Source organism: Kitasatospora sp. NPDC041917 (assembly GCF_055589745.1).
Genome location: NZ_JBVJBI010000002.1, coordinates 170270 through 226763 on the forward strand (window position 1 = coordinate 170270; position 56494 = coordinate 226763).

A 56494-nucleotide genomic window follows, 5' to 3' on the forward strand; every position below is an offset into this window, starting at 1 on the left:
GCAGCGGTCCAGGCGCTCGGCGGCGAGCAGCACCGCCCGGTACCCCGCCACCCTGGCCTGCGAGGCCCCGGCGTCCAGCGGGTACCCGGCCGGCAGGTCGGGCGCCAGGTCGAGGCCGATCGCGGTCACGCCCCGGTCCGCCCACTGCCGGGCCAGGAACGGGTTCCGCTGCGGCCGCAGCAAAGCGGCCAGTACCTGCCCCGGGCGCAGTTCGCGCACCGGGTCGGTGCTCGGGGGACGGATGCCGAGCAGCACGTCCGCACGGCGCAACACCTCGTCGCGTCCGGCCAGGACGGCACCCGCAGCCTGGTAGTCGTCGTCGTGGTGACCAGCGAGGAGGCCTGCGCCCGGCTCCGCCAGGACCGTCACACCGAGGCGGCGGACGGCCGGCACCAGGTCGGGCACGAGGGCCACCCGGCGCTCGCCCGGTACGGTCTCCCGCAGCACTCCCACCGCCGTGATCGCCATCGCTACGTCCCGCTTCCTCCGGGATCGGCCCTTCATGCCCAGTATGTTCCGTTTGCCCGCCCGGTTCGCCCGGTCGGATACTCGTGCGCAGGGCCACTCACGCACGGGGCGCCACGCGGCACGGCGGAGGGAGCCGGTCATGGCAGCCAGGGGCTGGCAGTTCTGGGTGGACCGGGGCGGGACCTTCACCGACGTGGTCGCGCTCGACCCGGACGGCCGGCTGCTCACCCACAAGCTGCTCTCCCACGACCCGGCCCGCTACCGGGACCCGGCCGTGGCCGGCATCCGGGCCCTCCTGCCGCCCGGGGCGACCATCGCTTCCGTCCGGATGGGCACCACGGTCGCCACCAATGCCCTGCTGGAACGTACCGGCGAGCCGACCGCACTGGTCATCACCCGTGGCTTCGCGGACGCCCTGCGGATCGGCTACCAGAACCGGCCACAGATCTTCGCCCGCGAGATCGTGCTGCCCGAGCCGCTGTACACCCGGGTGATCGAGGTGGACGAGCGGATCACCGCCGAGGGCGAGATACTACGACCGCCCGACCTCGACCGGCTCGCCGAGGACCTGCGCGACTGCCTGAACGACGGCATCCGCTCGGTCGCCGTGGTCTGCCTGCACAGCTACCTGCACCCCGCCCACGAGCGGGAGATCGGCCGGCTCGCCGAGCGGCTCGGCTTCGACCAGGTGTCCCTGTCCAGCGAGGTGAGCCCGCTGATGAAGCTGGTGCCGCGCGGAGACACCGCCGTGGTGGATGCCTACCTCCATCCCGGGCTGCGCCGCTACGTCCGGCAGGTGGCCGACCAACTCGCCGGTGTCCGGCTGCTGTTCATGCAGTCCAACGGCGGCCTCGCCGAGGCCGGGCACTTCCGGGGCAAGGACGCCATCCTGTCCGGCCCGGCCGGCGGCATCGTCGGCATGGTGCGGATGTCCGCGCTGGCCGGCCACCAGCGGGTGATCGGCTTCGACATGGGCGGCACCTCCACGGACGTCTCACACTTCGCGGGCGCGTACGAGCGGGTGGTCACCACCCAGGTCGCCGGGGTACGGCTGCGGGCACCGATGCTGGCCATCCACACCGTCGCGGCGGGTGGCGGCTCGGTGCTGCGCTTCGACGGCGAACGCCTGCGCGTCGGTCCGGACTCGGCCGGCGCCGACCCCGGACCGGCCTGCTACCGCAGCGGCGGGCCGCTGACCATCACCGACGCCAACCTGCTGCTCGGCCGCATCCAGGCCGAGCACTTCCCGCAGGTCTTCGGCCCGAAGCGCGACCAACCGCTCGACTCCCGGCTGACGCGGCGCCGATTCATCGAACTCGCCGAACGGATCGGCGACCTGTCCGCCGAGGAGGCGGCCGAGGGCTTCCTGCGGATCGCGGTGGGAAACATCGCCAACGCGATCAAGCGCATCTCCGTCCAGCGAGGTCACGACGTCACCCGCTACGCCCTGACCACCTTCGGCGGCGCGGGCGGCCAGGTCGCCTGCCCCGTGGCCGAGGCACTGGGCATCCGCACCGTCCTCGTCCCGCCGATGGCCGGGGTGCTGTCCGCCCTCGGCATCGGTCTGGCCGACACCACCGTCCTGCGCGAGCATGCGGTCGAACGGCCCCTGGCGGAGGAGGAGATGGAAGCGGTACTGGGGCTCGCCGACGAACTGGCGCACGCCGCCACCGACGAGCTGCGCGATCAGGGCGTCCCGCAGGGACGGATCCAGCTGGCCCGCCGGGTCCGGCTGGGCTACCAGGGCACCGACACCACGATCACCGTACCGCTGGGCGAACCGGCCGCCATGCGGGCCGAGTTCGAGGAGCGGCACCGCTCCACCTACTCCTTCCTGATGGACCGCCCCCTGGTGATCGAGGCCCTCGCCGTCGAGGGCACCGGCCTCACCGAGCAGCCCGAACTCGGCACCCTCTCCCCCGCGGCCGCCCCGGCCGAGCCCGTCGCCGTCCGGCTGTACGCCGGCGGGCGGTGGCGGCGGGTCCCGCTGCTGGAACGCGAATCGCTGCGCGCGGACGACACCGTCACCGGACCCGCCGTCATCGCCGAGGCCAACGCCACCACCGTGGTGGACACCGGCTGGAAGGCCACCGTCACCACCGCCGGACACCTCCTGGTCGAGCAGGTCGGGGCCACCGCCGAGGAGGCCGTCCCGACCGCCGCCGACCCGGTGCTGCTGGAGGTCTTCAACAACCTCTTCATGGCGATCGCCCAACAGATGGGCGCCCGACTGGAATCCACCGCCCAGTCGGTCAACATCAAGGAGCGGCTCGACTTCTCCTGCGCGCTCTTCGACCCGGACGGCAACCTCGTCGCCAACGCCCCCCACATCCCCGTCCACCTCGGCTCGATGGGCACCACCGTCAAGGAGGTGCTGCGCCGTCTCGGCCCGAAGCTGCGCCCGGGCGACGCCTACGCCGTCAACGACCCGTACCACGGCGGCACCCACCTGCCCGACATCACCGTGGTCACCCCTGTCTTCGACCCGGACGGCGACGTGGTCCTGTTCTTCGTCGCCTCGCGCGGCCACCACGCCGAGATCGGCGGCACCTCTCCCGGCTCGATGCCCGCCGACAGCCGCGAGATCCACCAGGAGGGCGTACTCTTCGACACCTGGCCGCTGGTGGTGGACGGGCGGCTGCGCGAGGAGGAGACCCTCCGGCTGCTCACCGACGCGCCGTACCCGTCCCGCGACCCGGACACCAACCTCGCCGACCTGCGCGCCCAGATCGCCGCCAACCGCAAGGGCGTCGACGAGGTCAACGCGATGATCGGGCACTTCGGCCCGGACGTCGTCCAGGCCTACATGCGGCACGTCCAGGACAACGCCGAGCAGGCGGTGCGCCGCGCCGTGGACGGGCTGAGCGACGGCTCGTACCGCTACGAGACCGACTCCGGCGCCGTGATCGCCGTCTCCGTGCGCGTCGACCGCCGGGACCGCAGCGCCACCATCGACTTCACCGGCACCTCGCCCCAGCTCGACGGCAATCTCAACGCCCCCTCCGCCGTCGTCACCGCCGCCGTCCTGTACGTCTTCCGCACCCTCGTCGCCGACGACATCCCGCTCAACGACGGCTGCCTGCGCCCGCTGCGGATCGTCGTGCCGCCCGGCTCGATGCTCGCCCCGGAGTACCCGGCCGCCGTCGCCGCCGGGAACGTCGAGACCTCGCAGGCCATCGTCGGCGCGCTCTACGCCGCGCTCGGCGTGCAGGCGGAGGGATCCGGCACGATGAACAACCTGAGCTTCGGCAACGCCGAGCACCAGTACTACGAGACCATCGCCTCCGGTTCCGGTGCCGGCCCCGGCTTCGACGGCGCGGACGCCGTCCAGACCCACATGACCAACTCCCGCCTCACCGATCCGGAGGTCCTGGAGTGGCGGCTCCCGGTCCTGGTCGAGGAGTTCGCCGTCCGCCCGGACAGCGGCGGCAACGGGCGCCGGCACGGCGGCAACGGCGTCCTGCGGCGGCTGCGCTTCCGCGAACCGATGACGGTCAGCCTGCTCACCAGCCACCGCCGCGTCCCGCCGTACGGCCTCGCCGGCGGCTTCCCGGGCACGCTCGGCGCCAACCGCGTCCTGCGCGCCGACGGCACCGTCGAGGAACTGCCCGGCTGCGGCACCACCGAGGTCGCTGCCGGGGACGCCTTGGAGATCCGCACCCCCGGCGGAGGCGGCCACGGCGGCTCTGCCTGACGCGGTCCGGCCGGTCGGCCGTCGACGCCGGCGGCCGACCGGGCCCGCCTCCCCGGTCCCGGCCGATCCCCACCGGCCTGGGCCGGTCGGCCCTGCTGCCCGGTCGAGCCAAGCGGGGCCCGGCTCCGGAGCATCTCGTACAGAGACCGGGCGGACGGAACCGACGACGCGAGCGGTGGAGGAGCGGCTGGACGTCTGCGTGACCGCCCTGATGGGCGCACGGGGCTGAGCCGGGGCGGGCCCGGTAGATTCACTCCCCCACCACCGACCGAGGGAGCACCCGTGCCCGACCGGCCCAGCCTGCTGTACGTGACCGACCTGGCCTACCCGGCCCGCGGACGGCGGTACGGCGACGAGGACGTCTTCCTCACCTCCCGGCTGCGGGAGTGGTTCGACCTGGCCCTGTGCCACCCGCTGGACGCCCGGGCCCTGATGGGGCGCTTCGACGCGGTCGTGGTGCGCAACAGCGGTCCGGTGCTGCACTACCGGGAGGAGTACGCCCGTTTCCGCGACCGGGCCCTGGCCGACGGCGTGCGGGTCTACAACCCGCTGACCGGGCGGGGCGACATGGCCGGGAAGGGGTACCTGCTGGACCTGACCGAGGCGGGCCGCCCCGTCATCCCCACGGTCGACCGGCCGCAGGACCTCGACCGGCTGCCCGCCGCCGACCGCTACGCGGTCAAGCCCAGGGAGGGCGCGGACAGCATAGGCCTGCGCTTCCTCACCCGCGACGAGCTGGACGGGCTCGACGCGTGGGGCGAGGTGCTGGTCCAGCCGCGGATCGACTTCCGCTACGAGGTCTCCTTCTACTTCGTGGACGACGCCTTCCAGTACGCCCTCCACGCGCCGGATCCGGCCCGGCGCTGGGTGCTGGAGCCGTACGAGCCGAACGCGGCCGACCTCGCGTTCGCGCGGAGCTTCGTCGACTGGAACACGCTCGCCCACGGGATCCAGCGGGTGGACGCCTGCCGCGCGCCGGACGGGAGCCTGCTCCTGGTCGAGCTGGAGGACCTCAACCCGTACCTGTCCCTCGACCTGGTAGCCGAGGAGGTCCGGGAGGGCTTCGTCGAGGCCCTGGCGGATTCACTGCACCGCTTCCTGGGCTGACCGGCCGGGGCGGAACGACGGACCGCCGCCCCGGGAGGCGTCTCCCGGGGCGGCAGCAGCGGGCGCGCCGTCAGCAGATCCGCGGCAGTTGCTCGCCCATCGGCAGGTCGACCACCCGGGTACCGCCGAAGCCGGTGCGGGCCACGACCATCCCCGGGTGCTCCTCGACGCACTCGCCGATCACCACCGCCTCCGCGCCGCGCGGGTGGGCGCGCATGGCGGCGAGCACGGCGTCCGCCGGGCCGCGCGGGACGAAGGCGACGAGCCGGCCCTCGTTGGCGATGTACATCGGGTCCAGGCCCAGCACCGCGCAGGCGTTGGCCACCGGCTCCGGGACGGGGACGGCGGCCTCGCTGAGCACGACGCCCACTCCGGCGGCGGCCGCGATCTCGTTGAGCGCCGCCGCCAGGCCGCCCCGGGTGGGGTCGCGCAGCACGTGCAGGTCGGCGGTGGCCGCGAGCATCGCCTCGACCAGGCCGCCGAGCGCCGCGCTGTCGCTGCGCACGTCGACGCCGAACTCCAGTCCCTCCCGGACGCTCATGATCGCCACGCCGTGCAGCCCGATCGGCCCGCTGACGATCACCACGTCGCCGGGCCGGGCGCGCTGCGGGCGGATGTCGACCCCGGCCGGGACGATCCCGATGCCCGCGGTGTTCAGGTAGACGCCGTCCCCGTGCCCGGCCTCGACCACCTTGGTGTCCCCGGTGGCGATCTCGACCCCGGCGGTGCGGGCGGCGGCGCCGAGCGCCCTGGCGACCCGGTCCACCACGGCCATCTCCACCCCCTCCTCCAGGATGAAGCCGCAGGACAGGTAGGCGGCCCGGGCCCCGCTCATGGCGAGGTCGTTGACCGTGCCGTTGACGGCGAGGTCGCCGATGCAGCCGCCGGGGAAGAACAGCGGCCGCACCACGTAGGAGTCGGTGGAGAAGGCGAGCCGGGCCCCGCCGAGCTCCAGCACCGCGGAGTCGCCGAGCCCGGCGAGCACCGGGCCGCCGAAGGCCGGCACGAAGAGGTTCTGCACCAGTTCCGCGGACAGCGCCCCGCCGCCGCCGTGGCCCATCACCACCCGGGGGTGGTCGCGCAGCGGCAGCGGGCAGCTCCAGCCGGAGAAGTCGGGCCGACCGGCGTCCGGTTCGGCGGACGGTCCGGCGAGCGGTCCGGCGAGCGCCTCGGTGAGCAGTTCGGTGTCAGCCAACGCGGCTCGCCTCCTGGGTCTCCTGAACGTCCTGCATCCGGACGGACGTCGCACCCGGCACGCCGAGCCGCCGGTACAGGTAGTACGCCGCGCACGCCCCCTCGCTGGACACCATCGTGGCGCCGAGCGGCGTGCGCGGTGTGCAGACGGTGCCGAAGGCCTCGCACTGGTGGGGCTTCAGCAGCCCCTGCAGCACCTCGCCGCTGCGGCACTCGGCGGGTTCGCGGGTGGTGATCCCCGAGACGTCGAAGCGGTGTTCGGCGTCGTGGTCCCGGTAGCGGGGCGAGAGCCGCCAGCCGCTGCGCGGGATCACCCCGATGCCCCGCCAGGCGCGGTCGCCCACCTCGAAGACGTCCTCCAGCATGGCGCGGGCCGCCGGGTTGCCCTCGGGGCGGACGGCCCGCGGGTAGGCGTTGTCGACGGTGTGCTCCCCGCGCTCCAGCTGCCGTACGGTGCGCCGGATGCCTTCCAGGATGTCCAGGGGTTCGAAGCCGGTGACGACGATCGGCACCCGGTGGCGCTCCGCGAGCGCCGGGTACTCGTCGGTGCCCATCACGCTGCAGACGTGTCCGGCGGCGAGGAAGCCCTGGACCCGGCAGTCCGGCGAGTCCATGATCGCCTCGATCGCGGGGGGCACCCGGACGTGGGAGACCAGCATGCTGAAGTTTCGCAGCCCCTGCTTCCTGGCCAGGTGGACGGCCATGGCGTTCGGCGGGGCGGTGGTCTCGAAGCCGATGCCGAAGAAGACCACCTCCTTGTCCGGGTTCTCCCGGGCGATCCGCAGGGCGTCGAGCGGCGAGTACACCACCCGGACGTCGCCGCCCTCACCGCGCACCCGGAACAGGTCCCGGTCGGTGCCGGGCACCCGCAGCATGTCCCCGAAGGAGCAGAAGACCACCCCCGGCCGGGCGGCGATCGCCAGTGCCCGGTCGATCATCTCCAACGGGGTGACGCACACCGGGCAGCCCGGCCCGTGGATCAATTCGACTTCGTCCGGCAGGAGTTGGTCGATGGCGTGCCGGATGATGCTGTGCGTCTGGCCGCCGCAGACCTCCATCAGCGCCCACGGCCGGGTGACCGTCGCCCTGATGTCGGCGAGCAGCCCGGCCGCCAGCTCGGGGTTGCGGAACTCCTCCAGGTACTTCACCGTCCGGCCTCCTCGGTCTCTTCCGCCGCTCCGACCGCACCCGCCGCCGCCCCGGCGGCCTCCCACGGGTCGCCGAACTCCTCCTGCAACAGCCCGAGTTCCTCGAAGAGGGCGAGGGTACGCCGGGCCGACTCCTCGTCCAGGCGCTGCAGCGCGAAGCCCACGTGGACGATCGCGTAGTCCCCCACCGCCAGGTCGGGCAGGTACTCCAGGCAGACATCCTTGATCACGCCGCCGAAGTCCATCACCGCCATCCTGGTCCCGTCCCGCTCGCCGATCTCCGTCACCCTGCCGGGCACCGCCAGGCACATCCGCGCTCACTCCTCCCGGGTGGCCGCCGACCGGGCGGCCACCATCAGCTGGCCCAGTGCCAGCCCTCCGTCGTTGGGCGGCACCCGGCGGTGCCGCAGTACGGTGAAGCCGTCCTCCCCGAGCCCGCTCGCGCAGGCGGAGGAGAGCAGCGCATTGGCGAAGACCCCGCCGCTGAGGGCCACGGTGGTGGTGCCGTGCCGTTCCCGGACGTCGGCGCAGATCCGCCGGACCAGCTCGGCCACCGCGCCGTGGAAGCGGGCGGCGACCAGCCCGGCGGGCGCACCCGCGGTAACGTCGGCCACCACCGCGGCCAGCACCGGCCCGGGGTCGGCGATCCAGCCGTCCGCCCGCGCCGACAGGCCGAACGCGTAGCCGCCCGCCCGCTGCGCCGCCCCGCGCACAGGACCGTCCTTGCGGCCGAACTCGCAGGCCGCCGCCTCCAGTTCGATCGCCGCCTGGGCCTCGTACCCGGCCCGCTGGCAGATCCCGGCGAGCGAGGAGACCGCGTCGAACAGCCGGCCCATGCTGGAGGTCGGTGCGCAGTTCAGCCCCCGATCCAACTGGCGCTCCAGCAGCCGTAGTTCCTCGCCCTCGCAGGCCCGGACCGGCGGCAGCTGCGGCAGCCGGGGCAGCCCGGCCGCGCGCAGGTGGGCGAGCGCCGTCCGGTAGGGGCGCTCGACGGCCGCGTCCCCGCCGGGCAGCGGCACGTACCGGAGGTGGGCGAGACGGCGGAACCCGTCGTAGTCCGCCAGCAGCACCTCGCCGCCCCAGATCGCGCCGTCCTCGCCGTAGCCGGTGCCGTCGAAGGCCACCCCGAGCACCGGCCGGCCGCCGTCCAGGCCGTGTTCGGCCATCACCGCGGCGATGTGGGCGTGGTGGTGCTGGACCCGGTGCACCGGCCGGCCGGCGGCGGTCCGCTCGGCGTGCCGCAGCGAGCGGTAGCCGGGGTGGCGGTCGGCGGCCAGCAGTTCGGGCCGTACGCCGCTGACCGTGCCGAGCTGCTCGACCGCCCGCTCGAAGGCCCGCAGGGTGGCCAGGTCGTCCATGTCGCCGATATGGCCGGACAGCCAGGCGTAGCCGTCCCGGGCCAGCGCGAAGGTGTTCTTGAGGTCGCCGCCGACGGCCAGGACGGGGCGGACGGGCACCGGCAGCGGGATCGGGAGCGGCGCGTACCCGCGCGAACGGCGCAGCGGAAGCTGTTCGCCGTCCACCACCCGCACCACGGAGTCCTCGCAGGGGACGTGGATCGGCCGGTCGTGGGTGAGCCAGCCGTCGACCAGCGGGGCGAGCCGCTCCAGCGCCTCCCGGTCCTCGGTGACGATCGGCTCGCCGGAGAGGTTGGCGCTGGTCATCACCAGCAGGTCCGGCCCGGGGGCGGCGAGCAGCAGGTGGTGCAGCGGCGTGTACGGGAGCATCACCCCGAGGTCGGGGCTGCCCGGGGCCACCGCCTGGGGCACCGGCAGGCCCGTGCGGCGGAGCAGGACGATCGGCCTCACGGGCCCGGTGAGCAGTTCCCGCTCGACCGGGTCGACGGGCAGCAGGCGTTCGACGGTGGCGAGGTCGCGGGCCATCACGGCGAAGGGCTTGTCGCCGCGCCGCTTGCGCCGGCGCAGCAGGGCGACGGCCGCGGTGTCGCGCGCGTCGCAGGCGAGGTGGTAACCGCCGATGCCCTTGACGGCGAGGATCGCGCCCTCGGCGAGCAGCCGTCGGGCCTCCGTGAGGGCCTGTTCCCCGGCGAGTCCGGGGCGTCCGGGCACGGTCAGCGCGAGTGCTGGCCCGCAGGCGTGGCAGGCGACGGGCTGGGCGTGGAAGCGGCGGTCGGCGGGGTCGGTGTACTCCCGGGCGCAGTCCGGGCACATCGGGAAGCCGGCCATGGTGGTGTTGGCCCGGTCGTACGGGAGGCCGGTGACGATGGTGTGCCGGGGGCCGCAGTTGGTGCAGCTGATGAAGGGGTGCCGGTGGCGGCGGTCGGCCGGGTCGGCGAGTTCGGCCAGGCAGTCGGCGCAGACGGCGGTGTCGGGCGGGATCAGGGTGGTGCGGGGGCCGTCGGGGCTGGACGGGACGATGCGGAAGCCGGTGGCGCCGGTGGTGGCGAGCGGCGCGTGTTCCACCGAGTGCACCTGGGCGAGCGGCGGCGCGTCGCCGGCCACGCGCCGGCAGAAGGCGTCCAGGGCGTCCGGGCTGCCCTCGACCTCGGCCAGGACGCCCTCGCCGGTGTTGGTGACGGTGCCGGCCAGGCCGAGTTCACCGGCCAGCGTGTGGACGAACGGGCGGAAGCCGACCCCCTGCACCAGGCCGCGGACGGCGACCCGCCGCCGCTCGCGGTCGAGCCCGGGGTGACCGGCCGTCACGCGCGCTCCCCCACGGCGGAGCGGCCGTGGTGGTGCCCGTGGTCGTGATCGTGATCGTGCCCGTCCCCGCGCTCATCCCCGTCGTCGTGCGCGTGCCCGTGGTCGTGCGCGTGCCCGTGGTCGTGCGCGTGCCCGTGGTCGTGCGGCGCCGCCGACATCACCGGCCGGTGCGGCTCGGCCCCCTCCAGCACGGCCAGCGCCCGGTCCAGCAGCGCCCCGACGCCCTCGCCCGTCCGGGCGGAGGTGTTCAGCACCGTCACCCCGGGGTTGACCCGCTGGACGTTGGCCAGGAACGCCGCCTCGTCGAACTCGGCCGCCGCGGCGAGGTCCGTCTTGGTCACCAGCACCAGGTTGGCCAGCCCGAAGGCCGTCGGGTACTTGAGCGGCTTGTCCTCGCCCTCGGTCACCGAGGCCAGCACCACCCTCAGCGTCTCGCCGAGGTCGTAGGAGGCCGGGCAGACCAGGTTGCCGACGTTCTCCACGAACAGCAGCCGGCACTCGGCCGGCAGCCAGCCGTCCAGGTGCCCGGCGAGCATCCGCGCCTCCAGGTGGCAGAGCCCGTCGGTGAGCACCTGCTTCACCGGGGCGCCCGAGCGGGCCAGCCGGCGGGCGTCGTTCTCGGTGGCGAGGTCGGCGGTCAGCGCGGCGACCTCCACCCCGCGCCGCCGGGCCAGCCCCAGCTCGGCCTCCAGCAGCGCGGTCTTTCCGCTGCCGGGGCTGGACAGCAGGTTCACCGCGACCGTCCCCCGCGCCTCCAGCGCCTCCCGCAGCCGGCGGGCGCTGTCGTCGTTGCGGGCGAGGACCGCCTGACGGAGGTCGACCGTGCGGCACATCGGCATCAGCCTTTCTGTTCGGCCCGGACGTCCCGGACCTCGGCCCGGACGTCCCGGGCTTCGGCCCACTGGACGTCGAGGATCTGCAGTTCACGGCCGGACAGCAGCTCGACGCCGCCACCGCCGGAGCAGCTCGGGCAGCCGAGGTCCGGCGGCATGCCGACCGCCCACTCGACCGCGCAGGGGGTGCAGCGGGCGCGGGCCGCGACGGATTCGGTGTCCAGCACGGCGCCCGCCACCAGCGTTCCGGTGCAGGCGAGTTCGAAGCAGAAGTCGAGGGCCTCGGGCACCACGCCGGCCAGCTCCCCGACCCGCAGACGCACCCGCGCCACCCCGGGGGCCCCGTGTTCGCGCGCGGCCGTGTCCACCTGCTCGACGACGGCTTCGGCGATCGACATCTCGTGCATGGGTCCCTTCCCGGAGCGGGCGGCAACGCGCCCCATTACAGGGCGCGGTGGCGGCGTCGGCCCGCAGCCGCGCCGCCACCGCACGCGGGGCTGCGCCATTCGCAGCAATCCGCTCCCCACCTCGGATCACATCCGGTCACATCGGCTCACACGGCTCACACGGCTCACATCCGGGAGATGTGCAGGTACCGCTTGATGTCCGGCAGGCTCTGCCAGACCAGTGCGCCGATTGCCGCCAGCAGGGCGACGCAGAACAGTTTCCTCAGCATGGTGTTGTCTCCTTCTCCGGCTGCGCGGCCTCGTCCACGACCCGCAGGACCACTCGGACCGCCTCCTCCACGGCGGCGGCGACGGGCTCGCTCAGCCCGATGCCCTCCTCCAGCGACGCCGGCTCGCAGCCGACCACCAGCACCCGTTCCGGCGGCTCGCCGCCGGTGCCGGCGGCGAGCGTGGCCAGCAGCGCCAGTACGGCGTCCGGCCCCATCCGGTGCCCGTCCAGGACCGGCACCTCCAGCGGCTCTCCGGTGTCCGCCTCGATCAGGTAGACGGTGCCGGGCGCCCCGCCCCGGCAGGTGGCGTCCACCAGGACGGCGGTGCGGTAGCCGTCGAGCAGCCGGTAGGCGAGGTCCACGCCGCGCACGCCGACGTCGGCCAGCTCGACGCCGGCCGGCAGCGGGTGGGCGGACAGCCGCCGGACGGTCTCGACCCCGAAGCCGTCGTCGCCGAGGAAGATGTTGCCCACCCCGGCGACCAGCACCGTCGAGCCCGTCGTCACGATCCCTCCAGCGGTGTGACCTCGTCGGGCTGGAAGTAGCGGAACCGCCCCTGGGCCCGCCACAGGTCGGCGCCCGGGTCGTCCTCCACGGTGACGGCCAGGTGCACCGATCCGTCCAGGTCGTGCAGCACGGCCTCCACGACGCCGGTCCGCCCGTCCAGGAAGAGGTCCTGGGCGTCGGTGCGCCGCCGGCCGGGCCGCAGCAGGACCCGGCTGCCGGCGCCGACCTCGTGGCCGTCGACCAGCACCCGGTCCCGCTCGGGGTCGACCGCCGGGTCGTCGCCCGGGTCCCACCAGGGCTGTTCGCCGCCGTCGACGGCGCCGCCGCCGGTGACCTCGCGCAGCCCGCGGATGGCCCCGTGCAGCCGCTCCAGCACCTCGGGGGGCATGGACTCGGCCAGGTCGATCACCGCGCCGGCCCGCTCGTCGGTGCCGCGGGCCTCCCGCTTCTCCTCCTCGGTCAGGGCGGCCGTCCGCAGCGCCAGGATCTCGTCGATCTCGGTGGCGTCGTACAGCGTGCCGAGGCTCTCCGGGGCGATCCGCGGGTGGTCCTCCAGGATGATCGGCGAGGACAGCATCACCGAGCGGTCGCCGTCCGGCCCGGCCAGCACCGGCCAGGTGCGCTCGTTGCGGCACCGCTCGACGGCCGGGCGGGCCCACTCGGGCGGGTCGGTGACGGACAGGAAGCGTCCGTGCTCCAGCCCGAGCAGCAGGTGGGCGGAGACCAGCGAGTGCGGCAGGGCCTGGTCGCGGGTGGCCCCCCGCGGCGGTCTCCAGGGGGAGGTGTTCTCCACCTCCACGGTCAGCCGCTGCGCCCGGTACGGGCCGGGCAGTTCCTCGGCCCGCAGCCAGACCAGGCCGTCGACCTGTTCGCGCCGTCGCACCACCCGGCCGACGACGGCGCCGTCCTCGTGCACCAGACCGGTTTCGCCGACGCCCGGCAGCCGGAACGGCCGCTGCACCCCCTCGCCGTCCACCTCCTCGACCGGGACCAGGAGTTCGACCCTTTCCTCGGCGCCCTCGTCCCACTCGACGAGGTCCCGGTCGGCCAGCTCCAGGCGCTCCACCGACTCGAAGCCGGCGGCGGTGGCCCGTTCGACGGTGCGCCGCTGGACCCGCAGGAAACGCAGCTCGACCGCCAGCAGGTCCCCGCCGCGCGCCTCCATCAGGCACTCGGTGCGCTGGTGGGAGTGCTCGCCGCCGACCGCGGTGTACTCGGGCGGCACCAGGACGCCGAACTGCCAGCGCAGCCGGTTCTTGGCCGCCGAGGCGCGGTACGGGTAGAGCACGTAGCCCTCCAGCAGCACCGCGTCGGCGACCTGCCGGGCGGCCGTGAAGCCGCGCTCGATCCGCTCCGGGAAGCCGCTCACCGGACCGTCCCCCCGATCGCGGCCGCCGCGAGCAGCTCGCGCACCGTCGCCTCCCAGGAGGGCAGGGCCCGCCGGGAGCGGTAGGCCAGCAGCTCGTCCATGACGTCCTCCGGCAGCCGCAGCCAGCCGCTGCCGGGGAAGTGCCGGTCGATCGCCTCCTGCCAGACCCGCACCGGCATCCGTACCCGGGCCTCCCGGTCCCAGGGCACCGGGCTGACCTGGAAGCCGCCGGGGCCGGAGAAGGCGGTGCCGGAGAAGAGCAGCAGCAACGGCACCTCGCCGCCGTCCAGCGCCCGGAAGTAGCGGGCCGAGGCGACCTCCTGGTCGTAGGTGCAGGGCACCGAGAGGTCGATCTCCGTGCCGCCGGTGAAGCCGGGCACCAGCAGCGGCACGGTGGCGAACTGGACCGGGTTGAGCGTGGTGGCCCAGCGCTGCCGCTCGCCGAACAGGTCGGTCAGCCGCTCGCCCTCGGCGTCGCCGTACGGCCGGCGGCCCGGTTCGATCCGCAGCTGGCACTGGAGGGCGAGGGCGTGCACCCGGGTGTCGGCCGGGGCCGTGATGCGCAGCCGGAACACCAGGGTCGGCCCGGCCGCGTACGGGTCGGACCGCACGCCGGTGCAGGCGAAGGCGAGGGCCGTCACGCCGTCACCTCCGCCCGCAGCGGGCGGGCCCGGTCGGCCAGCCGCGCGAAGAACGCGTCGAGTTCGGCCCGTGCCTCGGCGCCGCCGTCGAAGCCGTGCCAGCACCGCCGCAGCCGGCCGACCAGCTCGTAGCAGACGTCGATCGGCACCAGGAAGCACGTCACGCGTTCCTCGGTGCGGCGCAGCAGCAGCGCCTCCACGTCCGGTTCCAGGGCGTCGGCCAGCCGGCTGCCCCCGAGGGCGCGCTGCCAGGTCGCCTCGTCCAGCTCACTCTCGGTGGCGCCGGCCGGGCCGGGGTAGAAGGCGAGCAGCTGGTCCATCACCGTGTTGCGGAACAGGAAGGCGGTGCCGACCGGGATGCCCAGCACCGACCAGGCCTGCTGGTCCAACTCGCGGGCCGGATCGGCGAGGTAGCGGTCCGGCACGGTGCGGTAGCGGCCGCCGGCCGCGCCCGGCTGCTGGAACAGCAGGCTGCAGGCGGTGCAGGCGCAGGCCAGGGCGCGCTCCTCGACGTCCACCAGGTGGCGGTGGCCGGCGGGCAGGTCCCGGCCGCAGAACGCGCACTGCTCGGGGCGCGGCGGGGCCGGTTCGCGCAGCCGGTGCAGCAGGGCGGTCCCGTCGCGGGAGATCCGGCGGGTGTTCATCGGGCCTCCGCCGGCTGCGGCGGGCGGGTGCCGATCTGGAGCAGTTGCGGGGCGCGCTCCAGTTCCACGGCGGTCACCTCGGGCGCGTGGCAGGCGAGGACGGCCTCCACCTCCTGTTCGCCGCAGCCGCAGCCGGTGGCCGTGCGGCGCAGCCGCAGGACGCCGGTGGCCGGGTCGAAGCCGGCCACCTCGACCCGCTCGGACAGGGCGGCCAGTGCCCGGTCGATCCGGGCGGGGAGGTCCTCGGGGTGCAGGTCGTGCAGGAGCAGCACCCCGGCGACGGCCGGGTCGTCCAGCATCCGGTCCAGTGCGGGTGGGGGCAGCGCCGGGACCATCCTGGCCAGGCCCTGGCCGTAGAACTCCATGAGTTCCCGGACCAGTTGCTCGCCCGCCTGCTCGGCGCCGCTGCCGGCCAGGGCGTCCAGGGCCTCGTGGATCCGCTGCCCGGTCCGCTCGGCCGTCATGCGGTGAGCCCGCTCAGGCCGGTGGGCACGTGCATGGTCTGCACGGTGCGCCCGCCGCCGACGTACATGTGCACGCCGCAGGGCAGACAGGGGTCGAAGCTGCGCACCGCGCGCATGATGTCGATGCCCTTGAAGGTGTCCGGGGGGTTCTCCTCGAAGATCGGGGTGTTCTGCACCGCGTCCTCGTACGGGCCGGGCGTGCCGTAGCTGTCCCGGACGCTGGCGTTCCACGGGGTGGGCGGGTACGGGTGGTAGTTGGCGATCTTGCCGTCGCGGATCACCATGTGGTGCGAGAGCACGCCGCGCACGGCCTCGGTGAAGCCGCAGCCGATCGACTCGTCCGGCACCTCGAAGCGCTCCCAGGTCTGGCTGCGCCCGGCGCGGACCTCGTCGAGCGCCTTCTCGGCGAAGTGCAGGGCGGCGGCGGCCGCGTACGCCTGGAAGTACGTGCGGGCGCGGTTGCGCTCGATGGCGTTGCTCCACTGCGGGATCTTCCACTCGAAGGTGACCTCGGGCTTGGTCATCGAGCGGGGCAGGTTGATCTGCACGCTGTGGCCGGTGGCCTTGATGTAGCCGATGTCGACCAGTCCGGACAGGGCGGTGGACCACAGGCGGGCGATCGGGCCGCCGCCGGTGTCGAGGGCGAGGTGGTCCTTGCCGTCGAACCAGCGCGGGGACATCACCCAGCTGTACTTGTCGTCGAAGTTCCGCTTCTGCGGGGCGGGGATGGTGTGCTGGTTCCACGGGTGGCGGGGGTCGACGGGGTTGCCCAGCGGGTCGTGGGTGACGAACAGGTCCTTGCCCTGCCAGTCCTCGTAGTAGGAGCTGCCGAGCAGGATGCGGATACCCAGGTTGATCTGCGTCAGGTCGTTGGTGACGAGCTTGCCGTCCACCACGACGCCGGGGGTGACGAACATCCGTCGGCCCCAGTCCGTCATGTTGCGGTAGGTGAAGTCGCAGTGGTCCGGGTCGTTGAGGCTGCCCCAGCAGCCGAGCAGGACCCGGCGCCGGCCGACCTCCTCGTAGCCGGGCAGGGCCTGGTAGAAGAAGTCGAAGAGGTCGTCGTGCAGCGGCACGACCTTCTTCATGAACTCGACGTAGCGCATCAGCCGGGTCAGGTAGTCGGTGAACAGCTGCACCGTGGCGACGGTGCCGACGCCGCCCGGGTAGAGCGTGGAGGGGTGCACGTGGCGGCCCTCCATCAGGCAGAACATCTCCCGGGTGTAGCGGCTGACCTGGAGCGCCTCGCGGTAGAACTCGCCCTCGATGGGGTTGAGCGAGCGCATGATGTCGGCGATCGTCCTGTAGCCGTGGTCGCCGGCGTGCGGGGCCTCGGTGCGCTCGGCCTGCTCCAGGACGCCGGGGTTGGTCTCGCGGACCATCTTCTCGCAGTAGTCGACCCCGACCAGGTTCTCCTGGAAGATGTTGTGGTCGAACATGTACTCGGCGGCCTCACCGAGGTTGATGATCCACTCGCCCAGGTGCGGGGGCTTCACCCCGTACGCCATGTTCTGCGTGTAGACCGAACAGGTGGCGTGGTTGTCGCCGCAGATCCCGCAGATCCGGCTGGTGATGAAGTGGGCGTCGCGCGGGTCCTTGCCGCGCATGAAGACGCTGTAGCCGCGGAAGACCGAGGAGGTGCTGTAGCACTCCGCGACCCGCTTCTGCTTGAAGTCGATCTTCGTGTGGATGCCCAGGCTGCCCACGATGCGGGTGATCGGGTCCCAGGACATCTCGGTCAGGCCGCTGCCGTCGCCGGCCGCCCTGGTGGTCGGTGTTGCCATCGTTGCTGTCGTGTCCTTGTCTCTGGGAGCGGGCCCCGGCGAGCGGGCGGGGGGTCGTCGAGCGGGCGTGGGCCGTCGGCGGCCGCACACCGGGCGGTGTGCGGCCCTGCGACGGTCACCAGGGCGGGCGGTAGCCCGTGGTCAGGTGGCGGCCGGAGTGACGCCACTTCGGTTCCTTGTCCAGCGTGTTCAGCGTGATCGCGCGCAGCCGCCGGATCAGCGCGCCGTACGCGCTGCTGGCGTTGGTGGAGACCCGTGAACCGGGCGGCGGGTCCATGAAGGGCATGAACTTGTCCGGGAAGCCCGGCATGGTGCAGGCAATGCAGATGCCGCCCACGTTCGGGCAGCCGCCGATGCCGTTGGTCCAGCCGCGCTTGGCGACGTTGCACTTCACGACCGGGCCCCAGCAGCCGAGCCGCACCAGGCACTCGGGCGTGCCGTAGTCGGTGGCGAACTGCCCCTGCTCGTAGTAGCCGCCGCGGTCGCAGCCCTCGTGCACGGTGGCTCCGAACAGCCAGGCGGGCCGCAGCTTGTCGTCCAGCGGGATCATCGGCGCGGAGCCGGCCAGCTGGTACAGCAGGTAGGTGAGCGTCTCGGCGAAGTTGTCGGGCTGGATCGGGCAGCCCGGCACGCAGACGATGGGCAGCCCGGCCTTGGACTTCCAGTCCCAGCCGAGGTAGTCCGGCACGCCCATGGCGCCGGTCGGGTTGCCGGCCATCGCGTGGATGCCGCCGTACGTGGCGCAGGTGCCGATCGCCACCACGGCGGTCGCCTTCGGGGCGAGCCGGTCCAGCCACTCGCTGGTGGTGATGGGCTGACCGGTGGCGGGGTCGTCGCCGAAGCCGCACCAGTAGCCCTCCTTCTTGATCTTCTCGTTGGGGATGGACCCCTCGACGACCAGCACGAACGGCTCGATCTCGCCGCGGTCGGCCTTGAAGAACCACTCGACGAAGTTGTCCGCGCCCTGGACCGGGCCGCACTCGAAGTCGATCAGCGGCCAGTGCACCGCGACCTTGGGCAGGCCGGGCAGTGCGCCGGTGACGATCTCCTCGATGCTGGGCTGCATCGCGGCGGTCAGCGAGACGGAGTCGCCGTCGCAGCTGAGGCCCGCGTTGATCCAGAGAATGTGCACCACGTCGGTGTCGGTGGTTGCAGCTGTTGCAGTCGTTGCAGCTGTTGCAGCACCCATGAGGATGCCTCCTCGGGGATGGGAGCCTGAGGGAATGGCTCGAAGCCAGTCATAGCAACGGTCCGGGCCGGGCGCCGGTCCGCGCGGCCCGCGCCGGGCCCCGGGGAGGCAAGCCGGGCGGGGCCGTTCGGGTCACGGTCGCGCGGCGGGCCCCGTCGGCACCGGGCGCTTGTGGACGAACGCGGAACGCAGCGCGTGATACGGCGATTCGGGTGTGAAGAACTGCCGGTGCATGACCGCGAGCTCCTCCTCCCGGTAGGCGTCGAGCGGTTTCGTCCGCTCGTCGGCCTCGCGCGCGGCCTTCTTCGCCGCGATCCGCTGGTGGGCGGTGGGCGAGGCGGCGAGCAGCCCGGCCAGGTGGGCCGTGGACGGCCCGAACTCCTCCGGCCCGCAGGCGAGCACCCGGTCGACCAGGCCGATCCGCTCGGCGGTGGCCGCGGAGACGGGCAGCGCCTGGCGGGTCAGCCGCTCGGCCGCCGCCGCGCCGAGGCGGCGCGGGAGGCTGTACGTCCAGTACTCGGACCCGTACAGCCCCATCAGCCGGTAGTGCGGGTTGAGGACGGAGCCGCCGCGGCACCACACCTCGTCCGCCGCCAGCGCCAGCATCACCCCGCCGGCCGCCGCGTTGCCCCCGACGGCGGCGACCACCAGCCGGTCGGTGGTGGTGAGCACCGCGTCGACCAGTTCGTCCATCGCGGTGATGTTGTCCCAGGACTCGACGGCCGGGTCCGCCGCGGCCTCGATCACGTTGAGGTGGATGCCGTTGGAGAAGAAGTCCCGGCCGCCGCCGAGCACCAGCACCGAGGTCGGGCGGGCGACGGCGAAGCGGTAGGCCGCCAGCAGGCGGCGGCAGTGGCCGGTGGACATCGCGCCGCCCGGGAAGGAGAAGCGCAGGAAGCCCACCGGGCCGTCCTCCTGGTAGCGGAGGTCCGACCAGACGGGGCCGTCCTGCTCGCCCGGCATCAGGGGCGCCGCCAGCTCCGGCAGGGCGGGGAGCAGGCCGCCGAGCGCCGTCACGGCGGGGAGCTTGACGCCCGCGGGGCCGCCGGGGGTGCGGCGGCGCAGTTCGGGGATCCACACGGCACCGTCCGTGGTGGCCCGGCACAGGGCCCCGGCCCGGGTGGCGAGCAGGTCGCCCGGGCAGCCGCGCAACACCGGTTCGCGGTGCCCGCCGTGCAGGTACCAGGTGCCGCCGCACAGCTCGTCGAGCACCCCGGGCCGGGAGTCCGCGGCGCGGAGCCTGCGCAGCACCGCCTCGGTGCTGTCGGCCGCCCAGTCGATCCGGCGCTCCTCCTGGCGCAGGACGGGCCGGGTGCGCACGGCACCGCTCCAGCCGGGGCCGGACTGCGGCTGCGGCGCGTACGTGCCCGAGGCGACGCGCTCCACGGCGAGCAGCGCGGCCGCCACCGCCGCGTCGGCGACCTCGTTGCGGTAGAGGTCGCTCTTGCCGTACTCCGGCAGCCGGCAGGGCGCCGAGGCCCAGACCGGCCCGGCGTCCATCTCCGCCTCGGCCTGGAGCACGGTGACGGCCCATTCGGTGCGGCCGTCCTGGATCGCCCGGTCGAGGGAGGAGGGGCCGCGGTCGCCCGGCGGGCCGGGGTGGACGATCAGGCAGGTGAGCTGCGACCAAAGCTCCCGCGGGATCGCGGTGCGCAGCATCGGGGCGAGCACCAGGTCGGGCTTGAGCCGGCGCACCGCGTCGAGCAACCCCTCGTCGTCACCGGCCAGTTGGAGGTCCACGGTGTGGCGCCGGTCGCGCAGTTCGGCGTGCAGCCGCTGGCTGAGGCTGTTGAACGCGCTGGCGAGGAGAAGAATCCGCATGTCCGCCTCCGACGGGGGGTGCTCCGGGAACCCGGTGATCATCGCTTCCGCCCTCGCGGCCCCCCGCCGCGTCCGGCATGTCGCGCCGCGCGTTCACCCGAGCGGCCGGAGCCGGGCGACGGCGCCGAGCGGGTAGCATGTAAGCTATGAATCCAGCGAGCGACCCTTACGAGCTTCGTCCCGGCGTGCCCACCGTCGAGGTCTTCCGCCGCCTGCGCACCGACGCCGGCCTCTCCGACAAGGCCCCCGAGGCGGTCGCGCTCGCCCTCCCCAACACCTGGTACGGCGTGGTCCTCCACCACGAGGGCGAGCCCGTCGGCATGGGGCGGATCATCGGCGACGGCGGCACCGCGTTCCAGATCACCGACATCTGCGTCCACCCCGCGCACCAGGGCCGCGGCCTCGGCAAGCGCATCATGGCGGCGCTCACCGAGGAACTGGAGCGCCGGGCCCCCGCCACCGCGTACGTCTCGCTGATCGCGGACGGACCCGCGCGCTTCCTCTACGAGAAGTTCGGCTTCGCGGACACCGCCACCCACGACTCGATCGGCATGTACCGGCTGATGGGCGGCCGCTGACGGCCCCTCGGCCGGTTCGACGGCCCGAGCCCGGCGGCCGACGGGGCGTGTCCCCGGTCGGCCGCCGGGCGGGGGGTCACAGCGGCAGGACCTGCCAGTCGCCGAAGGCGGTGGCCGTCGTGCCGGTGCGGAAACGGACGCGGCCGTCCGTACCGACGGCGAACACGTGGAGCACCCCGCCGCCGTCGACGATCGCGGTCGGGAAGTCGAGGACGGTGCCGCCGAGGTCCTGCCAGGTGTCGTAGCCGGAGTTCGGGGCGGTCTGCGCGATGGTGCTCACCCCGCCGCCGCCGTTGCGCTCGAACAGCACGACCCGTCCGCCGAGGGTGGCCGCGGCCGGCTCGCCCACTCCCCCGTGTCCACCGAGGGGGGCCGGTGTCCGGCTCCACGAACCGCCGCCGGGCCGGGTCTGGTGATGTTCCCCGCGGTGACGAACACCGTGACGGACGGCGTGCCGTTGGCGAGCGCGTTGGACAGGTCCGGGTTCATGAACAGGATGTCGTCGTCCTCGTGCGCGACGACCTGCAGGAACAGCGGCCCGTCGCCGCCGGCCACCGGCATGCCCGCGGCCGTGCCCGTGCCCTCGGCCGCGACCGCGCGGGTCGCGCTCCCCCTGGCCAGGACAGGTGCGGCGAGGGCGGTGAGCGCGACGGAGGTGAGTAGTCGCCGTCGTCCGATTGCCATGCGATTCCCCCCACTTCGAGATCGGCATGTGATCACGCCACGAGGAGGCCAACCCATGATCGGACGGACGGTGCCATCAGCCGCATTCCGCGTATTCGCCCCAGAGGAAAGGCGATTGACGGACCGTCAGGCCGACTCGGGGGACGGGTCGCCGAGCAGGTCGGCGACCAGGCGGCGGGCGTAGTCGGGGCCGAGGCCGGCGGGGCGGAAGAGGATCCGGTACATCAGGGGGGCGACGAGGCGGTCCATGGCGGCCTCGACCCCGGGGGCCTCCTCGCCGCGCGCACGGGCGCGGGCGAGGACCAGGGCGAGCTGGTCGGCGGCGTAGGCCGAGCACTGGCCGGCGTTGCCGCCGTCCGGGTCACCGAGGAGGGCGTCGCGGACGTAGGCGCGGCCGGAGGCGGAGGCCATCTCGTCGAGGAACTGCTCGGCCCAGGCGGTGAGGTCGGCGCGCAGGCCGCCGCGGTCCGCCGGCTCGGTGTCGGGGCGCAGCCGCTCCACCGCGACGTCGGACAGCAGCTCGGCCAGGTCGCCCCAGCGGCGGTACACCGTGGACGGGGTGACACCGGCCCGCTGGGCGACCATCGGCACGGTGAGCGCCTCGCGGCCCACCTCCGCGAGCAGCTCGCGCACCGCGGTGTGCACCGCCTCCTGGACCCGGGCGCTGCGCCCGCCCGGGCGGACCATCTGCCGAGGACTCATACCGTCATCCTAAAGCGGCGCCTTTGCGTCACGGCGGGCCCGGGCGGGCCGGGACCCCGGGCGCGGGCCCGGCACGCCCGCGGCCGGCTCGGACCACCGGCGCGAGCGCCCGCGCGGGCTGCGTCCGCTCGAAGGCGTGGCCGACCCGCAGCAGCGTCCGTTCGCCGAGCGGCCGCCCGAGCAGCTGCAGGCCGATCGGCAGGCCCGCCGCGTCGTGGCCGGCCGGGACGGACAGCGCGGGCACGCCGGTGACGTTGGCCGGGGCGGAGAGCCGGACGTAGGCGTCCGAGACGCTCTCGGTGGTGCCGTCCGGCCAGCCGACCACCTCCTGGCCGACCCGCACCGCCGTGGTCGGCACGGTCGGGGCGGCGATCACGTCGACCTCCGCCAGGACCCGCGCCCACGCGTCCCGGATCAGCGTCCGGGCGCGCTGGGCGCGCAGGTAGTCGCCCGCGCCGATCAGTTCGCCGGCCTCCAGCAGGACCCGGACGTCGGCCTGGTACAGCTCGGGGACGGTGCGCAGCGTGCGCGCGTGGTAGGCGGCGGCCTCGGGCGCGGTCAGGCCCCACAGGGTGGGCACCAGGTAGCGGGCCATCGGGATCTCCACCTCGACGGGCCGGGCGCCGAGCGCCTCCAGCTGCTCGACGGCACGGTGGACGGCGGCGGCGACCTCCTCGTGGACGTGGTCGACGTAGTAGGCGTTCGGCACGCCGACCCGCACGCCGGTCAGGTCCGGCTCCCGCTCGGGCCGGTAGTCGACGGCGGGGGCGGCCAGCGAGGCGGGGTCGCGCGGGTCGTGCCCGGCGAGGGCGGCCAGGACCAGGGCCGCGTCCTCGACGGTGCGGGTGATCGGGCCCACGTGGTCGAGCGACCAGGACAGCGAGGTGACGCCGTGGCGGGGCACCAGTCCGTAGGTGGGCTTGAGGCCGACCACCCCGTTCAGCGCGGCGGGCACCCGGATCGAGCCGCCGGTGTCGGTGCCGAGGGCGAAGGTCGCCGCCCCTGCGGCCACCGCGGCGGCGGACCCACCGCTGGATCCTCCGGCGACCCGGTCGCGGTCCCAGGCGTTGCATGTCTGCGGGGTGGTCAGGCCGTAGGCGAACTCGTGGGTGTGGGTCTTGCCGGCCAGGACCGCGCCGGCGGCCCGCAGCCGGGCGGCGACCGCGCTGTCGGCGGTCGCGCGGTGGCCGTCCCGGACCCGGGAGCCGGCACCGGTGGGCGTGCCGGCGACGTCGATCAGGTCCTTGAGTCCGACCGGGATGCCGTGCAGCGGCCCCCGGTACCGGCCCTGGGCGATCTCCTGCTCGGCCCGGCGCGCCGCGTCGCGGGCCTGTTCGGCGGCGACGGTGGCGTAGGCGCCGAGGTGCGGCTCCACCCGGTCGATGCGGCCGAGGACGGAGTCGACCAGTTCCACGGGGGACAGCCGCCGCTCCCGGATCCGTGTCGCGGCGGCGGCGAGGCTCAGTTCATACGGCTGCATCGGGCCGCTCCCCCGCGTCGAGGTGCTCCGCTTCCGCGCGGTAGGCGGCGCCGGGCGGGGTGTCCCCGAAGTCCAGTTCCCGCAGGACGGCGACGACGGACTGGATGTGTTGGGCGGTGGCCGCCACCGCGGCGTGGCGCTCGGGCGGCAGGTCGAGTCCGGCCCGGGCGGCCCGGTGGGCGGCCTCGGACGGGGCGAGTTCGGCGGAGGACATGGGCGCGCTCCTGATCGTGGGCGGCGGGGCGGGTTCGCGCAGGCGAGGCACCCCGCACCAAAAGCTAAGGGTTTGCGTTAACACGACTGTAGGTTCTAGGGTCCCACTAACGCAAACGAATGGCTTTTACAGTGGAGGAGCCGGCCCCGTGCCCAGTACCCCTACCCCCTCCTGGACGGTCGGCGACGTCACCGTCCACCGCATCGACGAAATCCCGCTGCCGCCCGCGACCGGACGGTGGCTGCTGCCCGGCGCCACCCCCGGGACGGTGGCCGGCCAGGACTGGCTGCACCCCGACTTCGCCGACGCCGACGGCACGCTGCGCCTGGACAGCCACAGCTTCGCCTTCGACCTGGACGGGCTGCGGGTACTCGTCGACACCGGCATCGGCAACGGCAAGCAGCGCGCCAACCCGGCCTGGCACGACCTGCGCACCGACTACCCGCGGCGCCTCGCCGCCGCCGGATTCCCGCCGGACTCCGTCGACCTGGTGGTCCTCACCCACCTGCACGCCGACCACGTCGGCTGGAACACCCGGAAGGTGGACGGCGCCTGGGTGCCCACCTTCCCCCGCGCGCGCTACCTCACCACCCGCGCCGAACGGGAGTTCTGGGCCGGGTACGCCATGGACGAGGCGCGCGCCGTGATGTTCCACGACTCGGTGCTCCCGGTCGAGCGGGCCGGCCGGCTGGACCTCGTCGACGTCCCCGCCGGGGGCCTGGCGATCGCCCCGGGCCTGCGCCTGCTCCCCACCCCCGGCCACACCCCGGGGCACGTCGCCGTCGAACTGACCAGCCGGGGCCGCACGGCGGTGATCACCGGGGACTGCCTCCACCACCCGGTCCAGCTCGCCCACCCCGCCATCGGCGCCTGCGTCGACATCGACCCGCAGCGCTCCGAGGCCACCCGCCGCGCGCTGCTCGACTCCCTCGCCGGCACCGACACCCTGCTGCTCGGCACCCACTTCGCCCCGCCCACCGCCGGCCACGTCGTCGCCCACGGGGACGCCTACCGGCTGCGGCCCGTCGCCCCGGCCTGAGCCGACGGAGCGCGACGGCCGAGGTGCGGCCCGACGCCACCGGCGAGCGGCCCCGGGGGCCTGCGCCCGGTCCCGCCCGCAGCGGGTCGGGGCCGGCGCGGCCCCTCGGCGCCGACGGAGCGCGCCGGGTCCCCACCGGGCGGAACCGCCGGGCCGGCGCGCCGTCGGTTCGCTCCCGCTCCACCTCCCGCCCCTCAAGTCGGCCCGTGCGAGCGCCGGTCCGATCGTCTGATGAGCCGTACGCTCAAAGGCACCCGCTTCGCCGAACGGGGTCGGTGCCCGCCCTCCCGGGTGCGGGCGGGACGATGCGACGGCAGGAGGAGTTGAGGACGCTGGAAATGGTCAACGATCCTTTCGGACAAGGGTGGTCGCACCTCGCCGACCTCGCCGTCGCCCTGATCCTGGCCAGCGCGATCGGCCTGGAACGGGAGATCAGACAGAAGGCCGCCGGACTGCGCACGTACACGGTCGTCGGCCTCGGAGCGGCACTCTTCACCCTGGTGAGCAAGTACGGCTTCAGCGACGTGGTCCAGGCCGGAGTGGTCTCACTGGACCCTTCCCGGATGGCCGCCCAGATCGTCTCCGGACTGGGCTTCATCGGCGCCGGCGTGATCTTCGTCCAGCGCGGCTCGATCCGGGGGCTGACCACGGCCGCCACCGTCTGGCTGACCGCCGCGATCGGCACGGCGGCCGCCGCCGGCCTGCCGCTGCTCGCCACCGCGGCCACCGCGGCCTACTTCTTCGTCGGCTACGTGCTGCGACCCCTCACCCACCGTCTGCCGCGGCTCGGCGCCCGCCCGGTGAGCTGCCACGTCACCTACACCCAGGGGCAGGGCCTGCTCCGCCTGCTGCTCGCCCGGATCACGGCCGAGGGGTACTCCGTCGCCGAGCTGGCGACCGTCGACCGGGCCGCGCCACCGGGCGAGGACGGCGGCGGTGCCGACGAGCGGGTCACGGAGGTGTCCATCAGTCTGCACGGCCGGGGGAACCCGTCCGTCCTCACCGCCGAACTGGCTCGGATCCCCGGCGTCCTGGCCTGCGCGATCAGCCACGCCGAGGACTGAGGCCGGCTCCGTCCGCCGGCTCCACCGGGGGCGTTCGGACGGCGAGCAGGGCGGTGTCGTCCGTCAGCCGGCCCCCGGTGTGCCGGACCACCGCGGCGGCCACCTCGTCGACCAGGCGCCCGGGGTCGACCACCCCCGGGGCGTCGGCCAGCCGGTCCAGGTGGGCGCGCAGCGAGAAGAAGGCGCCCGTACGGTCGCGGGCCTCGGTCACCCCGTCCGAGACGATCAGGACCGTCTCGCCCGGGCCCAGGCGCAGCCGCCGCACCCGCGGCAGCCCGCCGGCCAGCTGGGCCAGACCGATCGGGGCCCCGTCGCCCGGCGGCAGCTGCCGCACGCCCGCGGGGCCGAGGACGTGGGGGCTGTCATGGCCGAAGTTCACCACCTCCACCTCCCCCGGCGCGTCGGAGGGGAACCAGAGGACCACCGCCGTGGCGAACCGCTCCTCCCGCTCCCCCAGCCGCTCCGCCAGCGCGTTCTGCCGGTACAGCCGCTCCTCCATCCAGCCCGCCACGGTGGCCAGGTCGCGCTCGTGGAAGGCGGCCTCCCGGAAGCAGCCCACCAGGGCCGCCGCCGCGGAGACGGCCGGCAGGCCCTTGCCCTGGACATCACCGAGGATGACCCGCGCCCCGAACGGCGTGGCCAGCACGTCGTAGAAGTCGCCGCCCACCCGGGCCTCGACGTCCGCGGCCAGGTAGCGCGCCGCCGAGTCCACGCCGCCCCACCCCGGGGGCACCGGGCGCAGCACCACCTGCCGGGTGGTCTCGGCCGCGCCCTGCAGATGGCGGACGTAGGCGGCGGCCCGGGCGCGGAAGACGCTGATCGGCACCGAGAAGACGGCCCCCGCGATCACCAGCAGGAAGTCCTCGATCCCCTGGGACTTGCCCCAGATGCTGTCCAGGGCGGGGTAGGCGGCGATCGCGAGGAGGGCGAACAGCCCGGTGGCCGCCGGCCCGCAGAGCCCGGCCGCCACCACGGGGACCATCACCAGCCAGCTCACGGACGCGAACGTCGCGGGCGTGGCCGCGTCCACGCCCACCACGAACGCGAAGACCGCCAGGGGCACCAGCCAGGAGCGGTGGCCGTACCGGATCAGGAACGGCATCCGCTGCCCCGGCTCCTCCACCGAACGTGCCCGCAAGCCGCCCTCCCCTTCTCGGGACCTCCCCCCGACCTTCGGGCACTCCGCGCGGCGCGCGGGCGCCGGGCGGGAGGTTGCGCCCAAGGTAAGGGGCCCCGTCCCGGCACGGGCGGTGCCCCGGCCCCGCGGCTGCGGCGGTCGCACGTTCGGCCCAGTCCCGGCACCGCTCCCGGCCGTCCGGTCGGGCCCGGCACCGGCTCACGGCGGGCGGGTCGCGGCGGGCGGGTCACCGGTCGCGGCTGCCGGGTGCGGCTTCGGCGTGCGGCTTCGGCGTGCGGCTTCGGCGTGCGGCTTTCCGGGTGAAGGGGCAGGGTGGTGCCGTACGGACCTGCCCGGACCGGTCGGCGCACCCGCGTGCCCTGGCCACCGGCCGAAGGAGGCGCCATGCGCACCCGGAAGATCCCCCGTCGGAGCCTGGCGCTGGCCGCGGCCCTCGCCGCCGTGCCGACCGCCCTGCTCACCGCCCCGTCCCAGGCGGCGACCGGCACCCCGACCGCGGCCGGCGCCCCGCCGACCGGCTTCGTCGAGCTGCCCACCTCCTCGCTGTCGCCCGACCACGCGCAGCGGGTGATCACCGTCTCCTACCGCAACGACTCCTCGGCCGACCGCACGGTGGCCCCGCAGGTCCTCATCGAGTCCCCCGCGAACGGGCCCTTCCTCGATCCGGCGAGCATCCGGCTCGAAGCGCTCTCCTCCGACGGCCACTGGCGCACCCTGCCGCTCGCCAGCCAGACCGGCACCCTGTACACCCGGCTCGCCTCGGCCAAGCTCGTCCTGCACAGCCACCACACCCTGACCGAGCGCTACCGGGTCACCGTCGTCGGGACGGCCCCGGCCCAGGGGACGGTCGAGCCCCGGGTGGCCCTCTACGGCTGACGCACGGGCAACGGGCCGCCGCGCACTGGGCACCGGCGGCCCGGGGCCACGGCCGCCGGGTCACCGGGCCGCCGGGCCGCCGGGTCAGGGCAGCTGCACCGGGGTGAAGGTTCCGGCCGGGGTGCCGGCCAGGGCGCCGTCCATGGCGTCGCGCCAGATCGGGCCGGCCAGGGTGCCGCCGAAGGCCTGGCCGACCACCGTGCCGCCGATCCGCTGACCGTCCAGCGGCTTGGGGTTGTCGGTGTCGCTGACCACCGTCGCGCCCGCCATCTCCGGGGTGTAGCCGACGAACCAGACCTGGCGGCTGTCGTTGGTGGTGCCGGTCTTGCCCGCGCTGTCCCGGCCGGTGAGGCCGGCCGTCCGGCCGGTGCCGTCCTCCACCACGCCCTTGAGCATCGCGCTGACCATGTCCGCGGTGCCGGCCGACATCGCCGCCGAGCAGTTCGCCTGCGGCACCGCGAGCTGCTTGCCGTCGGGGCCGGTCACCGAGGTGATCGCGGTGGGCGCGCAGTACGTGCCGTGGGCGGCGAAGGCCGCGTAGACGGCCGCCATCCCCAGCGGCGTCAGGTCGTTGCTGCCGAGCGTCATCGACGGGACCACCTGGAGCTTCTCGCCGCCCGCCTGCTGGGTGATGCCCAGCCTGTCGGTCATCCGCGCGACCGAGCACAGGCCGGTGTCGGCCTCCAACTTCGCGAAGTAGGTGTTGACGGACTGTGCCATGGCCGACTTCATGTCGAACCGGCCGGTGAGGCTCTGGCTGTCGTTGTGCACCTGCCCGGCGGAGGGGAACCGGCCGCCCGAACAGTCCGTCATGGCCGGCCACGGCATGCTGTAGTCGGTGGTGTAGCTCTGGTCCGCCGGGATGCCGCCCTCCAGGGCCGCCGCCGCGACGATCGGCTTGAAGGTCGAACCGGTCGGGAACCCCAGCCCGCCGCCCATGGCCTTGGGGACGTTGTAGTTGATCTGGGTCCGGTGCTGCTTGTCGTCCACGCCGTACGGCCGGCTCTGGCCCATCGCCAGGATCTCCCCGGTGCCCGGCCGGACGATGCTCATCGCGGTCGCCGCCTGGTCGCCCGCGTCGACGTGGCCGGTGACCGAGGCCTGCAGCGCCGCCTGCGCCCCGGGGTCGAGCGTGGTGCGGATCTGCAGGCCGCCGCGCTTCCACACCGCCTGCCGCTCGGCCGCCGACTTCCCGAAGACCGGGTCCGTGAGGACCACGTCGCGCACGTAGTCGCAGAAGAACCCCTCGCCCTGCTTGGCCAGGATGCACCCCTGCTGCGGCGCCTGGACGTTCAGCCCGAGCGGGGAGTCGATCGCCTGCCGGGCCTCCTCCTGGGTGATGTGCCCGTACGCGGCCATCTTGCGCAGCACGGTGTCCCGCCGCTCCTTCGCCGCCGTCGGGTTGACCACCGGGTCGTAGCCCGTCGGCGACTGCACCAGGCCGGCCAGCAGCGCGGCCTGCGGCAGGGTGAGGTCCGCGGCGTGCACGCCGAAGTAGCGCCGGGCGGCCGCCTCGACGCCGTACGCCTTCTCGCCGAAGAAGGTGATGTTCAGGTAGTTGGTGAGGATCTGGTCCTTGCTCAGGGTCTCCTCGACCTTGATCGCGTACTTCAGCTCCTGGATCTTGCGGCCCACGGTCTGCCGCTGCGCCTCGGCGACCTTCTGCGGGTCGTCGCCCGCCTCCTCCACGAAGACGTTCTTCACGTACTGCTGGGTCAGCGTGGACGCCCCCTGGGCGGTGGTGCCCGAGGAGGCGTTCTTGTCCAGGGCGCGCAGCACGCCCTTGAGGTCGATCGCGCCGTGCTCGTAGAAGCGGTTGTCCTCGATGTCCACCAGCGCGGTCTTCACCAGCGGGGAGATCCGCTCCGCCGGGACGACCGTACGGTCCCGGTCGTACACGGTGGCGATGGTGCCGCCCCGGGCGTCGAGGACGGTCGAGGCCTGGGACAGCGGCGGGGTCCTGAAGTCGTCGGGCAGGCTCTCGAAGTCGTCCGCCGCCGACTGCGCGCCCAGCCCGACCGCCGCCACCGCGGGGAGCACCGTCCCCGCCGCCACCACCCCGGCGATCACGCTCACCGCCACCAGCCGCGTCCCGTGCCCCAGCTTCCCCATGCCCGCCACCACCCGCCGTTGTGCCATGACGGGTGACCGTACGCGGCGCAGATGAGGAACTCCTTGGAACCGCGACGTCACAGCGGGCCGGGCGGACCGGGGCTCAGGTGCGTTTGAAGAACTCCACCTCCGAGAGTGCGATGGCGCGGTCGGGGCCGGTGCCGGCGGCCTCCCGGACGGTGAGCTTCACCTGGGTGACGTCGCTGATCCCGGTCTGCACCGTCTGCGGGCCGGGCTGGTCGTTGAGCGGAACCTGCTGGGTGTGCACCGTGCCGTCCTTCTCGGTGACCTCCAGGGCGAGGACGACGGGGCGCGCCTGCTGCTGGAAGTGCTGCGGGTCCACGGAATCCCCGGTGTGGATGATCAGGTCCACCAGCCGGAACGGGGTGCGGAAGGAGAAGGTGACGGAGTCCCCGATCGCGGGTGCGCCCCAGTAGGTGTTGCTCAGGCCGTCGTCGGCCAAGGTGGCCGGATGGCCCTCGACGGCGGCGCTCGCCGAGGTGGCGGCGGGGGTGATCGGCGCGGTCTTGCGGAGCTTGTCCAGCACATCCTGGAAGGCGACCTTGCCCGCCGGGTAGAGCAGGATCCCGGCGACCACCACGGCGATCAGCACGAGCAGCGCGATGGTGCGGCGCAGCGCGTTGCCCGAGCCTCCGATCCGGACCCGGCGCCGGAACGGCCAGCGGGTGCGCCACCAGGGCAGCTTCGGCGCGGCCTCGGTGGGCGTCAGCGGCGCGGCGCAGCGGCGGCAGAACTTCCGCTCGGGCAGGTTCGGCGTGCCGCACCGGGGGCACGGCGGGCCGTCCTGGGCCTCGGCGGTCTCGGTGGGCCGGCTGACGGGGCGCGGTGCGACGGGCTTGGCCGGCTGGACGGCCACCGGGTCGGCCGGCGCCGTCGGGACGGGCGCGGGGGCGGGGGTCTGCGCGGGAGCCGGCCGTACGGGGGCGGTGCTCGGGCGCGGGGGTTCGGTCGCCGGGGGCTCGGTCACGGGGGGTTCGGCGGGCCGGGCGGGTGGCTGCTCCGCCCTGGGCTCCTCCTTGGCCTCTGCTTCGGGTTCCGGCTTGGGCTCCGCCCCGGTGCGCGCGGTCCGGCGCGAGGCGCTCCGGCGGGTGGATTCGACGGGCGCGGGCGCGGGCTCCGGGACGGGTACCGGCGCGGGCTCGGGCTCGGCCCGCGCGGGGGCGGGCACCGCGACGGGCGCTGCCGTCGGCGCCGCCGTCGCCGGGGCGGCGGCGCCGCGCGACCAGCCGAGGTAGGCGCCGCAGTTGCCGCAGAAGTCGTCCCCCTCCCCGTTGGCCGTTCCGCATTCGGGGCACACCGGCATCCGTCAGCCCTCCGTTCGCCCGGGTGGGCCGGGCAGGATCTCCACCCGGCAGGTCAGATGGACCGGACAGCCCGCCCTCACGACGGACCGCACCTGGTCCTCGTCCGGCGCCGGTCCGCGCAGCGGCCAGACCCGGACCAGTACGTCGCCGCCCGGCGCGGGCGGCAACGGAGCGTCCGGGTCGGTGGACCAGGAGGCGCCGCCGCCGTCGACGATCTCGGCTCCGGCGCCGAGCACCAGCCGCAGCCGTTCGGTGAGGCCGCGGCGGGTGCCGCGCCAGCGGTGCAGCTCCACGGCGCGCTCGACCACCGCGCGGCGCACCTCCACCGGCCAGGCCGGGTCCACCTCCACCGCGACCCAGGAGGCCAGCCAGTCGAGGAAGTCGGCCGGCGCGAGGCCGGGTCGGAAGTAGGCCGGCAGGTTGTCCAGGGTCGCGAAGACCGGGGCGAGGACGGTGTCCAGGCCGGCCGTGAACCGCTGGGCGAAGTCGTCGTCGGCGAACAGCGCGGGCAGCAGTTCGCCGATCGGATGCGGGCTGGGCAGTCCCGGGACCGCCGCGCGGCTCATCCGCGCCCCCCGACTCTCGGCGCGCGGCACTCGCTCATGACGTCCCGTCCTCGGCGGCCGGGGTGACCACGACCTGGTGCTGGTGGGAGAAGACCAGGGCGTCCGCCGGGACCTCGACCCGCTCGGCGGGCGCGCCGCGGCGTCCGGTGATCGGGTCGGCCGGGAACAGCCGCACCTCCTCGACGCCCGAGACCGCGGCGACCCGCTGGAGCACCGCGAACACCTCCCCGTACTGCACGGCCCGGCCGAACGGCCAGCCCTCGCCGTCGGCGCCGCCGCGCAGCGGGTTGAGGTACCGGTACAGCGCGGCGAGCACCTCCTCGCGGACCCGGTCGGGGTCGGCGGAGCGGGTGGTGAGCCGGGCGACGACCGTCACGCCCTGGTAGGCGGGGGGCTGGACGACCAGCCGGGTGCCGATCAGCCGGCGCTCGTCGAGGGCGGTCGCGACGGCGGCCAGCACCTGCTCGTCGGGGATCAGCTGCTCGAAGCGCAGCCGGTCGCCCTCGTCCGCGACCGCGTCGGGGACCACCAGTACCCGCACCGCTCCCGCTTCCCCGCCGCCGGCGGGCACGCAGCTGATCCGGGCGGCGGACGGCGCGGCCTGCCGGGCGATCAGCTCGAAGTCCCCGGCGGTGACGGCACGTTCCTGTAGGCGCAGCTGGTGCGGGGCGCGGGCCTTGGCGTTCTCCACGGTCTCGCCGTCGACCCCGCCGCGCGCCGCCTCCCGGTTGTCGACCCGGGCGATGTACGGGACGGAGCTGCGCAGTACGGTGACGGTGCCGCGGGCGACGTTGCCCGCGATCCCGCCGCCGGTGCGGTAGCGCGGGACGCGCAGCCGGGCGCCCTTGGGCGGCACGGCGCCGAAGGCCCGCAGGCCGCCGTCCGGTTCCCGGACCGCGGGCGGGAAGAGGAACTCGCCGGTGGTCGCGTCCAGCACCACGTGCCGGTCGGCGGGCGAGGACTCGCCGAAGTGCTCGACGAGCGTCCAGCGTTCCCAGCCATCGCCGGCCGCGACCTCGACCACCGGGGGCTCCCCGTCGAGCAGCACCGGTGGCCGGGCCAGCCGGAAGCGCTGGCCCGCGACGCCCTCCGAGGTGCCGAGCTGCGCGTCGGTGACGGTCTGCGCGTGGACGGCGGTGGCGGTGCCGCCGACCGTGAACACCTCGGCCCGCCGGACGGTGGGGGACTCGGAGTAGAACGGCTGGCCCGGCTGCGGCTCGGTGACCCGGCAGCGCAGCCAGCCGGCCCGGCGACCGGCGACCACCGAGGCGGTGTGCCCGGCGGGCACGAAGACGACCACCTCGCCGGGCCGGTTGAGGCCGCCGGTGGTGTCGCTGCCGGTCTCGCAGGCGATCCAGCGCGCGCCGTCCCAGACCTCCCAGGCCAGCGGCGGCTGGCGCGGGTCGACGCCGACGCCCTCCACCCGGCTGTCCAGCCGGACGATCAGGATGCAGCGCGGCACGACGGCGGGCAGGGCGAAGAGCATGGCGTCCCCGGCCGCCGGGCGCGCCTGGAAGCAGGGCACGTCCGCGCCGTCGGCCAGCCGGGCCGTGCCGTCGGACTGCTCGCCGGAGGCGGAGACGGTGACCAGCCGCTCCAGCGAGCTGGGGACGATCGGCAGGTCCTCGGCGGTGGAGAAGACCACCGCGTCGTCGGTCTCGGTGCGCAGCGTGGAGACCTCGGTGCCGGCCCGCAGCAGGACCGTCTCGGACTGCGGGGCGGAGAGCCAGAAGTCGACCTCGGCCCGGGCCGCGGCGGGCGGGAAGAGCCGGATGCCGAGCAGGTCGAGGAAGGCCGCGTAGTTCTTCTCCGGGACCCGGTTCAGCCGGTAGAGCAGCTGGTCCACCAGGTAGGCGAAGGTCTCGATCAGGGTGACGCCCGGGTCGGAGACGTTGTGGTCGGTCCACTCCGGGGCGCGCTGCTGGACGTAGCGCTTGGCCTCGTCGACGAGTTGCTGGAAGCGGCGGTCGTCCAGGTTCGGGGAGGGCAGGGCCATCAGCGCGCACCCCCGCCGACCGTGTCGAGGGCGTCCGCGCCCGGGTGCTCCGGGATGGTGTAGAAGGGGAACACCAGGTTGCGGCGGTCGTTGGTGGCCCGCACGGTGTAGTGGACGTCGATGTAGAGGGTGCCCTCCTCGGCGCTGTCGAAGGCGATCACCACGTCGTCGACCTCGATCCGCGGCTCCCAGCGCTCCAGGGCGATGCGCACCTCGCGGGCGATCCGCCCGGCGGTGGTGCTGTCGCCCGGGGCGAAGACGTACTCGTGGATGCCGCAGCCGAACTCGGGGCGCATCGGCCGCTCACCCGGGGCGGTGCCGAGGATCAGCCGGATCGCCTCCGCGAGCTCCCGGTCGCGCTCCACCATGGCGATGCCGCCGGTGGCGTTCACCCGCAGCGGGAAGGCCCAGCCGCGTCCTATGAAGCTGCCACTCATGCTCAGCCCCCGATCAGCACGTTGAACGCGCCGGTGGTGACGGTGGCGCCGCAGGTGGTCTTGTCGCCCATGCGGGCCGCGGGCAGGCCGCCGATCAGCACCACTCCCCTGGTCACCGCGCCCGGGGAGGGCAGCACCAGGTTGCCGGGGCCCAGGGCCAGGTGCGGGGGGACGACGCAGGCGTGGACGGTGCCGACGACGGCGGCGGGGCGGCCGCCGATCAGCACGGTCGCCACCTTGAGGGCGCCCGGCGGCGGGGTGGTGAGGGCGCCGCCGTGGTCGGTCATGTCGCCGGTCCGGGCTGCGGGGGGCATCTGCGGTCTCCGTTTCCTGCGGTGCCCGGTGTTCGCGGGCACTCGCCATACTGCCATTGGTTCTTGACGTTCCGTCAGTCGATCGTCGGTCTGTCGCCGGTCGATCGGCGGCTCAGTTGATCCGGACGAAGGCCCCCTTGAGCACCGCCTCGGCGCCACCGTCCACGGTGACCGACGTCGTGCCCCGGACGGTGACCGATCCGCCGCGCACGTTCACCGCGCCGGTGCCCGCGTCCAGGGTGATGCCGGAGGAGGAGAGCCGTACCGTGCTGCCGGCCGCGCCGCCGAGGCCGTGGACGGTCAGCACGATCTCGCCGCGCTGCTGGTCCAGGCTGACCTCCAACTTCCCGTCACCGCTCGCCAGGTGGACACCGGACTTGCCGCCCGGCACGTCCAGCAGCTCCATCCGGTGGCCCGAACGGGACACCACCGAGCGGCGGTTGACCTTGCCGGAGGCCCCGTCGACCAGCGGCACGTCGTGCGGGGAGGGCCGGTCCACGCCGTTGTAGAGCCCGCCCAGCACGTACGGGCTGTCCAGGTCGCCCTGCTCGAAGCCGACCAGCACCTCGTCGTTGACCTCGGGGCTGACCACGCCGCCGCCCCCGGCGCCGCCCCACTGCACGGTGCGCACCCAGTCGGAGACGTAGGTGTCGTCCAGCCAGGGGAACTTGAGCTTCACCCAGCCGCGCTGCCCGCCGCCCGGCTCCCGGACGTCGGTGACCACGGCGACGGCCAGGCCGGGCATCCGGGGCCCGCGCGGCGGGGCGTTGCCGCCGCTCGTCAGCCCGGCCAGCGAGCGGTCGGGCGCCGCGCTGACCACGACGGTGGTGCGGTAGCCGCGGAACGGTTCGAGCAGGTGGCGCACCCCGGTGGCGGTGTAGCGGCCGGAGAAGGCGGCGCCGACGTTGCCCAGCGCGACCGCGGTGCCCGCCCGCAGCCGCGGGTTGCCCTCGGCGACCACCTCCAGCTCGCCGAAGCCGGCCGCCACCGAGGCGGCCAGCGACCGGGCCACCGAGGCGGTCTCCGCCTGGGTGCGGTACGGGGTGTCGGCGACGGTCAGCCGGGACCGGCCGGGAAAGGCGGAGGCCACCACCGAGGGGCTCATCCCCGGCTGCACGGTACGGGAGGTCACCGCCGGCTCGGTGGCGACCAGGGCGCTCTTGGTGGTGACGTTCCAGCCGCGCGCCTCGACCGTGTCCGCTCCCCCGGCGCCGGTCAGCACGCCGCGCAGCTCCAGCAGGTTGCGGCCGTACTCCAGCACCAGCGGGTTCTGCGGCGCGGGGGTGGAGGGGGCCGGCGCGCCGGAGGCGGGGTCGGGCCGGACGAACTCCAGCCTCCCGTCGTCGTCCACCCGCACCTGGGCGCCGCTCTCCTGGGCCAGGAACTGGAGGAACTCCCAGTCCGGGACGTTCGCCTGCGAGAGCTGCTGGTGGACGACGGGGAAGGAGTCGACCGTGCCGCAGGTCAGGCCCGCGCCCGAGGCGACCTGGCGGACGATGTCGGCGGTGGTCATGTTCCGGAAGGCCTTCACCCGGCGCCCGCGCATCAGCCGGTGGGTGACCGCCGAGGCCCGCACCACGGTGTACGAGCCGGTGGTGTCCACCTCCAGCTCCAGCGCGGTCACCTCGCCGGTGAACAGCCGCGCCCGGGTGTTGCCCTGCACGGTGACCACGGACACCTTCAGCGGGGTGCCGATGGTGATCCCGGTGGCGGAGAGGAAGGTGTGGTCGGCGTCCCGGAAGGACAGCACCGCGGTGTCGGGCAGGCCGACGCTCTCCTCGATGTCGCAGGAGACCAGTTGGGTCACCCAGATCGGCGGCAGCGGGCCCGGCGCCTCGACGACGGGGTCGGCGGCGAAGGAGCGGCCGCCGCGGGCCTCGGGAGTGGTCATGGCCGTCCGCCCTGGGTGGGTTCCTGGTTCCGGGTATGGCTCTGGGTGTGGCTCTGGGTGTGGCTCTGGGTGAGTTCCTCGATGCCCGGCACGATCAGCTCCGCGCCGGGGACCAGCGCCAGCGGATCGTCGATGTCGTTGGCCTCCGCGATGGCGCGCCAGGCGGTGGCGTCCCCGTAGGCCCGCCAGGCGAGCATCGGCAGGCTGTCGCCGGCGATCACCCGGTGGGTGCTGCGGGCCTCCGGCGAACCGGAAGTCGGGTTCTGTCCGGCCGGGTCGACGCTCGCCTCGTCGATGGTCAGCGAGCAGACCGCCCGCAGCGGCTTCCCGTCGACGTCGAAGAGCGAGTAGGTGACCGAGAGGCCGGTCAGCACCCCGTTGAACGACGTGGTCTTCAGGGTGCCCCAGTCCAGCCGGATCCACGGGCTGGCCGGCGTCTTGCGCGCCAGGCTGGCCGGGGTGGGCACGCACGCCGTCATCAGCTGCTCCACCGCCCGCTCCACCGAGTTGTCGTGGGTCGCGGTGGAGTCCAGGAACACGTCGAGGGAGAGCGAGCGCGGACCGCTGCCGACGAACTCGGGCAGCGCGGACTCGCCCGCCATCCGGGACGGGGTGCGCCGCCACTCGGTGGTCTTGCTCAGCACCAGGGTCGCCGGGTTGAACTGGAGCCGGAGCTGCGCGAGCGTGCCGCCGGGCTGGGCGCCGACCGTGGACGGTGGCTCCATGATGGTCAGTTGGGCCCGGGTGACGCTGGCGGGGACCGCCGGGGACATCCTGGTGCTCCTTCCGTGGGTCGGGCTGTGGGGTGGGTTCCGTGGATCGGGTGGGCCGGGCCGGCCCGGTGAGCCGGATGGGCGGTGGGGTCAGGAGGGGCGGTGGGATCAGGAGGGGCGCAGGCCCGCGTGGGCGATCTCCAGGGTCTCCATCGCCGCCTGGGAGTTGGCGGGATCGAAGGACGGCCCCTCCCAGCGCACCGGCACGATCCCGAGCACCTGCCAGCCGACGATCCGGCTCAGGTCGGGCCGCAGCGCCACGATCTCGCCGTCCTTCGGCTCGACCTTGCGGACGATCTCGGACAGCCAGCGGGCGATCTTCGTGGTGTCGGCGGTGACCGCGCGGGTCAGCGTGATGTTCGACCAGGTGATGCGGCCCGGCAGCTGCCAGGCGAAGCCGTTGTTGCCGCCCTCCGCGTACTGCTCGATCTCGACCTGGGCGCCGAGTCCCGAGCAGGTGGTGAAGTCGCCCAGGTCGTTGCCGCCGATGGTCAGGCTGAAGAACACACTGGACGCGAAGATGGTGTCGGTCATCGCTCTGCTCCCTGCTTCCGGTCACGTCGCTGCTGCGGCCTGCTGTCGGCCGTCCGCCTGGTCCACGCTCTGGTCCGCGGCCCCGGCCCGCGTTGGCCGTTCCGCGGGCCGGCGCGCGGTCCCGCCTCCGGTCCGGGCCGGGCTCAGCGGCGCATGTCGTACGGTTTGCCGCTGCGCTCCCGGCCCCTGCGCACCTCGGTGCGCAGCAGCCGGCCGACCGGTTCGACCAGGCGGCGGGCCAGTTCGTCGAGGTCGGCGGGGTCGGCGCGCCGCTCGGCGCCCGGCCCGGCGGGGGCCTTGCCGGGGGTACTCGCGGCGGGCGGGGTACCGGGGGTGGCGGTTCGGGCCGGCCCGGCGAGCTGCACCGTGGTGGGTGTGCGCGCGGGCACGGCGGTCAGCGGCACCCCCGTCAGTCCCGACTGCTCGGCCACCCGCTGCAACAGCCGGGCCGTGGCGGGCGACGGCGGTGCGGACGGCGCGGGCGAGGCGGACAGGGCCGACGGGCCGGACGGGGCGGACGGGGCGGACGGGGCGCTGGTGGCGTGCCCGGCGGGCAGGGCCCGGGCCACGACGAGCGCGGTGGCGGGCTGCGAGCCCGGTGCCCGGCTCGTGCCCGCCGGGGCCGCGACGGCGGGTGGCGGCATCGGGGACGGCTGCGGAGGCCGGGACGAGGCCGACAGGCGCTGGACCGACGGGCCCGCCACGGGCCTGAGCCGGACGACCGGCGGGCGCGGGGCGCTCGCCGTGGCGGACGGCGAACCGGGGGCGCCGGGGTTCGCGTGCCCACCGGACCTCGGCGTGGCGGACCGCTGCACGTCCGGGAGGCCCGCGCTCGTGGCGCCGGGCCGCGGCGGCACCGGGACACCGGGGTTCAGGACTGCCGCACGGGGCTGACCGGGCAGGACGCGCGGTGGGCTCGCCGGTGCGGGCGCGGCCGGGACGGCGGCAGGTGTCGCCGGGCCTCCGGCCGCTGACGGGTGATCGACGACGGCCGGGTGCCCGGCCGCCGTCCGTCGGACCGGCCGTTCCGACGGGCGCCGGGAGAACACCCGTTGCACCGCGGCCACGACCCCGCGCGGCGCGGCCGCCCCCGGCGTGGAGGGGCGCTCCGCACTCCCCGGCGAGGCGGGCTCCCCGGCTGCGGCACCGCCGCCTCCGGCGCCGGTGCCCGGCGAGCGGCGCGCCTGAGCACCCGAGCGGCGCGGAGCGGCAGCGGCCGGTGCAACTGGCGCGGCCGGCACCTCGCCGTTCGGACGGGACACGAGAGCGTGGGGCCAGGCGGCCCGGACCACGGGTGGCGTCGGCGCCGACCCGGCGCCTCCGCCGGAGGGAGCGGCGGCAACGGGCGCGAAGGGTGCCGGCGGAGTGGCGAGGGCGACCGTCATCCGGCGGTCGCCGAGCAGCCCGCGTCGCTGACCGATGAGTCGAACGGCTCGCTGCACGCCCAGGCCGCCGGAGGACCGGCGCGCCGGAACCGTCACGGGCACCACCGGACCGTTGCCGCCGGCGCGCGGGGCGCCCGCCGGGCGCGTCCCGGGACCGGTCGGCTGCGCGGCGGCTCCCGGCTGCCGCTCCGGTCCGCCGCCGGAGGCCGACGCGACGGAGGCACCCGTCGTGCCCTGCGGGGCGCCGGAGGGCGCCGGGCGTCCGGCCGCCGGTCCACGAAGGCCGCGATCCGCACCGGGGTGCGCCCGGCGGCCACCGGCGGTCGGAGCACTCGGGCCGGCGGGGATGGTCGGGGTGGCAGGGATGCTCCGGGTGGCCGGGACGGCCGGACCGGCCGATCGCCCGTCATCACCGCTCCGGACGGGGGACGTCGCCTCGGCCGGGCCGTCGCCGGGGCTCCGGGTGGCGCGCTGCACGGGCAGCCCCTCACCGGCCACCGGCGAGGTGGGGGCAGAGACTGCGGCGGGGGCGGCGGCAGAGGCCGCGTCACCCGTCGCCGGGGCCGCGATCCGCCGGACCGGTCGGCGCCCGCCGAGCAGCGGAGCGGTGCCCCCGGCCACGGCCGCCGTCGGCGGCAGCGCGTCGAGCGGCGCGCCCAGGCCCCCGCGCGTACGGGTGGGGGTCGGGTCGGGCGGGAGCGGTGCGGCACGGTCGGGGGTCGGAGTCGACGGTGCGGGCGTACCGGCCCCGGGCAGTGCGCGCTGAACGGGCGCGCCCTCGGCGGGCCCGCTGCGGCCGACAGGGGCTGGAGCGGGCCGGCCCGGCAGGGCGCGATCGGGGGACGAGGACGGTGCGGGCGTACCGGCCCCGGACCGCGCTCGCTGAACGGGCGCGCCCCCGTGCTCGGGGCGGGCGGGTGCCGGGCGGGCGGGCTCGCCGACCGTGGCGGTACGTCGGGCGGCACCGGCGACGTCCCGGCCCCCGCCTCCGGCCGGCCGGGCATCGGCCGAGCCGCCCGTCCCAGCGCGGGTGGACCCCGCGTCGGCGGGAACGACGGGCATGGCCGGCCCGGCCGGGGCGGCACCAGAGGCCCGGGGGCCGTCGACGGCCAGAGGCGTGGCGCTCGCGGGCAGCGCGGTCAGCGGCGCGCCGAGAACCGGACGGGCGGGTGCGGCGGTGCCGGGCGCGGCGGCGCGCTGGACGGGGGTGCCGCCGGCCGGCCCGTTCCGCGTGGACGCGGGGTTGTCGGTCGGTCCGTTCCGCGTGGACGCGGGCTTGTCGGCCGGGCCGGGCGCCGGCCGTTCGGCGGCTGCGCCGCTCGCGGACGGGCGGCGCGTGCCCTCGGCCGTCTCTTCCGTCGTCGCCGCGGGCCGCGGCGCGCCCGCACCCCGGCTCGCCGGTTCGGTGACGGCGGCCGGCGCCCTGACCTGCCCCGGGACGGCCGCCACGGGGCGCGCGGGCAACAGGCTGGGCCGCCGGGCCACGACCAGCGGGGCCCCGACGGGACGCGGCCGCACCGGCCGGTCGGCCCGGACCGCCGAGTGGTTCGGGCGCGGGGCGGCGGCCGCTTCGGGCGTCGCCGCACCGAGCGGGCCACTGGCGGCCTGCGACCCTTCGGGCTTCGGCGAACTTCCCCGCACCGCAGCGGACTTCGACCCACCGGGCACGGACGCACCGGGCGCCGCCGTGCCGGGTGTCGCCGCGGCGGGCCTCGGTACACCGCTGTCGGCGCGCTCGGCCGCCGCGCGCGAGTCGGCCCCACCCACGCGGGCCGGGTGCGGCCCGGACCGCACCGGAAGCCGGCGCAGCCGGACGGACCGCTGGACCGGACGCGCCTGACGCGCCGACCGCGCCGCGCCCGACGGCCCGTTCTCCGGCGGCTCTTCGGCCCCGGCCTCGCTCGGCACGACCGGCACGACCAACTCGTCCCCGCCCGTGCGGACGGGGGCCGGGGCGCCCGGCCTCGCCACCGCCCGCAGGATGCCGACCGGGGCGGTCGGCAGGACCGCGTGGCCGAGCGGACCGCAGAGTGAGGGGTCCTGCCAGGCGGTGAGCCGGGCGCGGAACCTCAGGCCGTCGCTGACGCCGTGGGCCGGCCCGGCCAGGGTCGGGACCAGCGGCGCGACCGCGCGCCAGCCCCCGTCCCCGGCCGCCGGGCGCCGCCGAGCGGCCTCGCCCGCGCCCCGGGCCGCCTCCGTGTCATCGGAGGCGGCACCGGAGGCGGCACCGTTGACGGCGCCCTCGCCGCCCCTGCGGCGGCCGATCCAGTCCCGAAGCCCCACCCGGCTCACCCGCCTTCGCTGATGCGGGTGTTGAGCCGCGCGATCTCCCTGACCCACTGCCCGCGTTCACGGTGGGTCAGGTCGAGGATGTCCTCCCGCTGCCAGTGGAAGTGGAAGGCGATGTACGCGATCTCCTCGTACAGCCGAGCAGGCGCGTACGTCACGATTCCCCCAGGCGCCCACCGGCGAGGTCGACCTCGAAGGCGCCGTCGCAGTGCGGGCAGGTCACCGCGGCGCGCGTGTGGCCTTCGCTGTTGATCCGCTGGTAGAGGTCCTGGAGGAAGGCCACGTCGGTGGCGTACATCCGCTCGACGACCCCGGCGTGCACGTCGGTGATGTCGCCCAGCCTGGTGATCACGTGGCTGAGCAGCACCACGCTGAGGTACGCCGGGTTCTCCTTGACCCGCAGATCGATCTGCGGCATCAGCTCGTCGCGGGCGGTGGCCAGGCGCATGGCACCGTGCCGGTGCACGGTGCCCTCGTCGTCGACGTAGCCGAGCGGCAGCTCGAACTCGAACTCGGTGTGCGGCGCCCGCGCCCGGGGCTGCGCCGCCGCTGCCGCCGGGGCCTGCTGCGGCGGCGCGGTGTTCTGCGGGGCCGGAGCGCGTTCCAGCAGCTCCTCCAGGCCGATCTTCCGCCTCACTCGACCGAGATCTCCTCGAACACGATGGTCACGGTCTCGGTGGCGGCGCTGGACTCGCCGGCGCTGAGGGTGGGTCCCTCCCAGCGGCTCGCCCAGGCGTTGGTCAGCTGGATGCGCCGCAGGGTGGCACCGGTGGTGTCCTTGACCTCGATGGTGAGGTTCTGCCGCGCGGTGTTGATCGCCCCGTTGTTGAGGGTCTCCTTGATCCAGTCCGTGAACGCGCCGCTCTTGTCCAGGCCGCGGGTGATGGTCACCTCGCCGGGGAGCCGGGCGCCGGGCTGCTTGCGGACGATCAGTTTGCCCTCTTGGGTCACCTGCTTGTACTCGACGACGTCCTGTTCGACCGTCAGGTTGCTGATCTCCTTGACGGACTCGACGTTGTAGCCGCCGAGTTGGACGCCGAAGATATGTGTGGAGAGCGGATCGCCTTCAGCCATGGGTTTGTGTCACCTTCCGATGCGAGGGGTGCCGAGGAGTGGCGCCGAGGGGTGTGGTGCCGACCGGGCCGGTCACTCGTTGACGAGGCTCGTGCTGTCGGAGAACTGGGACAGCCGGAACACCACGAACTCCGCGGGCTTCACCGGGGCTACGCCGATCTCGCAGATCACCTGGCCGAGGTCGATGGACTCCGGCGGGTTGTTGTCGCGGTCGCACTTGACGTAGAAGGCCTCGCCCGCGGTCTGCCCGAACAGGGCCCCGCGCCGCCACTCCTCGGTGAGGAACGCGGTGATGTTCCGGCGGATGCTGGACCACAGCCGGTCGTCGTTGGGTTCGAAGACCACCCACTGGGTCCCCAGGAGGATGGACTCCTCCAGGTAGTTGAAGAGCCGGCGCACGTTCAGGTAGCGCCACGCAGGGTCGGAGGAGAGGGTGCGCGCGCCCCAGATCCGGATGCCGCGCCCGGGGAAGGCCCGGACGCAGTTGACGCCGATCGGGTTCAGCAGGTCCTGCTCGCCCTTGCTCAGGCGCAGCTCCAGGTCCACCGCGCCGCGGATGACCTCGTTGGCGGGCGCCTTGTGCACGCCGCGCTCGGCGTCGCTGCGCGCCCACACCCCGGCGACGTGCCCGCTCGGCGGGACCAGCACGTTGCGGCCGCTCGCCGGGTCGAACACCTTGATCCACGGGTAGTAGAGCGCGGCGTAGCGGGAGTCGAAGCCCGCCTCGTCGTTGCGCCAGGTGCGCATCCGCTGAGCGTTGAGGCCGGGCGGCGGGTCCAGGACGGCGATCCGGTCGCCCATCTGCTCGCAGTGCGACATCACCGCCAGCTGGACGGTGCGCAGGCCCTCGTCGTCGAGGTCGCCGCGCTGGTAGGCGCTCATCAGGTCGGGCACCGCGACCATGGTGATCTCGTCGATCGCCTCCAGGCCGCCGAAGCCGGTCCGGGCGGCGGCGTCGCCGACGTACTCGGCGGGGTCGAGCCGGCCCACCGGGGCCGCGGCCGGCGCGGGCGCGGCGGCCAGGGCGTGGGTGCGGCGCTCGGGGCGGCTCGGCGCGGTGCCGGGCTGTTCGGCGACGGCGACCAGCTTCGACTCGCGCAGCTGGGTGACGACGTAGCCCTTGGTGCTCTTCCGGGTCGAGACGTCGTAGGTCTCGGCGACCTCCGCGCCCCGGCGCACCAGCAGCCGGAAGCGGTCCTCGGGGACGTTCTCCCCCTCCGGGTCGGCGACCTCGACGGACACCTCGGCGCCCGCGCCCGGCCGGGCGGAGAAGAGGAACCCGGCGATCTCGACGGGCGGGGCCGCGGTGACGGCGGGGGCGGCGCCGGGCGCCTGCCGGGCCGGGTCGCCGACCCGCACCACGTAGGCGGAGCCGCCGCCGTTGGCGAAGAAGCCGTACACCGAGTGCGCCAGGTAGGTGCCCTCGGTGAAGCCGCCGAACCGCTGGACGTACTGGTCCCAGTTGGTCACCAGTGTGGGCTCGTGGAAGGGCCCGGTCTCGGCGAAGCCGACGAACGCGGCGACGGCCGTGCCGACGCCCTCGATCGGCCGGGCACCGGACTGGACCTCCTCCACGTACACGCCCGGGGTGAGGTACGACGGCATACGCGCTCCTTCGGCTGGTCAAGCATTGCGCCGGTCATTCGCCCCCGAGTCTGCTGCCCGGACGTCACCCGGAAACATGTCCGCGGGTCCCGGACCGGGGGCAGGAACCGCTGCCCCCGGCGGACACCGCCGGACGTCCGCGCAGGCGCCCCGGACGTCCCGGGCTGCCCCCGCCGCCCCGCCGTCCCGGGGGCGGTCAGCCGTGCCCGGTGTCCCCGAGCGCGCCCAGCCACGGCCCGAACTCGCTCGCCAGCACCAGTCGGCCGAGCTTGCGGTACTCGCCGACCACCGCGGAGACCAGCTGCGCCATCCCCAGCGGGGCGCCCGTCCCGGCGGCCAGATACGCCGCGGAGACCGCGCAGGCCCGGATGGAGCCGCCGGTGAGCTCGAAGTTCCGGGCGCAGAAGTCCAGGTCGAGGTCGTCGCCGCGGGGCACCAGCGGCCCCAGGCAGCGGTCCCAGAGCAGGCGACGCTGCGCCTCGTCCGGCAGCGGGAACTCGGCGATGACGTCCAGCCGCCGGGTGAACGCCTCGTCGAGGTTGGCCCGCAGATTGGACGTCAGCACGGCGATCCCGTCGAAGGACTCCATCCGCTGGAGCAGGTAGGCCGTCTCCACGTTGGCGTGGCGGTCCCGGGAGTCCTTGACCTCCGAGCGCTTGCCGAACAGCGCGTCCGCCTCGTCGAACAGCAGGACGCCGTTCACCTGCGCGGCCTCGGTGAAGATCCGCTCCAGGTTCTTCTCGGTCTCGCCGATGTACTTGTCCACCACGGTGGAGAGGTCCACCACGTACAGCTCCATGCCCAGTTCGGCGGCGACCACCTCGGCCGACATCGTCTTGCCGGTGCCGGACTCCCCGGCGAACAGGGCGATCACGCCGTTGCCCCGGCCACCGCCCGGGCGCATCCGCCACTGCCCGAGCACCTGGTCGCGGTGCCGGGCGCGCAGCACGAGCTCGCGCAGCCGGCCCGCGGTGGGGGCGGGCAGGACGAGGTCGGACCAGCCGACCGCGGGCTCGATCCGGCGGGCGAGCCGGGCCAGTCCGGCGGCGTTCTGCGCCCGTACCGCCGTGCGCAGGTCCTCGGCCCGGACCGGGCGCCGCTCGGCGGCCGCCGTCCGGGCCGCGACCGAGGCGGCGCGGGCCAGCTGTTCCTGATCCAGCCGGTAGGCGGCCACCGCCTCGGCCAGTTCCTCCGGCAACTCCTCGTCCTGCTCCTCGCCCGACTCCGAAGCACCCGGCTCCGAAGCATCCGGCTCCGCGCACAGGGCGCGCGCCCACTGCCCGGCCCGGTCGCGCGCGCCCGGCGGCGGGACGGTGAGCACCACCGGGCTCCGCGCCGCCCAGGCCGGGTCCCAGACCTGCGGGCCGTGCACGACCAGCGGGACACCGGCGAGTTCCGCGCACAGCTCGCGCAGCAGCGCGGCCCGCTCGGGCCGTTCGGGTTCGAACCGGTCCAGCGGTCCGAGCACCACGCCGCCCCCACCCAGCCGCGCCTCACGGGCGAGCACCCGTACGGTGGCCTCCGGCGGGCGGGCGGCGAGCGCGGCGGCGTCGACCACCAGGGGCGGCGGGCCGTCGGCCGCGAGGGCCGCCACCGCGAGCGGGCCGGCGTGCCCGCCCCGGTCCAGCAGGTGCACCAGCCCGCCGTCCGCGGCCAGGACGCGCAGCTGTTCGAGGGGCTGGTGGGAGCGGTGCCCGGGTCCGGCGCGGCGGGCCAGCCCGGCGAGGGTGCCGTCCGGCTCGTCGTCGCCGAGCAGATGGGCCGTCACCCGGTCCGGGACGCGCAGGGTGCGGGAGAGCAGCGGGCGGTCCGGCTCGGTGATCTCCAGCAGGCCGCCGGCGATCAGCGGGGCCCGGACGGAGAACCGGAAGCGGCCGGCGCCCGCCCCGGGCAGTCCGCACAGGTCGAGGGCCAGGCCGATGGTCGCCCGGCGGCGGGTCAGGTCGTCGTTGAGGTAGCCGTAGAGCTGCTCGAAGCGGGAGTCGAGGTCCGGGGCGAGCGCCACCAGCAGCAGGTCGAGGTCGACCGGGAGCAGCCCGAAGGCGGCGCTGAGCCGCCCGAGCCGGGAGCCGGGCGGCGGCGCGGGGCCGTCGCCGGGGTCCGGGGCGGCCCGGTGCACCGTGGCGGAGGCCGCCAGGATGCGCTCCACCGCCTCCGGGCCGAGGTACTGACCACGGTACGGGTCGTCCGGGTCCGGGTCGTCGGCCCGGCGCTCGCGCACCGCGGCGCGGACCCGCCGTTCGACCCGGTGCAGCCGCTCCCAGAGCTGGTCGGGGGCCGGACCGAACGGTGCGCTGTCGTCCGGACCGGACGGCCCGTCCTGGTCCGGCCCGGGCGGTGCGCCGTTGGCCGCCGACGCGGCCTCCGGGGCCCGGTCGAGGTCGAGGCTCATCGCGCCCTGCCCCGGGCCCGGCGGCCGGGCGGCAGCCCGCGTTCCCGGGGCGCGGCGAAGCCGTCCGGCCCGGGGTCCCCGGCGCCCTGGTAGCGCAGCCGGCGGCCCGGGCCGTCGGCGGGCGGCGGGCCGGCCGGGGTGGTGTCGCCGGCGTTGGCGATGTCCCCGACGTTGGCGATGTCCCCGACGTTGGTGGTGTCCCCGACGTTGGTGGTGTCGCCGGCGTGCAGCACCAGCCCCTCGGTGACCGGCGGCCCTGCCGGGCTGCGCCCGCCGGGCAGCGGGGCGAGCACCCGGAGGTCGACCGAGGGCCGCAGTTCCCCGCCGAGCGAGGACCAGACGTCGGACACCGACGGCAGTCCGGTGTCGCGCCCCGCGATGTCCAGCCCGACGGTCAGTCCGAGCGCGGCCAGCGTGCCGGTGAGCAACCGGGCGGGCAGCGTGTCGGTGGCGGTCAGGCACTGCAGCACCTCGGCCAGCAGCCGGTGTTCGTCCTGCGGCCGGTTGGTCCAGGCGGTGACCAGGTAGGCCAGCTCGAACCAGCGGGGCGCGGGGCGGTGGCCGGTCACCAGGCCGTCCGCGTCGTACTCCGCGACGGTGCCGGCCTGCCGGCGGCCGGTGTCCTCGCGCAGCCCGTACAGGTAGACGCTGACCGTGGGCGCGTTGCGCCGGGCAGCGAAGTCCCGGGTGGGCGCGTCGAAGACCACGTCGATCCCGCGCTCGGGCAGACCGGTCCCGGCGAGCAGCTGTCGCAGCGCCTCGTCGACCTCGTGGATCACCGCCGCTCCACCTCCCCGGGCGGGCCGATGCTGCCCTCCACCACCAGGAAGGGGCAGGTCACCGGGGAGAATCCGGGGCCCTCGGCGGTGATGGTGCGCGGGCCGGTCTCGTCCTTGGGGAGGATGAGCAGTTGGCCGGCGAAGGTCCCGTCGCCCTTCGGGCGGGTGGGCGCGGCCTCGGCGGTGATGCCGGGCTTCCAGGTGAACCGGACCGGCGCGCCGGGCGGGAAGTCCACGCCGCGCACCGAGGTCACGAAGCCGGGCTTGCCGATCGGCGGCACCGCGACGATGCGGGGCTGGAGGATCCGCAGCGGGGTGCTCGCCCGGTGCGGTCCCGGGGTGGCGTCGGTGCCGGTGGTGGTCAGTTCCGCGGTGATGGTGGTGTCCAGCGCCGCCACGGGCGAGAGCACCACCCGGACCACCGCGCTGCGGCCCGGGGCCAGGTCGCTCACCGTGCAGGTGCCGTTCCGGCAGCCGGGGGGCAGGGCCTCGGTGGGCACTCCGGCGGGCAGACCGAGGGTCAGGCGCAGGCCGGTGGCGAGGGCCTGGCCGGTGTTGCGCACCGTGTAGCTGACGGTCACGTGGCCGCCGACGTAGCCGGGGTTCGGCTGGGCGTCGACCGCGACCGCGGGGCCGGCCTGGGGCGGCGGGGCGGGCGCCGGGGGCGGCGGCGGAACGGGGGTGGAGGTGGGCGTGGCGGTCGGGCTGGGCGTGGGTGTGGGTGTCGGGCTCGGGCTCGGGGTCGGACTCGGCGAGGCGGTCGGCGACGGGGTGGGTGTCGGCGACGGGGTCGGCGGCTCCAGCACCGGGAGGAAGGTCCGGGCGAAGTCGTCGTCGGGGTTCGGGTCGACGACCGTCCCGGTGACGCTCCAACCGAAGTCCGGGACGCCGGGCCGGGTGCCGGTCAGGGTGGCCTTGATCCGGACCACCTGGCGCGGGGTCAGGGTGCCGAGCTCGCAGCGCAGCGCGGCGGCGTCGCACGATCCGGTCGGGGTGGTCAGCTTGTCGAGCCGGGCGCCGGTCGGCACCGAGACGGTGAGGGCGGTGCCGGGCGAGGGCGCGGGGCCCTTGTTGGTGACGGTGACGGTCACCTCGGTGCTGCCGTCGACGGGGACGGCCGGGGTCCGCTCGGGAACGCTGACCGCCAGGTCGACGGACTGCTGGACGGCCGGCTCCTTCTGGCGCCCCGGCAGCCGCCAGTCGAGCTCGGTGAGCTGGGCGGTCGCGAAGTCGTAGACCTTGAGCCCCTCCGGTGCGCTCGGCGGCGCGGCGCGGCGGGAGGTCAGCACCAGCTGGGCGCTGTTCGCCGTCCAGGCGACGTCGCGGGGCTGGAAGGGCCCGGTGGTGGGGCGGTCGGGCAGCGGCCGGGTGCAGGCGCCCTGGCCGAGCCCGGTGGGCACGACCACCGTGCAGCCCTCGCCGGTCGGCGTGGTGACCACCACCCCGTCCTGCTGGTTGTTCCCGCCGTCACCGGCCTTGCGGTTGAAGGCGATGCGGCGGCCGTCGGGGGCGAAGGCGGGACTGTCGTCGATGACGTTGCAGCTGCCCGGGCAGGCCGTCCGGCTGAGGTCGGTCTGCCGGGTGAGGTCGTCGGCGGCGACGGTCCAGACGTGCAGGTTGCCGGCGTTCTCGTTGACCACCGCCGTCCGGGAGAAGGCGATCAGCTTGCCGTCGGGGGACCAGAACGGCTGGCCGTCGGAGGCGCCGCGCTGCCCGGCCGGCGGCTGGACGGTGCCGACGATCCGCCCCGTGGCCATCTCGGCGATCAGGACCCGCCCGGGCCGGGCCGGCTGGTCGCCGGCGGCCGGGGCGCTGCGGCTGAACACGATCAGCCTGCCGTCCGGGGAGATCGACGGGTCGGTGTCCCGGTCGTTCGGGCCGCGCCCGGCGAGGTTCATCGGCTGCGGGTTCGCCCCGTCGCCGTCGGCGATCCAGATCCGTTGGATCCGCCCGGCCGGGCCGTCCTCGTAGCGGGTGACCACGATCTGCCGGCCGTCGGGCGTGTAGGTCTGGCGCTCGAACCAGGGGTCGAAGCCGGGGCGGGGGTGGAACAGCGGGTCGGCGCCGGGGTCGGTGCTGGTGTTGCTGTCGGCGGCCGGGTCCTCCCGGAGCACACTGATGCCGAGGTCGCGCGGGTCGGACCCGTCGGGGCGCATGTCCTCCACGTTCGCGACGTTGGCGCCGGAGGCGCTGGTCTGCTCGACGACGGGGCCGCCCTCGTTCTGGGTGCCCAGCCAGGTCGGCGTGGCGATCAGCCGGTTGGCGCGGTAGAGCACCTTCGGCGCTTCGCAGTTGCAGGTGAGCGCGCGGTAGAGGTTCACCACCGGCGGCCGGGACGGATCGGGCTGCGGGGTCGGGTCGTTGGGGTCGAGCAGGTCGGCGCTGAGGAAGAGCACCCCGCTGCCGTCGGCCAGCCAGCCGGCCGAGCCGGTCTTCCAGGTGGAGCCGGTACCGGGGAAGAAGGCCTTGTCGCCGCCGGTGGGCGAGGTGAGGACCAGGGTCCGGCCCTGGGCGCCCTGGTCCCGGGTGTAGACGATCTCGTTGCGGTGGGCGTCGTCGTTCACCGGGTTCCAGGCCGGGTCGACCGCGTCCCCGTCGGTCACGCTGGTGACCTTGACGGGCGCGCCGCCCTCGAACGGCCGCAGGTAGATCTGACGGTGCGACGGTTCGCCGTCGCAGGAGTACGCGATCCACTTGCCGTCGGGCGAGACCGTGGGGTGGGTCTCGTCGGCCGCGCCCTCGGTGATCCGGCGCAGTCCGCTGCCGTCCCGGTCGACGGCCCACAGGACGTGCCGGGTGCTGCCGTCGCCGCGGGGCTCCAGGGACTCGAAGACGACGCCCTTGCCGTCGGGGGCCAGCGCGGGGTGGGCGGTGTCCATGCCGGTGGTGAGCCGGTGCACCGCGCCGGCCGCGTCGCGCAGGTACACCTGGGGCAGCGGGCCGTCCCGCAGGCTGGTGAAGACCAGTTCGCCGCCGCGGGCGGACGGGTCCCGGTCGAAGTGGATCGGGCCGGGCCCGAACAGCGGGGTGCTGTCCGTCATGCCGGTCACCCGGCCGAGGCCGCGGTGGTCGGTGCCGGCGAAGACGATCCGCCCGGCCGCCGGGTCGACCGCGGCCGCCGGGGCCGCGGCGGCGCCCTGCCCGCCGGGGGCGGCGCCGGCCAGGGTCACCAGGGCCGTCGCGAGCGCGAGCAGCACCGCGACGGCGGCCCGGGCCGGCCGCCGGGCGGAGCGGGGGGTGGCGGTGGCGCCGATCACGCTCGACCTCACAGGTTGCAGGGGCGGTCTGCCCGCAGTCTCCCCGCCGCGGGCGTGCCGCGGGAGAGCCCGGGCACCCTCGGCGGGGGAAACAACCGGTGTCCCCGAAGGGCAGCCCGCCCGCACCTCGCGTGAGAAGTCGGCCCGGCCGACTTCCCGTGCGCGCCTCAGCCGCCGGAGCTCAGTCGAACCGGATGTGCCGGACCCCTGTCCAGGCCCGGCGGACGCGCCCCCGGAGAACGCCCTCGGTGTTCGGCGCGAGCGTCAGCCCCGAAGCGGCGGCGATGCGGTCGGCCACCTGGGCGACCGTCAGCCGGTCGGTCCACACGTGCTGGGCGAACTCCTCCTCGCGCAAACGCTCCAGGCACACGTCCAGCTTCGACACGGCGAAGCTCTCCCGGCGCAGCGGGGCGTCCTTCCCCGCCACGAACTGCACCACGTGCCCGAAACCGCGCTCACGCAGCCGTCGCAGCACCGTGGCGCGCTCAGCCAGCAAGGTGAAGTGGCGGACGTCATGGCCGCGTTCCCGCAACCGACCGACGGTCTCCCGGAAGTACACCGGCTCCACGACCGTCATCGGTGCGATCACCACACCGTCGTGATCGGTGAGGACTCGGTCCAGCACGTCGACGACACCTTGCCGCCAGGCGGGAAGATCCTGGAAGTCCCCGCGCATCGACGGCGGCATCATCCGGTGCAGGCCGAAACCCACGTGCTCGGGGTCGCAGATGACGCTGCCCGGAAGGCGCCACCGGATCTCGTGCGCGGTCTGAGTCTTGCCGGCGCCGAACGGGCCGTTGATCCACAGGAGCATGCGCAGACCCTAGCTCCGCCCGGCAGCGCCCGGCCCGGGGCCTCCACTCCCACCGTCAGTAGCTGTAGTGGGGCCAATGCGGATCGTCCCAGCGGGCGGGCCCGGTGAGACCGATCAGCCGCAGACGGTGGAGCAGGTCCTCCGGTGCGTCGTGCGCCCTCAGCCGGGCGGGGGCGTGGCGGGTGAGCCAGGCGGTGAGCACGGCCACCATGGCGTCCTTGTCGTGCCAGGTCCTCCAGGGGAGTTGGTCGACGAGCAGGTCGTAGTCCCACGCGTCGACGGCCTCCGCGAGGTTCCGGTCGGCCGTCGGATGCTCCAGCGCCTCCCAGACGTCGAGCCAGGGGCTCAGTTCGCCGGACGCCTCGACGCACAGGACGAGGGTCCCGTGCGCGTCCGCGAGGGGGTCGGCGGTGACGAGGCTGTGGGCCCAGAACGCGTGCAGGAACTCCCGCACGGCCGCGGCCTGCTCCCGGGGCCACTCCTGCCAGCGCCCGCGGGCGAGCGAGAGACCGATCTCGTCCTGGTACCGGGACGACTCGGACCGGCTGTCGACGAGGGCGCACGCGAGCTGAGGCAGGACGCGGCGGAGCACCGAGCCGTGGTCGCTCCAGTCGGGGGCCTGCCAGGTCCGCCGGAGGAGGTCGGGATCGAGCCGCACGCCCGGCACCTTGAGGAGGGCGAGCTCTTCGGCGCTGCCCCAATGGCACTCGCAGTTGTGCTCCTCCGGGCGCGCGGTCGCCCCCTGGAGGACGAGAGCGAGGCCCTCCAGGGCCGCGCCGAGGCGCAACTCCGCACGTCGGATGTACACGTCGGTCATCGGCTCCTTCATCACCACCGTCGCCGGCGGGGAGTTCGACTTCGGGCTCCTCTGAGCGCTCCCCGCTCCACGCGGTGCCTCGCCCGGCCGGGCGAGGCACCGCTTCCGTCAGATCAGGCCGCGCCGCATCGCGTACCCCACCGCGTGGGCCCGGTTGCGCAGGCCGAGGCGGGTGATGATCTCGTGCAGCACGTTCTTCACCGTCCGCTCGGAGTACGAGGTCTTGGCGGCGATCTCGCTGGTGTCGAAGCCCTCGGCCACCAGCTTCAGCATCTCCGCCTCCCGCGCGGTTAAGGTCGAGAGGGTCAGGCCCCGCCCGTCCAGCATGGTGCGCTGGAGGATCCCGATCCGGTCGAGCAGCTCGCCGAGCAGGTCGCCGGGCATCACGCCCTCGCCGTTGGCCAGGGCGGTGATGAGGTGCACCAGCCGGTCCTGGTCGGCCTCGGACCTCCGCAGTACGGCGGCGACCCCGTTCTCCACGATGGTCTGCAGCCCGCCGGCCTCGAAGTGGCCCACGACCAGGCCTATCCGGCCCGACGTCGCGAGCCGCAGCCGCCGCAGGTGCTCGGTCACCGTCTCCGTCAACGAGTCCACCACCAGCAGGGAGACCTCGGCCTGCCCGGCCTCGCTCTCGCTCAGCAGTTCCACCTCGGGCCGCTGGCGCAGCTGCTGGACCACTCCGGTCTGCAGGATGAGGTCCTCCGCGTAGACCGCCACCCGCACCTGGGCCGGCCTGCCGCGCAGTTGGGCGGGTACGCGCGGGACGGCGGCGCCGGCGGGCTTCGGTGCCACCGCGGTCCGGCGGGCTGTGACGACTTCCTCACGGGTTGTATCGGTCGACGTCATCGAACTGCTCCATTCTGCAAGTGCCTGCGAGGGTGACGGCCGGGCACCGCGAGGCAGTGCCGGCCGGGGGCTTGGGGGCGGGTCACGCGGAGCCGGGCCGGGCCCGCGACGGGACCGGGCGGGGTCTCCGGTCGGTCCGTACGGGCAAGGGGTGTGGCCCCCAGCTTGCCCGTACGGCCCTCTTCTCCGGCGCGGTACGGCCCTACCGTCACGCTATGACCACATCCGCCGAACTCGGCCTGCCAGCATTGACGGTGGCCCCCGGTGGCGTGGCCACCACGACCCTGACGGTACGCAACGATCTTGACATCGTTGAGGCTTACACGTTCGAGGTGGTCGGCGACTGCGCCGGCTGGACGAAGGTGGAACCGGCCAGGGTGTCGCTGTACCCGGGGACCTCCGAGACGGTGACGGTCCGGCTGGCGCCGCCGCGCTCCCCCGCCACCCGGGCCGGCGAGTTCCCGCTCGGCATCCGGGTGCTGCCGGTCGAGCGCCCCGACCTGGTGACGGTGCCGGAGGCCACGGTCACCGTGACGCCGTTCCAGGAGCTGCAGGCCGCGCTGGCCCCGCGCCGTCGTCGCGGCTGGCTGCGCGGGCGCTACCGGGCCTCGGTGCGCAACCTCGGCAACGCTCCCACCGGTGTGACGTTCACTCCGGGACAGGCCGGTGAGGACCTGCGGTTCCGGGTCACGCCGGAGAAGCTGCGGCTGGAGCCCGGCGAGTCCGGAGAGGTGCGGGTGCAGGCGCGCACCCGCAAGCTGATCTGGTTCGGCAAACAGGCGACCTGGCCGTTCGAGGTGACGGTGGGCCCGGAGGAGCGGGCGGACGGCAAGGACGACAAGGGAGGGAAGGACGCGAAGGCCGCGAAGGACGGCAAGGACGGGGCCAAGGAGCCGGAAGCCGCACCGGATACCGCGCCGACGCCCGTCCAGAAGCCGCTCCTGGACGGCGAGTTCCTCCAGCTGCCGATCTTCCCGAAGTGGCTGCTCGCGCTCCTGGCGGCGCTGATCGCGCTGCTGCTGGCGTGGTTCGCCCTGGTCCGCCCGGCGGTACGCAGCTCCGCGAAGCAGGCGGCCGAGAAGGCCGTCGCCCAGCAGAACGCCACTCCGGCCCCGCCCGCCGGTGTCCCGGCCGGTGACACGCCGGGCAGCCCCGTCAACGGGAGCACCCCGGGCGGCCAGACCAAGCCGGGCGCCGGGAAGCCGACCACCGGCCCCGGCAGCCAGGGCGGACCTGGTCCGGGCGGCCTGGCGGTGCCGGGGACCGGCCAGCAGAGCTCCGCCACGATCGACGTCGTGACCGAGAACGGCGCGGCCGCGACCGGCAGTTACCAGGTGCCGCACGGCAAGGTCTTCGACATCACGGACCTCGTGGTCGCCAACTTCCAGGGCGACCAGGGACTGGTGACCATCATGGCCGGCAACAAGACCATCACCACGATCGCCTTGGAGACCTTCCGCAACCAGGACTACCACTGGGTGACTCCCCTCCAGGTCCCCGAGGACCAGGCGGTGACCGCGAACGTGACCTGCGAGGTGCCGGGCACCCCGGCCTCGGGCAAGCAGGCGCCCACGTGCCACGAACTCCTCAACGTCAGCGGGACCCTGAGCGACATCCGGCAAGGAAACTGAACGTTTCCGGCCCGTTCGTCTCCGAGTTCCCGCTCCCCCCGCATCTCCCCTCACATCCCGTGACCATGTCAATACCCGACGGACACTGTTGCATCGTGCACCCGTCCGAACCAAACCGACCCGCCGGTAACCAGCCGTGATCTGTCCTCCGAGGGCAACCGGCCTGGTCCCTGAGGGCAACCGGGCCTCCCCTACGGGCGGTTCGGGATGCCCCGACCCGGGAAAAGCCGAACGCCGTTCCCCGCCCGACCAGGGCGGGGAACGGCGTTCGGTGTCTATCCCGAGTGGCGGCTGCCGGATCAGAACCAGTGCAGGCAGTGCGGCGCGCGCTCGGCGCGGAACAGGGCGTCGGCGAGGACGGCCGCGCCGGGTCGATGGGCCCGGATGTGCCCGGCTCGGACGAGAGCGCTCGGGGCGGTGCCGCCGAGGTAGACCGCGCCCAGGTCGCGGACGTCCAGGGACAGATCGGGCTCCCGGTCCGTCGGGACGCACTCGGCCTTCCCGTCCCGGACGGTCAGCAGGTACCGGTGGTGCTCGCCGAGGAACGGGTCGTCGACGTCCAGGACCAGTTCTCCGTCGGTGAACCAGCCGCGCGCGGTCAGCGCGCGCGGGACGTCCAGCAGCCGCACCCAGAGCCAGTCGGTCTCGCCGCCCGGCTGGACGGCGCGGAAGTCCGCGAGCTGCCAGCGCAGCGGGTGCTCCGGCGGGCAGTGCCGGAACACGACCTGGGAGACCAGGTCGTGGCCGAGCACGAACCGGGCCAGGTCGGTGTGGGCGGCGTCGTCGACGGCGATGATCTCGTCCACCGTCAGGGTGTCGTCGCCGAGCGAGTAGCTGGCGTACCCGTCCGGGGTTCCGTCGGCGTCCCGGTGGACGGCGACGTAGCGCGGTGTCGGGGCGATCGGGACCTGCCCCGCGCCCAGCTCCCACCAGCGGCGCGGCCGGGACAGCGCACCGGGCTGACGGCGGCGGTAACGGTCGTAGACCTCCTCCACGATCTGCCCGCAGTCGGCCCGCCGCAGCAGTTCGACCGAGCCGGCCGCCGGGGCCTCGGCCGCCCGCTGCGCCCGGGGTGCGGCGAAGGCGGCCTGCCGGCGCGGCACCGTCAGCCGCTGGGTGTACGTCGCCGGACCGTAGCCGAACCTGCCGTAGATCCCGGCCTCGGAGGCCAGCAGGACGGAGAGGAACTCCCCTCGCGCCCGCACGTCGTCGAGCTGACGCCGCATCAGCGCGGTGAGCACGCCCTGGCGCCGGTGGGTGGGCAGGACTCCGACGGACGTCACCCCGGTGGTCGGGACGACCACCTCCCCGGGCAGGGTCAGCTCGAAGGAGCACGCCCCGGCGGTGCCGACCGGCCGCCCGTCCGCCGTCACGGCGAGCAGGTTGCGGTCCATCTCGGTCGCCGCCCACCAGACCCCGCCGCCGTCCGCGTTCGGGGTTTCCGGGAACCGCCCGAACGCGGCGTGAAGCGTGTCGACGAAGACGTCGAGGTCCTGGTCGGTCGTGGAACGGATCTCCATGCGGTGCTGCTGCCTCCCCGTACTGCCGGCGCCACCTCGTGCGGCGCCCCCCGAAGTGCAGCGCGACCGCGCGGCCCGGTCAACCGAATTACCGGCGGTCGGGGCGCTGGCGGGGCGCCGTCGGGGCGCCGGCGGGACGGCGTCGGGACGTCGGCGGGAC

At 74.9% G+C, this 56494-nt stretch carries 50 protein-coding genes (1 of these 50 only partly in view); 7 read left to right on the top strand and 43 right to left on the bottom strand.

Annotated elements, in window-relative coordinates:
* Positions 1-468: the start of a Rossmann-fold NAD(P)-binding domain-containing protein gene (locus ACZ6EM_RS02895; RefSeq protein WP_465771466.1), read on the bottom strand. The gene continues 687 nt to the left of window position 1, outside the view; only the first 468 of its 1155 coding nucleotides appear in the window; its start codon is at positions 466-468; its stop codon lies off the left edge, out of view.
* A gap of 139 nt (positions 469-607) precedes the next feature.
* Here ACZ6EM_RS02895 and ACZ6EM_RS02900 point away from each other — a divergent pair, with 139 nt between their 5' ends.
* Both ACZ6EM_RS02900 and ACZ6EM_RS02905 read left to right on the top strand, forming a co-directional pair.
* On the top strand, positions 608-4162 hold the full coding sequence (locus tag ACZ6EM_RS02900) for a hydantoinase B/oxoprolinase family protein (RefSeq protein WP_465771467.1): 3555 nt from the start codon (positions 608-610) through the stop codon (positions 4160-4162).
* A 282-nt stretch (positions 4163-4444) separates the two neighbouring features.
* Entirely contained in the window at positions 4445-5269 is an 825-nt protein-coding gene (locus ACZ6EM_RS02905; protein WP_401049329.1) for an ATP-grasp domain-containing protein, read from the top strand.
* Positions 5270-5339: 70 nt separating this feature from the next.
* Here the strand turns inward: ACZ6EM_RS02905 and hypE are convergent, their stop codons facing one another.
* The 15 genes from hypE to ACZ6EM_RS02980 all read right to left on the bottom strand — a co-directional run bounded on the left by hypE (position 5340) and on the right by ACZ6EM_RS02980 (position 20202).
* Positions 5340-6359, bottom strand: a complete 1020-nt coding sequence (gene hypE, locus ACZ6EM_RS02910) for a hydrogenase expression/formation protein HypE (protein ID WP_465771561.1) — start codon at positions 6357-6359, stop codon at positions 5340-5342.
* Positions 6360-6456: 97 nt separating this feature from the next.
* The gene (gene hypD / locus ACZ6EM_RS02915; protein WP_401049328.1) at positions 6457-7611 is read right to left on the bottom strand and encodes a hydrogenase formation protein HypD; all 1155 of its coding nucleotides are present in this window, start codon (positions 7609-7611) and stop codon (positions 6457-6459) included.
* A complete protein-coding gene (locus ACZ6EM_RS02920; protein WP_401049326.1) occupies positions 7608-7922 on the bottom strand; it encodes a HypC/HybG/HupF family hydrogenase formation chaperone in 315 nt (104 codons plus the stop codon). The genes hypD and ACZ6EM_RS02920 overlap by 4 nt, the downstream gene beginning before the upstream one ends.
* A gap of 6 nt (positions 7923-7928) precedes the next feature.
* Positions 7929-10274 carry a carbamoyltransferase HypF gene (hypF, locus tag ACZ6EM_RS02925; protein WP_465771468.1) on the bottom strand — a complete coding sequence of 782 codons (2346 nt, stop codon included), beginning with the start codon at positions 10272-10274 and terminating at the stop codon, positions 7929-7931.
* Positions 10271-11107: a hydrogenase nickel incorporation protein HypB gene (gene hypB, locus ACZ6EM_RS02930; protein ID WP_465771469.1), complete on the bottom strand. Its 837-nt coding sequence runs from the start codon at positions 11105-11107 to the stop codon at positions 10271-10273. The genes hypF and hypB overlap by 4 nt, the downstream gene beginning before the upstream one ends.
* 5 nt (positions 11108-11112) lie before the next feature.
* On the bottom strand, positions 11113-11514 hold the full coding sequence (locus tag ACZ6EM_RS02935) for a hydrogenase maturation nickel metallochaperone HypA/HybF (protein WP_380542572.1): 402 nt from the start codon (positions 11512-11514) through the stop codon (positions 11113-11115).
* 164 nt (positions 11515-11678) lie between these two features.
* On the bottom strand, positions 11679-11783 hold the full coding sequence (locus tag ACZ6EM_RS02940; RefSeq protein ID WP_380630694.1) for a DUF6893 family small protein: 105 nt from the start codon (positions 11781-11783) through the stop codon (positions 11679-11681).
* The gene (locus ACZ6EM_RS02945) at positions 11777-12289 is read right to left on the bottom strand and encodes a hydrogenase maturation protease (protein WP_401054944.1); all 513 of its coding nucleotides are present in this window, start codon (positions 12287-12289) and stop codon (positions 11777-11779) included. The genes ACZ6EM_RS02940 and ACZ6EM_RS02945 overlap by 7 nt, the downstream gene beginning before the upstream one ends.
* On the bottom strand, positions 12286-13659 hold the full coding sequence (locus ACZ6EM_RS02950) for a hypothetical protein (protein ID WP_465771470.1): 1374 nt from the start codon (positions 13657-13659) through the stop codon (positions 12286-12288). The genes ACZ6EM_RS02945 and ACZ6EM_RS02950 overlap by 4 nt, the downstream gene beginning before the upstream one ends.
* Positions 13656-14300: a DUF6084 family protein gene (locus ACZ6EM_RS02955; protein ID WP_401049151.1), complete on the bottom strand. Its 645-nt coding sequence runs from the start codon at positions 14298-14300 to the stop codon at positions 13656-13658. The genes ACZ6EM_RS02950 and ACZ6EM_RS02955 overlap by 4 nt, the downstream gene beginning before the upstream one ends.
* Positions 14297-14944: a DUF5947 family protein gene (locus ACZ6EM_RS02960; protein ID WP_401049149.1), complete on the bottom strand. Its 648-nt coding sequence runs from the start codon at positions 14942-14944 to the stop codon at positions 14297-14299. The genes ACZ6EM_RS02955 and ACZ6EM_RS02960 overlap by 4 nt, the downstream gene beginning before the upstream one ends.
* Positions 14941-15408, bottom strand: coding sequence for a thioredoxin (locus ACZ6EM_RS02965; protein ID WP_380542589.1), 468 nt, complete (start codon positions 15406-15408; stop codon positions 14941-14943). The genes ACZ6EM_RS02960 and ACZ6EM_RS02965 overlap by 4 nt, the downstream gene beginning before the upstream one ends.
* Positions 15405-17192: a nickel-dependent hydrogenase large subunit gene (locus ACZ6EM_RS02970; protein ID WP_359908256.1), complete on the bottom strand. Its 1788-nt coding sequence runs from the start codon at positions 17190-17192 to the stop codon at positions 15405-15407. Before ACZ6EM_RS02970 ends, ACZ6EM_RS02965 begins: the two co-directional genes overlap by 4 nt.
* 115 nt (positions 17193-17307) lie before the next feature.
* A complete protein-coding gene (locus ACZ6EM_RS02975; protein ID WP_359908258.1) occupies positions 17308-18381 on the bottom strand; it encodes an NADH-quinone oxidoreductase subunit B family protein in 1074 nt (357 codons plus the stop codon).
* Between the two features lie 132 nt (positions 18382-18513).
* Positions 18514-20202, bottom strand: coding sequence for an enoyl-CoA hydratase-related protein (locus tag ACZ6EM_RS02980; protein ID WP_465771471.1), 1689 nt, complete (start codon positions 20200-20202; stop codon positions 18514-18516).
* 146 nt (positions 20203-20348) lie between these two features.
* Here ACZ6EM_RS02980 and ACZ6EM_RS02985 point away from each other — a divergent pair, with 146 nt between their 5' ends.
* Positions 20349-20780: a GNAT family N-acetyltransferase gene (locus ACZ6EM_RS02985; protein WP_465771472.1), complete on the top strand. Its 432-nt coding sequence runs from the start codon at positions 20349-20351 to the stop codon at positions 20778-20780.
* A gap of 76 nt (positions 20781-20856) precedes the next feature.
* Here ACZ6EM_RS02985 and ACZ6EM_RS02990 read toward each other — a convergent pair whose 3' ends face one another.
* From ACZ6EM_RS02990 to ACZ6EM_RS03010, 5 genes are all read right to left on the bottom strand, one after another.
* Positions 20857-21090: a DUF8189 domain-containing protein gene (locus tag ACZ6EM_RS02990; RefSeq protein ID WP_465771473.1), complete on the bottom strand. Its 234-nt coding sequence runs from the start codon at positions 21088-21090 to the stop codon at positions 20857-20859.
* Positions 21057-21464, bottom strand: coding sequence for a hypothetical protein (locus ACZ6EM_RS02995; protein ID WP_465771474.1), 408 nt, complete (start codon positions 21462-21464; stop codon positions 21057-21059). Before ACZ6EM_RS02995 ends, ACZ6EM_RS02990 begins: the two co-directional genes overlap by 34 nt.
* A 126-nt stretch (positions 21465-21590) precedes the next feature.
* On the bottom strand, positions 21591-22166 hold the full coding sequence (locus tag ACZ6EM_RS03000) for a TetR/AcrR family transcriptional regulator (RefSeq protein WP_465771475.1): 576 nt from the start codon (positions 22164-22166) through the stop codon (positions 21591-21593).
* Positions 22167-22194: 28 nt separating this feature from the next.
* The gene (locus ACZ6EM_RS03005) at positions 22195-23646 is read right to left on the bottom strand and encodes an amidase (protein ID WP_465771476.1); all 1452 of its coding nucleotides are present in this window, start codon (positions 23644-23646) and stop codon (positions 22195-22197) included.
* A complete protein-coding gene (locus ACZ6EM_RS03010) occupies positions 23633-23860 on the bottom strand; it encodes a hypothetical protein (protein WP_401054976.1) in 228 nt (75 codons plus the stop codon). Before ACZ6EM_RS03010 ends, ACZ6EM_RS03005 begins: the two co-directional genes overlap by 14 nt.
* Before the next feature lie 148 nt (positions 23861-24008).
* Here ACZ6EM_RS03010 and ACZ6EM_RS03015 point away from each other — a divergent pair, with 148 nt between their 5' ends.
* Together ACZ6EM_RS03015 and ACZ6EM_RS03020 are read left to right on the top strand one after the other, a co-directional pair.
* The gene (locus ACZ6EM_RS03015; RefSeq protein ID WP_465771477.1) at positions 24009-24899 is read left to right on the top strand and encodes an MBL fold metallo-hydrolase; all 891 of its coding nucleotides are present in this window, start codon (positions 24009-24011) and stop codon (positions 24897-24899) included.
* Positions 24900-25237: 338 nt separating this feature from the next.
* Entirely contained in the window at positions 25238-25963 is a 726-nt protein-coding gene (locus ACZ6EM_RS03020; protein WP_465771479.1) for an MgtC/SapB family protein, read from the top strand.
* Here the strand turns inward: ACZ6EM_RS03020 and ACZ6EM_RS03025 are convergent.
* The gene (locus ACZ6EM_RS03025; RefSeq protein WP_465771480.1) at positions 25944-27065 is read right to left on the bottom strand and encodes a PP2C family protein-serine/threonine phosphatase; all 1122 of its coding nucleotides are present in this window, start codon (positions 27063-27065) and stop codon (positions 25944-25946) included. The genes ACZ6EM_RS03020 and ACZ6EM_RS03025 overlap by 20 nt on opposite strands.
* Positions 27066-27485: 420 nt before the next feature.
* On the opposite strand from ACZ6EM_RS03025, the gene ACZ6EM_RS03030 reads away from it, so the two are divergent.
* Positions 27486-27977: a signal peptide protein gene (locus ACZ6EM_RS03030; RefSeq protein ID WP_452177548.1), complete on the top strand. Its 492-nt coding sequence runs from the start codon at positions 27486-27488 to the stop codon at positions 27975-27977.
* An 84-nt stretch (positions 27978-28061) separates the two neighbouring features.
* Here ACZ6EM_RS03030 and ACZ6EM_RS03035 read toward each other — a convergent pair whose 3' ends face one another.
* The 20 genes from ACZ6EM_RS03035 to ACZ6EM_RS03130 form a co-directional block, all read right to left on the bottom strand.
* Complete coding sequence (locus tag ACZ6EM_RS03035) at positions 28062-30116, bottom strand: transglycosylase domain-containing protein (protein WP_465771481.1); 2055 nt, start codon at positions 30114-30116, stop codon at positions 28062-28064.
* Between the two features lie 76 nt (positions 30117-30192).
* Complete coding sequence (locus ACZ6EM_RS03040) at positions 30193-31413, bottom strand: NADase-type glycan-binding domain-containing protein (RefSeq protein ID WP_465771483.1); 1221 nt, start codon at positions 31411-31413, stop codon at positions 30193-30195.
* Positions 31414-31416: 3 nt separating this feature from the next.
* Positions 31417-31980 carry a phage tail protein gene (locus ACZ6EM_RS03045; protein WP_387729091.1) on the bottom strand — a complete coding sequence of 188 codons (564 nt, stop codon included), beginning with the start codon at positions 31978-31980 and terminating at the stop codon, positions 31417-31419.
* Positions 31981-32014: 34 nt separating this feature from the next.
* Positions 32015-33976 carry a putative baseplate assembly protein gene (locus tag ACZ6EM_RS03050; protein WP_465771484.1) on the bottom strand — a complete coding sequence of 654 codons (1962 nt, stop codon included), beginning with the start codon at positions 33974-33976 and terminating at the stop codon, positions 32015-32017.
* Positions 33976-34413 carry a GPW/gp25 family protein gene (locus ACZ6EM_RS03055; RefSeq protein WP_387684353.1) on the bottom strand — a complete coding sequence of 146 codons (438 nt, stop codon included), beginning with the start codon at positions 34411-34413 and terminating at the stop codon, positions 33976-33978. The genes ACZ6EM_RS03050 and ACZ6EM_RS03055 overlap by 1 nt, the downstream gene beginning before the upstream one ends.
* 2 nt (positions 34414-34415) lie before the next feature.
* Complete coding sequence (locus tag ACZ6EM_RS03060) at positions 34416-34727, bottom strand: PAAR domain-containing protein (RefSeq protein ID WP_452181020.1); 312 nt, start codon at positions 34725-34727, stop codon at positions 34416-34418.
* Positions 34728-34839: 112 nt separating this feature from the next.
* Complete coding sequence (locus ACZ6EM_RS03065) at positions 34840-36618, bottom strand: VgrG-related protein (protein ID WP_401054929.1); 1779 nt, start codon at positions 36616-36618, stop codon at positions 34840-34842.
* Positions 36615-37391 (bottom strand): CIS tube protein, encoded by a 777-nt coding sequence (locus ACZ6EM_RS03070; RefSeq protein WP_465771485.1) that lies wholly within the window; start codon positions 37389-37391, stop codon positions 36615-36617. The genes ACZ6EM_RS03065 and ACZ6EM_RS03070 overlap by 4 nt, the downstream gene beginning before the upstream one ends.
* Positions 37392-37499: 108 nt before the next feature.
* Positions 37500-37925, bottom strand: a complete 426-nt coding sequence (locus ACZ6EM_RS03075; protein ID WP_452181018.1) for a phage tail protein — start codon at positions 37923-37925, stop codon at positions 37500-37502.
* A 143-nt stretch (positions 37926-38068) separates the two neighbouring features.
* The gene (locus ACZ6EM_RS03080) at positions 38069-38569 is read right to left on the bottom strand and encodes a hypothetical protein (RefSeq protein ID WP_465771486.1); all 501 of its coding nucleotides are present in this window, start codon (positions 38567-38569) and stop codon (positions 38069-38071) included.
* 3029 nt (positions 38570-41598) lie between these two features.
* Positions 41599-41757 (bottom strand): DUF6760 family protein, encoded by a 159-nt coding sequence (locus ACZ6EM_RS03085; RefSeq protein ID WP_359897849.1) that lies wholly within the window; start codon positions 41755-41757, stop codon positions 41599-41601.
* Complete coding sequence (locus tag ACZ6EM_RS03090; RefSeq protein ID WP_359897850.1) at positions 41754-42236, bottom strand: hypothetical protein; 483 nt, start codon at positions 42234-42236, stop codon at positions 41754-41756. The genes ACZ6EM_RS03085 and ACZ6EM_RS03090 overlap by 4 nt, the downstream gene beginning before the upstream one ends.
* Positions 42233-42673, bottom strand: a complete 441-nt coding sequence (locus ACZ6EM_RS03095) for a phage tail protein (RefSeq protein ID WP_030290301.1) — start codon at positions 42671-42673, stop codon at positions 42233-42235. The genes ACZ6EM_RS03090 and ACZ6EM_RS03095 overlap by 4 nt, the downstream gene beginning before the upstream one ends.
* A gap of 72 nt (positions 42674-42745) precedes the next feature.
* Positions 42746-44278, bottom strand: coding sequence for a phage tail sheath family protein (locus tag ACZ6EM_RS03100; RefSeq protein WP_465771487.1), 1533 nt, complete (start codon positions 44276-44278; stop codon positions 42746-42748).
* Positions 44279-44474: 196 nt separating this feature from the next.
* Positions 44475-46670 carry an ATP-binding protein gene (locus ACZ6EM_RS03105; protein WP_465771488.1) on the bottom strand — a complete coding sequence of 732 codons (2196 nt, stop codon included), beginning with the start codon at positions 46668-46670 and terminating at the stop codon, positions 44475-44477.
* Positions 46667-47449, bottom strand: a complete 783-nt coding sequence (locus tag ACZ6EM_RS03110; RefSeq protein WP_465771489.1) for a Pvc16 family protein — start codon at positions 47447-47449, stop codon at positions 46667-46669. The genes ACZ6EM_RS03105 and ACZ6EM_RS03110 overlap by 4 nt, the downstream gene beginning before the upstream one ends.
* Positions 47446-50718, bottom strand: coding sequence for a hypothetical protein (locus ACZ6EM_RS03115; RefSeq protein WP_465771490.1), 3273 nt, complete (start codon positions 50716-50718; stop codon positions 47446-47448). Before ACZ6EM_RS03115 ends, ACZ6EM_RS03110 begins: the two co-directional genes overlap by 4 nt.
* Before the next feature lie 169 nt (positions 50719-50887).
* Entirely contained in the window at positions 50888-51520 is a 633-nt protein-coding gene (locus ACZ6EM_RS03120; protein ID WP_401055137.1) for an AAA family ATPase, read from the bottom strand.
* 55 nt (positions 51521-51575) lie between these two features.
* Entirely contained in the window at positions 51576-52337 is a 762-nt protein-coding gene (locus tag ACZ6EM_RS03125) for a hypothetical protein (RefSeq protein ID WP_452180804.1), read from the bottom strand.
* A gap of 108 nt (positions 52338-52445) precedes the next feature.
* Positions 52446-53183: a response regulator transcription factor gene (locus ACZ6EM_RS03130; RefSeq protein ID WP_401055139.1), complete on the bottom strand. Its 738-nt coding sequence runs from the start codon at positions 53181-53183 to the stop codon at positions 52446-52448.
* 215 nt (positions 53184-53398) lie between these two features.
* Between ACZ6EM_RS03130 and ACZ6EM_RS03135 the strand changes: the two genes are divergently transcribed.
* Positions 53399-54814: a COG1470 family protein gene (locus ACZ6EM_RS03135; protein WP_465771492.1), complete on the top strand. Its 1416-nt coding sequence runs from the start codon at positions 53399-53401 to the stop codon at positions 54812-54814.
* A gap of 299 nt (positions 54815-55113) precedes the next feature.
* Here the strand turns inward: ACZ6EM_RS03135 and ACZ6EM_RS03140 are convergent, their stop codons facing one another.
* Complete coding sequence (locus ACZ6EM_RS03140; protein ID WP_452177591.1) at positions 55114-56334, bottom strand: GNAT family N-acetyltransferase; 1221 nt, start codon at positions 56332-56334, stop codon at positions 55114-55116.
* Between the last annotated feature and the right edge of the window lie 160 nt (positions 56335-56494).

What these genes read in the sequence shown, in the direction of transcription:
- ACZ6EM_RS02935 (WP_380542572.1), bottom strand. Translation starts at nt 11,514, where the DNA reads ATGCACGAGATGTCGATCGCCGAAGCCGTCGTCGAGCAGGTGGACACG.
- ACZ6EM_RS02975 (WP_359908258.1), bottom strand. Translation starts at nt 18,381, where the DNA reads ATGGGTGCTGCAACAGCTGCAACGACTGCAACAGCTGCAACCACCGAC.
- ACZ6EM_RS03020 (WP_465771479.1), top strand. Translation starts at nt 25,238, where the DNA reads ATGGTCAACGATCCTTTCGGACAAGGGTGGTCGCACCTCGCCGACCTC.
- ACZ6EM_RS02965 (WP_380542589.1), bottom strand. Translation starts at nt 15,408, where the DNA reads ATGACGGCCGAGCGGACCGGGCAGCGGATCCACGAGGCCCTGGACGCC.
- ACZ6EM_RS03050 (WP_465771484.1), bottom strand. Translation starts at nt 33,976, where the DNA reads ATGGCCCTGCCCTCCCCGAACCTGGACGACCGCCGCTTCCAGCAACTC.
- ACZ6EM_RS03105 (WP_465771488.1), bottom strand. Translation starts at nt 46,670, where the DNA reads ATGAGCCTCGACCTCGACCGGGCCCCGGAGGCCGCGTCGGCGGCCAAC.
- ACZ6EM_RS03130 (WP_401055139.1), bottom strand. Translation starts at nt 53,183, where the DNA reads ATGACGTCGACCGATACAACCCGTGAGGAAGTCGTCACAGCCCGCCGG.
- ACZ6EM_RS02970 (WP_359908256.1), bottom strand. Translation starts at nt 17,192, where the DNA reads ATGGCAACACCGACCACCAGGGCGGCCGGCGACGGCAGCGGCCTGACC.
- ACZ6EM_RS03125 (WP_452180804.1), bottom strand. Translation starts at nt 52,337, where the DNA reads ATGACCGACGTGTACATCCGACGTGCGGAGTTGCGCCTCGGCGCGGCC.
- ACZ6EM_RS03005 (WP_465771476.1), bottom strand. Translation starts at nt 23,646, where the DNA reads ATGCAGCCGTATGAACTGAGCCTCGCCGCCGCCGCGACACGGATCCGG.
- ACZ6EM_RS03000 (WP_465771475.1), bottom strand. Translation starts at nt 22,166, where the DNA reads ATGAGTCCTCGGCAGATGGTCCGCCCGGGCGGGCGCAGCGCCCGGGTC.
- hypB (WP_465771469.1), bottom strand. Translation starts at nt 11,107, where the DNA reads ATGTGCCGCACGGTCGACCTCCGTCAGGCGGTCCTCGCCCGCAACGAC.
- ACZ6EM_RS03035 (WP_465771481.1), bottom strand. Translation starts at nt 30,116, where the DNA reads ATGGCACAACGGCGGGTGGTGGCGGGCATGGGGAAGCTGGGGCACGGG.
- ACZ6EM_RS02900 (WP_465771467.1), top strand. Translation starts at nt 608, where the DNA reads ATGGCAGCCAGGGGCTGGCAGTTCTGGGTGGACCGGGGCGGGACCTTC.
- ACZ6EM_RS02980 (WP_465771471.1), bottom strand. Translation starts at nt 20,202, where the DNA reads ATGCGGATTCTTCTCCTCGCCAGCGCGTTCAACAGCCTCAGCCAGCGG.
- ACZ6EM_RS03040 (WP_465771483.1), bottom strand. Translation starts at nt 31,413, where the DNA reads ATGCCGGTGTGCCCCGAATGCGGAACGGCCAACGGGGAGGGGGACGAC.
- ACZ6EM_RS03065 (WP_401054929.1), bottom strand. Translation starts at nt 36,618, where the DNA reads ATGACCACTCCCGAGGCCCGCGGCGGCCGCTCCTTCGCCGCCGACCCC.
- ACZ6EM_RS03025 (WP_465771480.1), bottom strand. Translation starts at nt 27,065, where the DNA reads ATGCCGTTCCTGATCCGGTACGGCCACCGCTCCTGGCTGGTGCCCCTG.
- ACZ6EM_RS02960 (WP_401049149.1), bottom strand. Translation starts at nt 14,944, where the DNA reads ATGAACACCCGCCGGATCTCCCGCGACGGGACCGCCCTGCTGCACCGG.
- ACZ6EM_RS03100 (WP_465771487.1), bottom strand. Translation starts at nt 44,278, where the DNA reads ATGCCGTCGTACCTCACCCCGGGCGTGTACGTGGAGGAGGTCCAGTCC.
- ACZ6EM_RS02920 (WP_401049326.1), bottom strand. Translation starts at nt 7,922, where the DNA reads ATGTGCCTGGCGGTGCCCGGCAGGGTGACGGAGATCGGCGAGCGGGAC.
- ACZ6EM_RS03140 (WP_452177591.1), bottom strand. Translation starts at nt 56,334, where the DNA reads ATGGAGATCCGTTCCACGACCGACCAGGACCTCGACGTCTTCGTCGAC.
- ACZ6EM_RS02995 (WP_465771474.1), bottom strand. Translation starts at nt 21,464, where the DNA reads ATGGCAATCGGACGACGGCGACTACTCACCTCCGTCGCGCTCACCGCC.
- ACZ6EM_RS03135 (WP_465771492.1), top strand. Translation starts at nt 53,399, where the DNA reads ATGACCACATCCGCCGAACTCGGCCTGCCAGCATTGACGGTGGCCCCC.
- ACZ6EM_RS03010 (WP_401054976.1), bottom strand. Translation starts at nt 23,860, where the DNA reads ATGTCCTCCGCCGAACTCGCCCCGTCCGAGGCCGCCCACCGGGCCGCC.
- ACZ6EM_RS03055 (WP_387684353.1), bottom strand. Translation starts at nt 34,413, where the DNA reads ATGAGTGGCAGCTTCATAGGACGCGGCTGGGCCTTCCCGCTGCGGGTG.
- ACZ6EM_RS02940 (WP_380630694.1), bottom strand. Translation starts at nt 11,783, where the DNA reads ATGCTGAGGAAACTGTTCTGCGTCGCCCTGCTGGCGGCAATCGGCGCA.
- ACZ6EM_RS03080 (WP_465771486.1), bottom strand. Translation starts at nt 38,569, where the DNA reads ATGCCGCCACCCGCCGTCGCGGCCCCGGCGGGCACGAGCCGGGCACCG.
- ACZ6EM_RS03075 (WP_452181018.1), bottom strand. Translation starts at nt 37,925, where the DNA reads ATGACCGACACCATCTTCGCGTCCAGTGTGTTCTTCAGCCTGACCATC.
- ACZ6EM_RS03095 (WP_030290301.1), bottom strand. Translation starts at nt 42,673, where the DNA reads ATGGCTGAAGGCGATCCGCTCTCCACACATATCTTCGGCGTCCAACTC.
- ACZ6EM_RS03070 (WP_465771485.1), bottom strand. Translation starts at nt 37,391, where the DNA reads ATGTCCCCGGCGGTCCCCGCCAGCGTCACCCGGGCCCAACTGACCATC.
- ACZ6EM_RS03060 (WP_452181020.1), bottom strand. Translation starts at nt 34,727, where the DNA reads ATGCCCCCCGCAGCCCGGACCGGCGACATGACCGACCACGGCGGCGCC.
- ACZ6EM_RS03120 (WP_401055137.1), bottom strand. Translation starts at nt 51,520, where the DNA reads ATGCTCCTGTGGATCAACGGCCCGTTCGGCGCCGGCAAGACTCAGACC.
- ACZ6EM_RS03030 (WP_452177548.1), top strand. Translation starts at nt 27,486, where the DNA reads ATGCGCACCCGGAAGATCCCCCGTCGGAGCCTGGCGCTGGCCGCGGCC.
- ACZ6EM_RS03045 (WP_387729091.1), bottom strand. Translation starts at nt 31,980, where the DNA reads ATGAGCCGCGCGGCGGTCCCGGGACTGCCCAGCCCGCATCCGATCGGC.
- ACZ6EM_RS02985 (WP_465771472.1), top strand. Translation starts at nt 20,349, where the DNA reads ATGAATCCAGCGAGCGACCCTTACGAGCTTCGTCCCGGCGTGCCCACC.